The sequence below is a fragment of the Duganella hordei genome (assembly GCF_040369125.1).
GTDB classification, from domain to species: domain Bacteria; phylum Pseudomonadota; class Gammaproteobacteria; order Burkholderiales; family Burkholderiaceae_D; genus Rugamonas; species Rugamonas hordei.
In genome coordinates, this window is record NZ_BPWI01000014.1 from 114,332 (window position 1) to 171,243 (window position 56,912).

The window sequence follows — 56,912 nt, forward strand, 5'->3', positions numbered from 1 at the left end:
GCCGGCCGGTACCTCCATCCTGATGACCAACACCGATACGGGCCTGAAGCGTACTGTCGCGCCGGGCGCGGACGGCCGCTACACGGCCACCGCGATGCCGATCGGCCACTACAAGATCGAACTGCAAAAGGACGGCAAGACCGTCAACACGGTGGAAACCGACGTGCTGGTCGGCCGCGGCGTGGAAGCGTCGTTCGCCAGCGCCTCCACGCAGACGGTGCAGATCACCGGCCGCCGCAGCCGCATCGACGTGTCGAGCACCAACAACGGCGCCACCTTCACCGCCAAGGAACTGGCCTCGCTGCCGGTGGCGCAAAGCGTGGACGCCATCGTGCAACTGGCGCCGAACACCACCCGCGCCGATCCGCGCTACGCGGCCGGCGCCAGCTTCGGCGGCGGCGGCGCATCTGAAAATGCCTACTACATCAACGGCTTCCCCGTCACCAATCCGCTGACCCAGCTGGGCGCGTCGGAACTGCCGTTCGGCGCGATCGCGCAGGCGCAGGTGCTGACCGGCGGCTTCGGCGCCGAGTTCGGCCGTTCGATCGGCGGCGTGGTCAACGTCACCACCAAGAGCGGCACCAACAACTGGGAAGTGGGCGCGATGTACAGCATCGAGCCGAACTCGCTGCGCTCCAAGCAGAAGGACGTGTACTACGCCCACACCGGCGATCCGGCCAACGCCGCCACCGACGGCACCATCTACGCGATCAACCGCTTCAATACCGACACTACCAAGAAGTACGGCGTCTACGTCGGCGGTCCTATCATCCAGGACAAGCTGTTCATGTTCATCGCCGCCGAGCAGACCAAGCAGGACACCGGCCAGGTCGCGCAGACCATCGAGTCGAACTCCAGCCTGCAGAACGGCTGGCAGGAGAACGACAACAAGACCACCCGCTATGTCGCCAAGTTCGACTGGAATATCAGCGACAATCACCGCCTCGAGTGGACCCACATCGGCGACAAGCCTGAGACCGACCAGCGCCTGTCCGGCTTCGACTACGCGACCTTGCAGCGCAACGGCGTGGTCAGCGGCAGCGCCCACTACGAAAGCGTGGCCAACATCACGCCGACCATCGGCGCGCGCACCAACATCGTCAAGTACACCGGCAACCTGACCGACGACCTGACGGTGACCGCGCTGTACGGCCGCAACCACACCAGCCACGTGTCCTCGCTGGCCGGCTACGATGGCACGTTGCCGCAGATCCTGGTGACGCCGGCCGGCAAGAACCCGGCCTTCCAGATGGATAACATCAACAAGCAGCCATACGGCGGCACCATCTCGTCGCCATCGTCGTATGACGAAGTGACGTCGGCGCGCTTCGACCTGGAATACAAACTGGGCCAGCACACCATCCGCGGCGGCTTCGACAACAACAAGCTGTCCTCCTACGGCGCGGGCGACCTGACCGCCGGCGGCTCCAGCTGGAACTACGACGGCACCGCCACGCCAAACGCACCGATCACGCTGAACGGCTATTCGACCACGGTCGCTTCCGGGGGCGGCTCGGGCACGGCCGGCTACTTCGTCAGCCACCGCATCTTCAACGACGTGACGGCGGCGTTCTCGGACCAGGCGGCGCAGTACATCGAGGACAAATGGCAGGTCACCAAGGACGTGCTGGTGACCGCCGGCGTGCGCGACGAGCAATACAAGAACAAGAACGGCCTGGGCCAGGCCTTCCTGACGATGAACAACCAGATCAATCCGCGTCTGTCCGCGGCATGGGATGCCAACGGCGATTCGTCGCTGAAGGTGTTCGGCAGCGCCGGCCGCTACTCGATCCAGATCCCGACCCACGTCGCGATTCGCGGCGCTTCGGTCTCGACGCTGACCCGCCAGTACTTCACCTATACCGGCATCGGTCCCAACGGCGTGCCTACCGGCCTGACCGCGATCACGCCGGTGACGTCGGTGGACAACGAGTTCGGCCAGCCCAAGCTGTACCAGACCGTGGCGGCGCAGAACCTGAAGCCCAGCTATCAGGACGAGCTGACCCTGGGCTTCGAAAAAGCCTGGTCGCCTGACCTGAACTTCGGCGTCAAGGGTACCTACCGCAAGCTGCAGTCGACCATCGACGACTTCTGCGATCAGCGCCCGTTCGACACCTGGGCCGCGGCGCACAACGTCGACACCAGCAACTGGGGCGGCTTCGCCTGCGCGTCGATCAATCCCGGCCGCAGCAACAACTTCCTGGTCGACTTCGCCGGCACCGGCACCAACCTGACGCCGGTCACGCTGACGGCCAAGGACATGGGCTTCGCCGAGCCTAGCCGCACCTACGCCGCGCTGGACTTCTTCGCCGAACATCCGATGCGCAACGGCTGGTACGGCAAGGTCAACTACACGCTGGCCCGCAGCAAGGGCAATACCGAAGGCCAGACCCTGTCCGCAGTGGCGCAGACCGACGTCGCCGCGACCGAGACCTGGGACCACCGCGAGATCATGGAGAACGCGAACGGCTTGCTGCCTAACGATCGCAAGCATCAGATCAAGGCTTTCGGCATCTACGAGTTCAGCCCTGAGTGGTCGGTCGGCGGCAACCTGCTGGTCGCTTCCGGCCAGCCTGAGACTTGCCTGGGCAACTATCCGCAAGCGCTGCAGGATGCCGATCCTGGCTTCCCCGACTACGGTTCGGCTTACCACTACTGCGGTACCGGAGGCGCCAACGTGCCTGCGCCGCAGGGTACCGCCGGCCGCCTGCCTTGGGACGTGCGCCTCGACATGGACGTGATCTACAAGCCTCAGCAACTGAAAGGCTTCGCGTTCAAGTTCGATGTGTTCAACGTGTTCAACAAGCAGACCGTGCAGCAGATCGACCAGACCTACAACACCGCGTCGGGCGACATCTCGCCGACCTACGGTACGCCAGGTGCGTTCGTCGGCTACACCTCGCCGCGCAGCATGAAGTTCACGGTGGAGTACAACCACCGTTTCTAAGATCCTGACGTAGCCTGTAACTTTTATTTCCCAGCCCGTAACGCGCAAGCGGTACGGGTTTTTTTTTATGGGGCGATAATAGTGTTCGGAAGCGAACAGCAACAACGTTCGTTTGCGGACATCCGGTGTCGCGCAGGCGCTGATTCTTGGCCGTTCCGGCGCCTGCGACCTTGTGGCATGGATGTTGCAATCACGGGGTATTCCCCCAACGGACAAGGCATACATGAAGCTTGCAGATTTTCGCATCGGCTGGCGCACGCTGGCCCAGGAACCGGCCTATACGCTGGCGGTGGTGTTCGGCCTGGGCGTCGGCCTGGCGGCGAGCCTGCTGCTGCTTGGGTTCGTGCGCTACTCGCTGTCGTACAACGCCCACTTTATGGATGTCGACCGGCTCTACGTCGTCAAGCAGCATTTCAACGTCGATCCCGGTTCTCCGCTGCAGGAGGTGGCGCCGATGTTCCTGCGCGAGGCCGCGCTGAAGATACCGGGCGTCGCCGACGCCACCGTCTACATTCCCGCGCGCGAGGAAATCAAGCCGCTGACGGTGCGCATCGGCCGCGCCATGTCGACCGTGCGCGGCCTGACGGTGCTGCCGGGCTTCCCCGCCATGCTCGGCTTGCGCGCGGCGCAGGGCGACCTGGCGGCGGCGCTGGACCGGCCCGACCTGTTCGTGATTACCGAAGCGGGCGCGCTGCGCCTGTTCGGCACCCGCGATGCGCTGGGTCGTACCATGCAGGCCGAAGGCAAGACCGTGCAGGTGGGCGCCATCGTGCCCACGCCGCCGGGGAATACGACGATACCGTTCGAAATGCTATTCGGCGTCAACTCGGTCACGCAGGATCCCGCGATCAAGCACGAGATGCTGACCGGCGAGCATGGCTGGATGTCCAAGATGCTGGTGCGGTTGCGGCCGGGCGCCGATGTTCCCGCCATCGTCGAGCGCCTGCAGCAGGTGGTGGACAATGCGCCGAGCATGAACCAGTTCCCGCCGGAGGTGCGTGAGCGGCTGGGCAAGCGAAAGGCGCTGGAACTGGCCATGTCGCCGCTGCGCGACGCCTATTTCGACTATCGGATGCAGACCAGCTTTGTCTCGCTGCCGGGCGATCGCGCCAATCCCGTCGTCATCGCCGGCGTGGCGGCGATGGCGGTGTTGATCCTTATGCTGGCCGCGATCAACTACGTCAACCTGAGCACGGTGCGCGTGCTGCGGCGCCAGCGCGAGGTGGCGATGCGCAAGGTGCTGGGCGCCGGCGTGCCGCAGATCATGCTGCAATTCCTGCTCGAATCGCTGCTGGTGGCGATGGCGGCGACCGCGCTTGGCCTGCTGCTGGCGTGGCTGGCGCTGCCCGTCTTTGCGCAACTGGTCGACCGCCGGCTCGACAACCTGTTCTCGGCGCAGAACATCGCGGCCGCGCTCGGCATCGGCGCGTTGCTGGGATGCGCAACGGCGGTCTATCCCGCCTGGATCGCGATGCGGGTGCATCCGGTCCAGGTGCTGGCCGGGCGGCCGGATACGGAATCCCGTGGCAGCATGCAATGGCGCCGGGCACTGACGGTGCTGCAGGTGGCCGCGGCGATGGGCTTTGCCAGCGTCACCGTCGCCGTCGCGTGGCAGACCGATTATGCGATGCACGCCTCGCCCGGCTTCGATCCGTCGGCGATGGTGATCGTCGACCTGCCGGAGCATGTGCGGGACAGCGCGCAGGCACGGCGTTTTTATTCCGCGCTGAAGGCGCAGCCCAGTGTGGCGGGCGTGGCGATCTCGGAGGATCCGGTCGGCCGGCTCGACTGGTCCTGGACGCGCGCGTTGAAGCGCCCCGGCGGCCCGGCGGCGGAAATGGAGATGAAATCGGTCAGCGCTAACTTCTTCGAACTGTACGGCATCGCGCCGCTGGCGGGGCGCTTGTTCCAGTCCGGCGTGGACCAGGACGACGACAAGGTCCCTGTGGTGCTGAACGCCGTCGCCGTGCGTCAGCTGGGTTACGCCAATGCCGAGGAAGCGATAGGCCAGACCGTGCTGTTCACCGGCTTCGACAACAAGGAGATCGCCAAGCGCGTCGTCGGCATCGCGCCGGAGCTGCGCTTCCATACGCTGCGCGACCCGCCGCGCGCGACCGCCTATGAGCTCTGGACAGCGGGGACGGTGTTGAACGTGCGCGCATCCGGCGCGCCGGCCGACGTCGAGCGTGCGGCGCAGTCGCTGTGGCCCACCTATTTCCCGGATGCGATACCGAAGATTTTCCGCGCCGCCGATCCGCTGGCCGTTCACTACGCGGAGGATGCGCGCATGGCCAAGCTGCTGGCGGTGGCGACCGGCATCGCGCTGGCGATCGCCGCTTTCGGCACCTATGTATTGGCGGCCAATACCGTGCAGCGGCGCGCCAGGGAGATCGTGCTGCGCAAGCTGCACGGCGCCGGCCGCGCCGACATTGGCCTGCTGGTGGTGCGGGAGATCGGCGCGCTGACCCTGGCCGCCGCCGTCATCGGCCTGCCGCCGGCGGCGATCGCGATCAACCGCTACCTGTCCAACTACGTCGAGCATGCGCCGATAGGCTATTGGACGCTGTTGTTGGCGTTGTCGCTGACGCTGGTCGTGGCATTCGCCGCCATCACCCGCCACACTTGGGCGGCCATGCGCATGGCGCCCGCCGAGGCGCTGCGAACCTGACCCCGGATTTTTACTTTACAGGCTGGCGAGGGATTTGAACTGGGCGGCGCGGCGGCGGGAGACTTCGACTTCGAGGTGGTCGCGTACCAGCAGGTCGAGGCCGCCGGCGTCGTTCGGCGTGACCTGGTCGATGTAGTCCAGGTTGACGATATGGCGGCGGCTGGCGCGGAAGAAGCGCTGCGGGTCGAGCCGCTCTTCCAGCTGGTTCAGCGACCGCAGCATCAGCGGCTTGTGCTGGTCGAAATACACGCGCGTGTAGTTGCCGTCCGATTCGAACAGGCGCACGTCCTGCAGGCCGACGAACCAGCAACGCTCGCCGTCCTTGATGAACAGTTTTTTTGCCGCCGTCGGCGCCACGGCGGCCACGCCGGCTTCCGCGTAGGCCAGCGCTCGCCGGTGGCGCATCGCGCATCGCGCCAACGCGGCGGCCATGCGCGCGGCCTGGATCGGCTTTTGCAGATAGTCCAGCGCGTTGACTTCGAACGCCTGCAACGCGTACTGGTCGAAGGCGGTGGTGAAGATCACTTCCGGCGCATCCTCCAGCGCCGCCAGCATGTCGAAGCCGCTGCCGCCGGGCATCTGCACGTCGAGGAAAATCAGGTCGGGCTTGAGCGCGGCGATCTGCTGCACGCCGTCGGCCGCGTTGACGGCCTCGCCGACGATTTCCACTTCGGGATGTGCCGCCAGCAGGCGTCGCAGTTCAGCGCGTGCCAGGCGCTCGTCGTCGATCAGCAAAGCGCGCATCAGGCGGCCTCCGGTAAAGTCAGCGTGGCGCGTACCCAGCCACTGTTTTCTGTCAGGTCCAGGTTGGCGCTGGAGCCCAGCGCCAGCGCCAGCCGCTTGCGTGTGTTGACCAGGCCTACCTTGGTCGAATTGGCGAAAGGCAGGATCGCGCCGAGGTTGGCGATTTCGATGTGGATCATGCCGTCGTCCATGCGCTGCGCGCGGATGCGGATCTCGCTGCCGGTCGGGCTGGTCTCGACGCCGTACTTGACGGCGTTTTCCACCAGCGTCTGCAAGGCCATCGGCGGGATGCGCACGTGCTCCAGCCCCATGCCGATTTCCACGCTGACCCGCATGCGTTCCTCGAAGCGGATTTTTTCAATCGCCAGGTAGGCCTGCACGGCTTCGATTTCGGCGGCCAGCGGCACGGTATCGTTCTGGCCGGACTGCAGCGCGTAGCGCATCACGCTGGCCAGTTGGTCGATCATTTGCGCGGCGGCGTTCTGGTCTTCATAAATCAGCGCGCGCACGCTGTTCATGCTGTTGAAAAAAAAATGCGGATTGACCTGCGCCTGCAGGGCGCGCAGCTCGGCGTCCTTGGCGGCGATTTCCAGCCGCAACGCCTCCTGCTCGAAACGGTTGGCGCGGCGCAGCGACAGCACGGCCATGTAGAAGATATTCCACACCAGATAAACTCCCCACCAGAACATCAACGCGCCCGGCAGCCAGGCCACGCCGTGTACTTCGCCGAACGGCTTGATCACCAGGTAGCCGACCGTCTGCACGCCGGTGTGGATGGTGCCGAGCACCAGGATCGCCACCAGCATCACCTTCCAGTTGATGCGGATGCCGTTGCGGACCTGGGCCTTGAGCAGGCGGTGCCACAGGTCCGAGATGACCAGCCCCGCCGCCACGCCCCAGAAGGAGATGGCCACCATGCGGCCGGTGTGACTGTCGCCGGGCGTCATGGTCATCAACAGCAGGGGCAGGAAGTTCCAGCCTGCCAGCTGGAACACCCAGTACCAGTTCAGGCGGGCGAGCCAAGGGCGGTCGTTGGTCATGATGGGCTTATTTCAAAAAGTTATCGATACGATCATACATCCAAGTTGGATCGTCGTACATGATGAAGTGACGGGCGTTGTCCGCCAGCTCCACCTTGACGCCGGCCAGCTGCTGGTACTGCGCCTTGTACATCTGCTCGAACATCGGCTTGGTGCCGTAGTCCTTGTAGGCGATCCAGCTGCCCAGCACCAGCGTCGGCGCCTTGATGCGGCTGATGTCCTGGCGCATATCATCGCTCATCATTTCGGTCATGGCGTTGATGACGGTAGGGCGGTCGGACAGCTTGCCCCAGCCCAGCGCGCGGTCGATGTCTTCCTGCTTGCTGATCATGCTGGCCAGCGTTTTCTGCTGGCCGGCGCGGTAGGCTTCAACGTCCTGCGCTTCCATGCGGGCACGCATGCCGGCGGCCATTTCCTTCATCTGCGCAGCGGTGATGCTGGGCATCTGGACGGCGGCCAGCGCCGGCAAGGTGTCGACGATGACCAGGCGGCCGACCTGGTCGGGATGGTCCGCCGCCAGCTTCATGCCGATGAAGCCGCCGAGGCTGTGGCCGATGACGACGGGATGATCCAGCTTGTTGGCGGCGATGTAGTCGCTGATCTGCTGCTCGACGGCCGGCAGCAGCGGGCCTGCGACGGCGGGCACGCCGGCGAAGCCGGCGACCGTCAGCACGTGGCACTGGTTCTTGGCGCCGCAATAGTGCGCGACCGTGCCATTCCACACTTCGCCGGCGGAGGCCAGGCCGGGAATCAGGATGATGGGCGCGCCCTTGCCGCTGACGTCGACTTTGAAGGCCGGATGGGCCGTGGTGGCGGCCGCGGCCGGCGCGGCGGCATAGGCCAGCGTCAGGCTGGCGGCGATGGTGGCGATGCTTTTGATGAGCGTGCGTGGCATGGTGATCTCCGTTAGCGTGGGTAAGTGAAGCCATGCTAACGGTCGGCCGGCGCGCCGGCGACGGCTACTTGATGAGCGGTTTTTTTACCGTGATGAGCGGCAGGGCGAACCACAGCGTCAGCAGCAAGGCCAGCGCCAGCACGCAGGCGGCGGCGCTGATCGCCACCGAGGTGCTGACCAGGTAGACCACGACGAACATGTCGAGCGCCAGCCCGAACGCCAGCGGGACGAGCGCGGCGCTGATCATGCGGGACGAGAGCTTGACGATGGCTTCCGACACGCGGTGCGGCGCGACGATGCGGTGCCATGCGGCGGGCGACATGATCAGTGCGATAGAGATCACCACCATGGCCAGCGCGAACAGGTGCGTGGCCTGCACGGCGGCGGGCAGCTCGTCGAAGCGCTGGTTGAACACGGCGATGGTCTGGAAGCCGAACAGCGCCTGTATGCCGGGCAGCACCATGCGCGCTTCCTCGATGATGTTGCGCAGTTGTTCTTTCAGCGAGTTGGGTTCGGGTGGCGGCATGGGCCGATTCTAGCGCCGGCCGCCGGTCGCCGGCGCACGCTTATTTTCCAGCCTCGGCGCGCAGCTTGCGCCACAGCGTGGTGCGGCTGATGCCGAGGTAGTCCGCCGCCGCGTCGCGCCGGCCGCCGAAGCGGGCCAGCACGTCGGTGACGCTGGCGGCGCCCGCGCGCTCGGCCGTCGCCACCGGTCCGGCGGGGATGGGGTGCGAGGAAGACATGGCGGCCTGTCCTGCGCCTTGGCCTGCCAGTTCCGGCGCCACGCCGAGCACGAAGGCCGGCGTCAGCGCCTGCAGCGGCTCCGCGGCCAGGAACAGCGCCAGGCGCTCGGTCAGGTTGCGCAGTTCGCGCACGTTGCCGGGCCAATCGTAGCGCTGCAGCAGCGGAGCGCAGGCCATCATCTCCGCGTGCAGGTTCGGATGCGGCCGCGCGCCCAGCGAGGCCAGCGCGTTCTTCAGCGACCACTCGGCCAGCGTCATCACATCTTGCGGCCGCGCGCGCAGCGGCGGCAGCGACAGCCGCAGCACGGCCAGCCGGTAGAACAAGTCGGCGCGGAAGCGGCCCTCGCGCACGCGCTGCTCCAGGTCGCAGTGGGTGGCGCTGATGATGCGCACGTTGACGGCGATAGGCCGCGTGCCGCCGACGCGCACCACCTCGCGCTCTTCCAGCACGCGCAGCAGGCGCGTTTGCAGCGTCAGCGGCATCTCGCCGATCTCGTCGAGGAACAGGGTGCCGCGGTTGGCCGCTTCAAACAGCCCTGCATGGCCGCCGCGGCGCGCGCCGGTGAACGCGCCTTCCTCGTGTCCGAACAGCTCCGATTCCAGCAGCGATTCCGCGATCGCGCCGCAATTGACGGCCACGAACGGCCGGTTCTGTCCCAGCGTGCGCGGGCTTTCGCGATGGATGGCTTGCGCCACCAGTTCCTTGCCGCTGCCGGTTTCGCCTTGTATCAGCACGGTCGCCGGAGATTTCGCGTACAGCACCACGGCCTGCCGCAGCGTTTCCATCGCATCGGAATCGCCGCGCAGGTCGTTGATGCCATGCTTGGCGCGCAGCGTGTCCGCCACCACCGCGCCGCGCGCGCGGCTGCGGTTCGACTCCAGCTGCGTCAGGCGCGCCATTTCCAGCGCGTCGTCGAAGGCGTGGCGGATCGAGGCGGCGGAGTAGACGAACACGCCGGTCAGTCCCGCTTCCTCGGCCAGGTCGGTAATCAGGCCGGCGCCGACGATGGCCTTGATGCCGGCGGCCTTCAGGTCGTGGATCTGCGCGCGCGCATCCTCTTCGGTGGCGTAGGTGCGCTGCGCCACGTCGAAACCGAAGGTACCGGAAAACTCGGCCAGCTCCGGCAGCTTTTCCTGATAGGTGACGATGCCGATGCGGTCCGACACGCGCCGGGCCCGCGCCAGCGCCTGCATCACGTCGAAGCCGCTGAACTTGGCGATCACCACCGGCACCGACAGCCGGCCCTTCAGATAGGCGGCGTTGGAACCGGCGGCGATGACCGCGTCGCAGCGCTCGGTGGCCATGCGTTCGCGGATATGGCGCGCCGCTTCGTCGAAGCCGAGGTTGATCGGTTCGATGGTCGCCAGGTCGTCGTATTCCAGCGTGATGTCGCGGAACAGGTCGTACAGGCGCGAGACGGAAACCGTCCAGATCACCGGTTTGTCGTTGGCGTCGAAGGGCAGGGGTGTGGAATGGCGCATGTTTCAATTGTAGCGCATTCGTTTCGATGTTTCATGTTGAAACATTTTTGAAACATTGATTTGACGTAAGTGGTTGATTTATAAGGGCTGATGCTCTGGCACGCCCTTTGCACTAGTAAGCACAACTTCACCGCAACATTGAAAGGTCACAACATGAGTTCATACTCCGCAGGCGCCGCGTTCCGCAAAGCCGTTCAAGAGGAATCCCCGTTGCAGGTGGTCGGCGCGATCAACGCCAACCATGCCTTGCTGGCCAAGCGCGCCGGCTTCAAGGCCATCTACCTGTCGGGCGGCGGCGTCGCGGCCGGCTCGCTGGGCCTGCCAGACCTGGGCATCTCCAACCTGGACGACGTGCTGACCGACGTGCGCCGCATCACCGACGTGTGCGACCTGCCGCTGCTGGTCGACGTCGATACCGGTTTCGGCGCCTCCGCCTTCAACGTGGCGCGCACCGTCAAGTCGATGATCAAGTTCGGCGCCGCCGCCATGCACATCGAAGACCAGGTCGGCGCCAAGCGCTGCGGCCACCGTCCGGGCAAGGAGATCGTCACCAAGCAGGAGATGGTCGACCGCATCAGCGCCGCCGTCGATGCGCGCACCGACGACCAGTTCGTCATCATGGCCCGCACCGACGCGCTGGCCGTCGAAGGCCTGGACGCAGCGATCGAACGCGCCGTCGCCTGCGTTGAAGCGGGCGCCGACATGATCTTCCCGGAAGCGATGATCAGCCTGGACATGTACAAGAAATTCGCCGCCGCCGTCAAGGTGCCGGTGCTGGCCAACATCACCGAATTCGGCTCGACGCCGCTGTTCACCGTGGACGAGTTGCGCAGCGCCGATGTCGGCCTGGTGCTGTATCCGCTGTCGGCCTTCCGCGCGATGAACAAGGCCGCGGAAAACGTCTACGGCGCGATCCGCCGCGACGGCACGCAGCAGAACGTCGTCGACACCATGCAGACCCGTGCCGAACTGTATGAACGCATCAACTACCACAGCTTCGAGCAGAAGCTGGATGCCCTGTTCGCTGCACAGAAAAAATAATTGAAATCGAGGAGACCCTGAAATGACCGAAGCCACCTTCAAACCAAAAAAATCCGTTGCCTTGTCGGGCGTCACCGCCGGTAACACGGCACTGTGCTCCGTCGGCAAGACCGGCAACGACCTGCACTATCGCGGCTACGACATCCTCGACGTCGCCAGCACCTGCGAGTTTGAAGAAATCGCCTACCTGCTAGTGCATGGCAAACTGCCGACCGCCGCCGAACTGAAAGGCTACAAGACCAAGCTGAAATCGCTGCGCGGCCTGCCGCAGTCGCTGAAGGCCGCGCTGGAGGCGCTGCCCGCATCGGCCCACCCGATGGACGTGATGCGCACCGGCGTGTCGGTACTCGGCTGCACGCTGCCGGAGAAGGATGACCACAACGTGCCGGGCGCGCGCGACATCGCCGACCGCCTGATGGCGTCGTTCGGCTCGATGTTGCTGTACTGGTACCACTTCAGCCACAACGGCAAGCGCATCGACGTCGAAACCGACGACGACTCCATCGGCGGCCATTTCCTGCACCTTCTGCACGGCGAGAAGCCATCCGACAGCTGGGTCCAGGCGATGCACACCTCGCTGATCCTGTACGCGGAACACGAGTTCAATGCCTCCACCTTCACCAGCCGCGTCATCGCCGGCACGGGTTCGGACATCCACTCCGCCATCACCGGCGCGATCGGCGCGCTGCGCGGCCCCAAGCACGGTGGTGCCAACGAATTCGCCTTCGAGATCCAGAAGCGCTACGAAAACGCCGACGAAGCCGAAGCGGACATCCGCAACCGCGTCGCCAACAAGGAAGTCGTGATCGGCTTCGGCCACCCGGTGTACACCATCTCCGACCCGCGCAACGTGGTGATCAAGGAAGTGGCGCGCAAGCTGTCGCAGGAAGCCGGCTCGATGAAGATGTTCGACATCGCCGAGCGCCTGGAAACCGTGATGTGGGACATCAAGAAGATGTTCCCGAACCTGGACTGGTTCTCGGCCGTGTCGTACCACATGATGGGCGTGCCGACCGCCATGTTCACGCCGCTGTTCGTCATCTCGCGCACGTCCGGCTGGGCCGCGCACATCATCGAGCAGCGCATTGACAACAAGATCATTCGTCCAAGCGCGAACTACGTCGGTCCCGAGGACCTGAAGTTCGTTCCGATCAAGGACCGTCAATAATGAATACCCAATTCCGTAAATCCCTGCCCGGCACCAAGCTGGATTACTTCGACGCGCGCGCCGCCGTCGATGCGATCCAGCCTGGCGCCTGGGCCAAGCTGCCGTACACCTCGCGCGTGCTGGCGGAAAACCTGGTGCGCCGCTGCGATCCGGCGACGCTCAACGCCTCGCTGTCGCAACTGATCGAGCGCAAGCGCGACCTGGACTTCCCATGGTTCCCCGCGCGCGTGGTGTGTCACGACATCCTCGGCCAGACCGCGCTGGTCGACCTGGCCGGCCTGCGCGACGCGATCGCGCTGCAAGGCGGCGATCCGGCGCTGGTCAATCCCGTGGTGCCGACGCAGCTGGTGGTCGACCATTCGCTGGCCGTCGAATGCGGCGGCTTCGATCCGGATGCCTTCGACAAGAACCGCGCGATCGAAGACCGCCGCAACGAAGATCGCTTCGACTTCATCAACTGGACCAAGAAGGCGTTCAAGAACGTCGACGTGATCCCGCCGGGTAACGGTATCCTGCACCAGATCAACCTGGAACGCATGTCACCCGTCATCCAGGCCGTGGACGGCGTGGCCTTCCCGGACACGCTGGTCGGCACCGACTCGCATACGCCGATGGTCGACGCGCTGGGCGTGATCGCCATCGGCGTCGGCGGGCTGGAAGCGGAGAGCGTGATGCTGGGCCGCGCATCGTGGATGCGCCTGCCGGACATCATCGGCGTCGAGCTGACGGGCAAGCCGCAACCGGGCATCACCGCCACCGACACCGTGCTGGCGCTGACCGAATTCCTGCGCAAGCAGAAGGTCGTGTCCTCGTATCTGGAATTCTTCGGCGAAGGCGCCGCCCACCTGACCCTGGGCGACCGCGCGACCATCTCCAACATGGCGCCGGAATACGGCTCCACCGCCGCGATGTTCTACATCGACGAGCAGACCATCAAGTACCTGAAGCTGACCGGCCGCGACGACGAACTGGTCAAGCTGGTCGAGCTGTACGCGAAGGAAACCGGCCTGTGGGGCGATGCCTTGGCGACCGCCGAATACGAGCGCGTGCTGAAGTTCGACCTGTCGTCAGTGGTGCGCACGATCGCCGGCCCGTCCAATCCGCACAACCGCGTGCCGACCTCCGAGCTGGCCGCGCGGGGCATCAGCGGCGTGGTCGAAAATGAACCGGGCCTGATGCCCGACGGCGCGGTCATCATCGCCGCCATCACCAGCTGCACCAACACCAACAACCCGCGCAACATGGTCGCCGCCGGCCTGCTGGCCCGCAATGCCAACGCGCGCGGCCTGACCCGCAAGCCGTGGGTGAAAAGCTCGCTGGCGCCCGGCTCCAAGACCGTGACGCTGTACCTGGAAGAGGCGGGCCTGATGCCCGAGCTGGAGCAGCTGGGCTTCGGCGTGGTGGCCTATGCCTGCACCACCTGCAACGGCATGTCCGGCGCGCTCGATCCTGTCATCCAGAAGGAAGTCATCGACCGCGACCTGTACGCCACAGCCGTGCTGTCGGGGAACCGCAATTTCGACGGCCGCATCCACCCGTACGCCAAGCAGGCCTTCCTGGCGTCGCCGCCGCTGGTGGTGGCCTACGCCATCGCCGGCACGATACGCTTCGACATCGAGAAGGACGTCCTCGGCATCGACAGCAATGGTCAGCCGGTGACACTGAAGGATATCTGGCCGACGGACGAGGAGATCGACGCGCTGGTCGCCTCCAGCGTCAAGCCTGCGCAGTACAACAAGGTCTACATCCCGATGTTCGCCAAACAGGAGGACGACGGCATCAAGGTCAAACCGCTGTACGACTGGCGTCCGCAGACCACTTACATCCGCCGTCCGCCGTATTGGGAAGGCGCGCTGGCCGGCGCACGTCCGCTGAAGGGCATGCGTCCGCTGGCTGTCCTCGGCGACAACATCACCACCGACCACCTGTCGCCGTCGAACGCCATCATGCTCGACAGCGCGGCCGGCGAGTACCTGGCGAAAATGGGCCTGCCGGAAGAGGACTTCAATTCCTACGCCACCCACCGCGGCGACCACCTGACCGCGCAACGCGCCACCTTCGCCAATCCGACGCTGAAGAACGAGATGGTGCGCGACGCGGACGGCAAGGTCAAAGCCGGTTCGCTGGCGCGCGTGGAGCCGGAAGGCAAGGTCACGCGTATGTGGGAAGCCATCGAGACCTACATGGAGCGCAAGCAGCCGCTGATCGTCATCGCCGGTGCCGACTACGGCCAGGGTTCGTCGCGCGACTGGGCGGCCAAGGGCGTGCGGCTGGCGGGCGTGGAGGCGATCGTGGCCGAGGGCTTCGAGCGTATCCACCGCACCAACCTGGTCGGTATGGGGGTGCTGCCGCTGGAGTTCCTGCCGGGCGTGAACCGCCTGACGCTGGCGCTGGACGGCACCGAGACCTATGACGTGGTCGGCGAGCGCACGCCGCGTTCGACGCTGACGCTGGTGGTCAACCGCAAGAACGGCGAGCGCGTCGAAGTGCCGGTGATCTGCCGCCTCGATACTGCGGAAGAGGTGTCGATCTATGAGGCGGGCGGCGTGCTGCAGCGCTTCGCGCAGGACTTCCTCGAATCGGCCAAAGCAGCCTAACCACGCGTCATTCCCGCGCAGGCGGGAATCCATACTGACTATGGGCTCCCGCTTTCGCGGGAGCGACGGTAACGGATGAATGACATGAAACATCTACCGCAAATCAAAATCCCCGCCACCTATATGCGTGGCGGCACCAGCAAGGGCGTGTTCTTCCGCCTGCAGGATCTCCCCGAAGCGGCACAGCAGCCGGGCGCCGCGCGCGACGCCTTGCTGCTGCGCGTGATCGGCAGTCCCGACCCGTATGGCAAGCAGATCGACGGCATGGGCGGCGCCACCTCCAGCACCAGCAAGACCGTGATCCTGGCCAAGAGCGCCAGGCCCGACCACGATGTCGATTACCTGTTCGGCCAGGTCGCCATCGACAAGGCTTTTGTCGACTGGAGCGGCAACTGCGGCAACCTGTCGGCGGCGGTCGGCGCGTTCGCCATCAGCGGCGGCCTGGTGGATGCGGCCCGCGTTCCGCGCGACGGCACGGCCGTGGTGCGCGTATGGCAGGCCAATATCGGCAAGACCATCATCGCCCACGTGCCGATGACCGACGGCGAGGTGCAGGAGACCGGCGACTTCGAACTCGACGGCGTGACCTTCCCGGCGGCCGAAGTCGTGCTCGAGTTCATGGACCCGGCGGCGGAGGAAGAGGGCGCCGGAGGCTCGATGTTCCCGACCGGCCAACTGGTCGACGAACTGGAGGTGCCCGGCGTCGGCACGCTGAAGGCGACCATGATCAACGCCGGTATCCCGACCATCTTCGTTAATGCCGAAGACATCGGCTACACCGGCACCGAGCTGCAGGACGCGATCAACAGCGATCCCAAGGCGCTGGCGCGCTTCGAGCTGATACGGGCCCACGGCGCGTTGCGCATGGGGCTGATCCGCCACATCGACGACGCGGCCACGCGCCAGCACACGCCGAAGGTGGCGTTCGTCGCCAAGCCGGCGCCGTACACGTCCTCCAGCGGCAAGGAAGTCGGCGCCACCGACGTCGACCTGCTGGTGCGCGCCATGTCGATGGGTAAGCTGCACCACGCGATGATGGGCACGGCCGCTGTGGCCATCGGCGCGGCGGCGGCGATACCGGGCACCCTGGTCAACCTGGCAGCCGGCGGCGGCGCGCGCGAGTCGGTGCGCTTCGGCCACCCGTCCGGCACCTTGCGCGTCGGCGCGCAGGCGACATGGCAGAACGGCGAGTGGAGCGTAACAAAAGCGGTCATGAGCCGCAGCGCGCGCGTGCTGATGGAAGGTTGGGTACGCATACCCGGCAATACGTTCTAAGCGGCTTACACCCACAACGGAGGAGATATGAAATACGCTGATTTCTATCAGCGCTCTATCGTCACGCCTGAACAATTCTGGCAAGACGAATCGGCGCTCATAACCTGGGACACACCCTGCACGCAGGTACTCGATTATTCGCTTCCTCCGTTCGCCAGGTGGTTCGTCGGCGGACGGACCAACCTGTGCCACAACGCGGTCGACCGCTGGTGCGCCACGCAGGGCGACAAGGCGGCGCTGATCGCCATCTCGACCGAGACCAATACCGAGCGCACCTATTCGTTCAACGAATTGCAGGCCGAAGTGGAACGCTGCGCCGCCGTGATGCTGGCGCTGGGCGTGGGCCGCGGCGACCGTGTGCTGATCTACATGCCGATGATCGCCGAGGCGGCGTTCGCGATGCTGGCCTGCGCGCGCATCGGCGCGATCCATTCGGTGGTGTTCGGCGGCTTTGCCGCCAACAGCCTGGCCAGCCGCATCGACGACGCCAGGCCGGTGCTGATCGTCTCCGCCGACGCCGGCTCGCGCAACGGCAAGGCCATTCCGTACAAGCACCTGCTGGACGAGGCGATAGCGCTGTCGTCCGCCAGGCCGGCCAAGGTGCTGCTGGTCGACCGCAGACTGGCGGCGATGGAACTGGTGGCCGGCCGCGACGAGGATTACGCCGGCCTGCGCGCCGCCCACCTGGATGCGCGCGTGCCGGTGACCTGGCTGGAATCGAACGAGCCGTCCTACATCCTGTACACCTCCGGCACCACCGGCAAGCCGAAGGGCGTGCAGCGCGACGTCGGCGGCTATGCGGTGGCGCTGGCCTCGTCGATGAAGTACAACTTCTGCGGCAAGGCCGGCGAAACCTTCTTCGCCACCTCGGATATCGGCTGGGTGGTGGGCCACTCCTATATCGTCTACGGTCCCCTGATCGCCGGCATGGCGACCATCATGTACGAGGGAGTGCCGGTCTGTCCCGACGCCGGCATCTGGTGGAGCATCGTCGAAAAGTACAAGGTCACCCGCATGTTCTCGGCGCCCACGGCAATCCGCGTGTTGCGCAAGCATCCGGTCGAATTCATGCGCAAGTACGACCTGTCGTCGCTGCGCGCGTTGTACCTGGCGGGCGAGCCGCTGGACGAGACCACCTCCGAATGGATCGCCGGCGAACTGGGCGTGCCCATCATCGACAACTACTGGCAGACCGAAACCGGCTGGCCCATCCTGTCGATCGCCAAGGGTGTCGAGGATTTGCCGACGCGCTTCGGCAGTCCCGGCGTGGCGATGTACGGCTACCAGGTCAAGCTGCTCAACGAATCCACCGGCGAGGAATGCGGCGCCAACGAAAAGGGCGTGGTGGTGATCGAAGGCCCGCTGCCACCGGGCTGCATGCAGACCGTCTACGGCGACGACCGGCGCTTTGTCAATACCTACTGGTCCACCTTCGGCGGCCGCCAGGTTTACTCGACCTTCGACTGGGGCGTGCGCGACGCCGACGGCTATTACTTCATCCTCGGCCGCACGGACGACGTGATCAACGTTGCCGGCCACCGGCTCGGCACGCGCGAAATCGAGGAGTCCATCTCCAGCCACGCGAACGTGTCGGAAGTGGCGGTGGTGGGCGTGGAGGACAAGCTCAAGGGACAGGTGGCGGTTGCCTTCGTCATCGTCAGGCACGGCGAACAGATCGCCGCCGAGGCGGGACGCGCGGCGCTGGAGCGCGAGATCCTGGGCGTGGTCGATCACCAGCTGGGCGCCGTGGCGCGGCCGGCGCGCGTGTACTTCGTGCCGCAGCTGCCCAAGACCCGCTCCGGCAAGCTGCTGCGCCGCTCGATACAGGCCGTCTGCGAAGGCCGCAATCCGGGCGACCTGACGGCGATTGAAGATCCCGCTTCGCTGCAACAGATACAGCACGTGCTGCAGGACTGTGTATCGAAATAATGACGGCGTAAGAGGCCGGTAAGTCTCGTCATGTATTGTGGATTCAAGCTCGGAAAAAACACGGGCACATACCACTACAGGAGACACACAATGCATGACGATCTGGTTCAAAAAATCAAGGGCGATCCCAGCTACCATCAGCTGGTCAAGGTACGGTCGCGTTTCGGCTGGGCGCTGACGGCGGTGATGATGCTGGTGTATTACGGCTATATCGTGCTCATCGCATTCGACAAGGAATTGCTCGCGTCGAAAACCGGCGCGGGCGTGATGACCTGGGGCATGCCGATCGGCCTGTTCGTCATCGTGTTCACGGTGCTCATCACGGGCATCTATGTACGGCGCGCCAACAAGCAGTTCGATGAACTGACGCTGGCCATTCATCAGCGGGTGCGGGCATGAACGCCGTCCGACGCAGACTGGGCTGGCTGGCGGCGCTGACGCTGCTGGGCGCCAGCGGCGCGGCGCTGGCGGCCGGCGCCGACCTGGGCCAGGCGGTGAAGCAACCTGTCAACTGGACCGCGATCACCATGTTCGGCGTGTTCGTCGTGTTCACGCTGTTCGTCACCAAATGGGCTGCCGCCAAGACCCGATCGGTGGCCGACTTCTACACCGCCGGCGGCGGCATCACCGGCTTCCAGAACGGCCTGGCCATCGCTGGCGACTATATGTCGGCCGCGTCCTTCCTCGGCATCTCCGCCGCCGTGTTCCTCAACGGTTACGATGGGCTGATCTATGCCATCGGCTTCCTGGTCGGCTGGCCGGTCATCACCTTCCTGATGGCCGAGCGCCTGCGCAACCTGGGGCGCTTCACCTTCGCCGACGTGGCGGCCTACCGCTTCAAGCAGGCGCCGATCCGCATCTTCTCCGCCTCCGGCACGCTGGTGGTGGTGGCGTTCTACCTGATCGCTCAGATGGTCGGCGCTGGCCAGCTGATCAAGCTGCTGTTCGGCCTGGAATACTGGATCGCGGTGGTGCTGGTCGGTACGCTGATGATGGTCTACGTGCTGTTCGGCGGCATGACCGCCACCACCTGGGTGCAGATCATCAAGGCCGTCATGCTGCTCGGCGGCGCCACGTTCATGGCCTTCGTGGTGCTGGCGCAGTTCAATTTCAGCCCGGAGGCGCTGTTCGCCAAGTCGGTTGAGGTGCATGCCAAGAAGGACGCCATCATGGGCCCCGGCACCTTCATCAAGGATCCGGTGTCGGCGATCTCGTTCGGCATGGCGCTGATGTTCGGCACCGCCGGACTGCCGCACATCCTGATGCGCTTCTTCACCGTGCCGAGCGCCAAGGAAGCGCGCAAGTCGGTGTTCTGGGCCACCAGCTGGATCGCCTACTTCTATGTCCTGACCTTCATTATCGGCTTCGGCGCCATCGTTTTGGTGAGCACCAACCCCGAGTTCAAGGACGCCGCTGGCAAGCTGCTGGGCGGGAATAACATGGCGGCCATCCACCTGGCCAAGGCGGTGGGCGGCAATGTCTTCCTCGGCTTCATCTCGGCCGTGGCGTTCGCCACCATCCTGGCGGTGGTGGCCGGCCTGACGCTGTCGGGCGCCTCGGCGGTGTCGCACGACCTGTACGCCACCGTCATCAAGAAGGGCAAGGCCAGCAGCGCCAATGAGCTGTATGTGTCGCGCCTGACCACCGTCGCGCTGGGCGTCGTCGCCGTGGTGCTGGGCATCGTGTTCGAGAAGCAGAACATCGCGTTCATGGTGTCGCTGGCGTTTGCCATCGCCGCCTCGGCCAATTTCCCGGTGCTGTTCATGTCGGTGCTGTGGAAGGATTGCACCACGCGCGGCGCCACCGTCGGCGGCTTCGTCGGCCTGCTCACCGCCGTGGTCCTGACCGTGGTGTCGAAGTCGGTGTGGGTCGATGTGCTCGGCCATGCCGACGCGCTGTTCCCTTACGCGTCGCCGGCCATCTTCTCGATGCCGGCCGCCTTTGTCAGCATCTGGCTGTTCTCGATGCTGGATCAAAGCGCGCGCGCCCGCATCGACCGCGCCGGCTACGAGGCGCAGCAAATGCGCTCCGAGACCGGTATCGGCGCGGCCGGAGCCAGTGCTCACTGATACAATTGACAAGAGGCGGGATCAGGATGGTGCCCGCTTCGGCGGGCATTGTCGTTTTTAGGGGCAGGTCTCGGTGCGCGCGATGGCTAATGCCTCCAATGTGGTTTATCATCTGCCAACTATGCTGCCGTGAAGTAATGGATGAGGTGGCATCTTCCATTGGATGCCCTGGTGTACATGAATCGAGTTTCGACCCATCCGGATTTCGTAGCGGACGCCATCGCGTTGATCGGCGTGCCTGCCTGCGCGTACAGCACCGAGGGCATCGTGCTCGCGGCGAATCCGGAGCTGGTGGCCTTGCTCGGCTTCGATCCCTGCGGCCGTCCGGCGGCCGACCTGTTTGCGCGCCACGTGCGCGCCGCCGGCGTGGCGCAACTGGATGCCGCCCTGGCGGCCAGCGGGGCCGGCCAGCGCTGGGACAGCTGCCTGACGTGCGCCAGCGGCTCATACCTGTCCGTGCAGGTCTGGACCAAGCCGCTGCCGGCCGGTTCGGCGGTGCAGGGCGCCACCATCGTGTTCCACGATATCAGCGACGTCGAACGCGACCAGCGCGCGTTGCGCAAGGCGCTGATGGAGCAGCAGGCCATCCTGGAAAATGCCGCAGTCGGCATCTTGTTCAGCAAGGACGGCCTTATCCAGGAATGCAATATCCGCTGCGCCGAAATGCTGGGCTACAGCCGCCATGAGCTGGAGGGCGCTTCGACGCTGGTGGCGTATCCGAACGAGGAAAGCCTGATCCAGCTGGGCCGCGAAGCGGGGCCGCCGTTGTCGCGCGGCCTGTCCTTCATGGCCGAAACGCAGCTCAAGCGCAAGGACGGCTCGCTGTTCTGGGCACGGCTGTACGGCCGCGCCATCGACCCGGCCCAGACCGGCGACGGCACGGTGTGGATCATCGAGGACATCAACGAGCACCGCATCGACGAAGAGAGACTGCGCCGCGCGCTGCTGGAGATGCAGGCCATCATGGACAGCGCGCCGCTGGCGATCGGCTTCCAGCGCGACAACCGCATCCTGCGCTACAACCACCGCTTTGCCGAGGCCTTCGGCTTCAGCGACGAGAACGGCGTCGGCCAGCTGACGTCGACGCTGTATCCATCGCAGGAAGCGTTCGACGCGGTGGTGAAGAAAGCCCGGCCCCTGCTGGCGCGCGGCAAGCCCTACCAGGCCGAGATGGAGATGCGGCGCCAGGACGGCACCACCTTCTGGGCCCATGCCTTCGGCTACGTGATCAATCCGGGCCGCACGCAGCAGGACACGATCTGGATCTTCGACGACCGCAGCGCGCAGAAGCAGCACGAGGAGGCGACCCGGCAACTGCTGCTGGAGCAGAAGGCGATCCTCGACAACGCCTCGGTCGGCATCCTGTTCAGCAAGGCGCAGGTCATGCTGAGCTGTAATCCGCGCATGGCCGAGATGTTCGGCTACGACATCGACGAGATGGTCGGGCGGCCGTCGTCGATGGTGTTCCCGTCGCCGGCGCATTACGAGGAATTCGGCCGCGAGGCGGCGCCGCTGCTGGGCACCGGCCAGCCGTTCGAGAAGCAGGCATACGAGTTCAAACGCAAGGACGGCAGCCTGTTCTGGTGCCGCGTGCGCGCCAAGGCGGTGGACGACGAGCATAGCGACGGCGGCACCATCTGGATCCTGGAAGACGTGACCCACACGCGCCAGACGCAGATGGAAGTCGAGGCGATCATGACCAACGCGTCGATGAGCATCCTGTTCACCAAGAACCGCATCATCACGCGCTACAACCGCGGCTTCGCCGAGATGTTCCGCTACGAGGGCAATTCCGGCCTCGGCCTGCCGGGGCGCGCGCTGTATCCGTCGCAGGAATCCTACGACAAGCTGGGCGGCGAAGCCTATCCCTACCTGTCGGTCGGCAAGCCGTTCCAGACCGAGATGGAGATGCGCCGCGCGGACGACACCTTGATGTGGGCGCAGCTGATCGGCTACGTCGTCAATCCGGACGACCCGACGCAGGGCACGATCTGGGTCATCGAGGACCGCACCGAGCAAAAGCGCGCCGAGGAATCGCTGCGCAACGCGCTGCTGGAAAACCAGGCCATCCTCGACAGCGCGGTGCTGGGCATCTCGGTGGTCGAGCATGGCCACAACCTGCGCTGCAACACCAAGATGGAAGAGCTGTTCGGCTACGCCCCCGGCGAGATGAACCACCTGAGCGTGCAGGCCTTCTACGCCGACAAGGAAGCCTGGGAAGTGGCCCGCGCCGAGACGGCGCGCGACTTCCACGCCGGCCGCGTCAACGTCTCCGAGTACCAGCTGGTGCGCAAGGACGGCAGCACGTTCTGGGCGCGGCTGTCGGGCCGTCCGTTCGACCTGGCGCAGGCCACCGGGCGCTCGGTGTGGCTGGTGGACGACATCACCGCGCGGCGCGAGGCGGCCGAGGCGGTCAGCCGCGCGCGCGACGAGCTGGAGGTGCGGGTGCTGGAGCGCACCGCCGAACTGGCGGGCGCCAACGCGCTGCTGCAGGGCGAGATCGTCGAGCGGCGCCAGGCCGAGGCGCGCGTGCACCACATGGCTTACCACGACAGCCTGACCGGCCTGCCGAACCGCGCCTTGCTGTCGGACCGGCTGGACCGCGCGATGCTGGCGGCGCAGCGCTCCGAGCGCAAGCTGGCGGTGATGTTCATCGACCTGGACCGCTTCAAGACCATCAACGATTCGCTGGGCCACATGACGGGCGACCAGCTGCTGAAGGAAGTGGCCAGCCGCCTGTGCCGCGCGGTGCGCGCCAGCGACACCGTGGCCCGGCTGGGCGGCGACGAGTTCGTGGTGCTGGTGCCGGGCATACGCTCGGCCGACGAGTCCAGCCACGTGGCGCAGAAGATCATCGAGGCCTTGTCCGAGAGCTTCCCGCTGGAGGGGCGCAACCTGCACATCACGCCTTCGATCGGCATCTGCGTCTATCCGGACGACGGCGCCGACGTCGAAACGCTGATGCGCCACGCCGACGCCGCCATGTATCACGCCAAGGCCAGCGGCAGGAACAATTACCAGTACTTCAAAGAGGCGATGAACCAGACCGCGGCCCAGCATTTCGAGCTGGAGACCAGTCTGCGCGGCGCGCTGGCGATGGACGAATTCGAGCTGCATTTCCAGCCCATCATGGACATCGGCACGCGCCGCCTGCATACGATGGAAGTGCTGCTGCGCTGGCGCCGCGGCGACGGCCAGCTGGTGTTGCCGGACCACTTCATCCCCATCATCGAGGAGAACGGCCTGATCGTACCGATCGGCGAATGGGTGATACGCCAGGCCTGCCGGCAGAGCATGGAGTGGCTGCGTGCCGGCCTGGCGCCGGTGCCGCTGGCGGTGAACCTGTCGCCGCGCCAGTTCATGCACCGGGGGCTGATCGGATCGATACGCGCCATCCTCGACGAAACCGGCATCGATCCGTCGCTGATCGAATTCGAGATCACCGAGACGGCGCTGATGCAGCACGGCGAGCAGACGCTGGACATCCTGGGCCAGATCAACGCCATGGGCATCCGCCTGTCGATCGACGATTTCGGCACCGGCTATTCGAGCCTGGCCTACCTGAAGCGCTTCCCGGTCAAGAAGATCAAGATCGACCGCGCCTTCATCAAGGAACTGGAAGAGAGCGCGGAGGACCGCGCGATCGTGTCGGCCATCATCGCGCTGTCGCACAGCCTGCAGCTGTCGGTGGTGGCGGAGGGGGTGGAGACGGAGGGGCAGTACGCGCTGCTGCAGCGCGACGGTTGCCAGTATGCGCAGGGCTACCTGTTCTCGCAGCCGGTGCCGCACGCGACGGCCCAGCTGCTGCTGCCCCGGCTGTAGCGCGGCTTAGTCGAAGGTGGCGATCACCGGCGCGTGGTCGGACGGCTGTTCCCATTTGCGCGGCACGCGGTCGATCACGCAGGCGCTGCAGCGCGACACCAGCGCCGGCGACACCAGGATGTGATCGATGCGCAGGCCCTTGTTCAGGCGGAAGCCCAGCGCGCGGTAGTCCCACCAGCTGAACGACTTCTCGGGCTGTTCGAACAGGCGGTAGGAATCGGTCAGGCCGATGTCGAGCAGGCGGGTGAGGGCGGCGCGTTCCTTGTCGGACACCAGCACCTGCCCGGCCCACGCGGCCGGATCGTGGACGTCGCGGTCTTCCGGCGCGATGTTGTAGTCGCCCAGCACCGCCAGTTGCGGATGGGCAGCGGCTTCCTCGCGGATCCAGTCGTGGAAGGCGGACAGCCAGGCCAGCTTGTACTCGTATTTGTCGGAATCGACGCTCTGGCCGTTCGGCACGTAGGCGCAGACCACGCGCACGCCGGCGATGGTGGCGGCCAGGATGCGCTGCTGCGGGTCTTCGTACTTCGGATTGTTCTTGACCACGTCGCCGATCGGCAGCTTGGACAGGATGGCGACGCCGTTGTAGGTCTTCTGCCCGCTGTAGACCACGTGGTAGCCCGCGGCCTCGATGGCGGCGGCCGGGAACTTGTCGTCGGTTAATTTTGTTTCTTGGATGCAGAGCACGTCGACCGGGCTGTCCTCCAGCCATTTCAAGACGTGCGTCAGCCGAACGTTGAGTGAGTTAACATTCCATGTGGCTAGTTTCATTTGATTCAGTGTCCTTGCGGTTTGGGCATGGCCCAATCTTACAGTATCTTGATTTAACACATAGGATTGCTTTTTTGGCGAGTTTTATAAAAAAACATGGAAAACCTCTTCGCGTGCGCGCCTCGAGGCTCTAGAATGTTGCAAAATATGTGAAATCAAAAAAAAATTGCCAATAGTGTCTCGTCGTTATCAAAAGATAACTGTAACTAAAGACAACACGACAAAAGAGAAATATACTGTTGTAAATGAGCGGAAAACTTGTGTTTCCGCTCGGCAATTGCAAATAGCAACGGTACGTGTACATTTATGTGTTGTGAGGCGACAATAAATGGTACTATACGGAAATAACTTGTAGTTTTAACAGTGAATTGCGCGTGGCGCGTTTACAAAGGAATGAAAATGCGAACTGCATTTGAGACATGGGCACAGAAGGACGGACACATCGTCCGCCGCCGTGAAGACAAGCCGGATGAATATCTGGTCTTCGAAACCCAACGCCGCTGGGTAATCTGGCAGGCGGCGCTGGAACATGGCAAGACGCCGGGCGGCCGCAAGACCGCCGCGCAGAAGGAGGCGGCAGCCATCGAGAAAGCCAAGGCCGCCGTGCAGCGTCCACCGGTGATCAACGCGGACGAGGCTGAGGTGCGCAACCAGGTGCTGAACGAGGTGCTCGATGCCTTCTCGACGCTGGGCGGCGAGCGCGGCATGGACGATATCCTGAAAGTGGTGCAGGGTCTGAAGAAGAAGCAGCAGGAACAGGCGGAAGAGCGCGCTGTTGCCGAGGCGCCGGTTCGGCACAATGCCTGATACCGCGGCCTGATACCGCGCATGCGCTTCAAGCATTACAAGGGTGGCCTCTACGAGCTGGTGTGCGAGGCCACCCTGGAATCCGATCTCAGCACCATGATCATCTATCGCGCCGCGAACGGTTCCGTCTGGGCCCGGCCGAAAGATGTGTTTTTCGAAGTCATCGAGGTTGATGGCGTAAAAGTGCAACGCTTTACGCCTCTTGATTGAGCAAATAGAACCGCTTGCGGGCTGCTACACTGGTCTGACCCACTCATCCTGAGGCAGACCATGTATCTTCGCCCCGCTGCAGCGTCGACCGCGTTGTTGACCGCGCTGGCCATGTTGGCCGGCTGCGCTTCGCTGACTGAATCCACCCAACAGAACGTGCTGGTGCAAACCGTGCTCGATCATCGCGAGATCGGCGGGGTCGGCTGCGTGCTGTACAACGACGTCGGCAAATGGTTTGTCACGACGCCGGCGCGCGTCACGCTGCGCAAGAGCGCCGGCGCGCTGCGCATCGACTGCGCCAAGGAAGGCACGGCCTGGGCCTACGAGAAGGTCGATCCCAAGGTGAACGGCAATCTGTGGGGGAATGTGGTGCTGACGGCGGGCGTCGGCTATTTTATCGACAAGAACACGGGGGCCGGCTACGACTATCCGTCCACCCTGACGGTGGTGATGCAGCCGGCGGCGGAGCGCGATGCGCTGCCGCCGCCGGCTGCCGGGGTCACACTTTATTAACTACGGCCGATCAGGAAGTTCGACAGCAGCGGTACCGGACGGCCGGTGGCGCCTTTCGCGCCGCCCGATTTCCATGCGGTGCCGGCGATGTCCAGGTGGGCCCAAGTGTACTTGCGGGTGAAGTTCTCCAGGAACGCCGCCGCCGTGCACGACGCGCCGCCCGGCGTGCCGATGTTGGCCAGGTCGGCGAAGTTGGACTTCAGCTGCTCGTTGTACTCCTCGCCGATCGGCAGGCGCCATGCGGTGTCGCTGGATGCCTTGCCGGCGGCGACGATTTCGTCGGCCAGCTTGTTGTGGACCTCGTCGTCGCGCGTGAACAGGCCGCTCTTGTGGTGGCCCAGGGCGACGATGCAGGCGCCGGTCAGCGTGGCGATGTCGATCACGGCGGCCGGGTTGAAGCGCTCGGCGTAGGTCAGCGCGTCGCACAGCACCAGGCGGCCTTCGGCGTCGGTGTTGAGGATCTCGATGGTCAGGCCGTTCATCGACGTGACGATGTCGCCCGGCTTGGTGGCGCGGCCGGAAGGCATGTTCTCGCACGAGGCGATCACGCCGATCACGTTCAATTTCAGGTTCATCTCGCCGATGGCGCGGAAGGTGCCCAGTACCGAGGCCGCCCCACCCATATCGTACTTCATCTCGTCCATGCCGGGACCGGCCTTCAGCGAGATGCCGCCGGTGTCGAAGGTGATGCCCTTGCCGACCAAGACCACCGGCGCGTCCTTCGGCTTGCCGCCCATGTGCTTGATGATGATGAACTTCGGTGGCTGCTCGCTGCCGTTGGTCACGGACAGGAAGCTGTTCATCTTCAGTGCTTCCAGCTGCTTGCGGTCCAGTACTTCAACGTCGAACTTGTAGTCCTTGCCCAGTTTTTTTGCGGTGTTGGCCAGGTAGGTCGGGGTGCAGACGTTGGCCGACAGGTTGCCCAGCTCCTTGGTCAGGTCGACGCCGTTGGCGATCGCCACGGCCTGCGCCAGCGCCAGCTTGGTGCCGGCGTTGCTGGCCACGGCCAGCGCGATTTTCTTCACGCCGCTCGCCGCCGGATCCTTCTTCGATTTCTGGCCGTCGGTGCGGAACACGCCTTCATGAGCGCTTTGCACCACGCAGCGGATCGCCCAGTTGACATCGCGCTCTTTCACTTCGGTCATCGGCAGTGCGATAATAGCGTCGCTCGTGCCCAGGGCCGAGAAAGCCTTGAGCGCCGCGGACACGCCGCTGGCAAAGCTTTTTTCGCTGACGGCGTCGTCGCTGCCCATGCCGACCAGCAGCACGCGTTCGGCCGATGCGCCCTTCACGCCGCGCAGCAGCAGGGTGGTGCCGGCTTTGCCGGAAATGTCGCCGGACTTGAGCGCAGCCGTGATTTCACCGGAGCCGTCCAGCGCCTTGGCGGCCTGCGACAGCTTCTTGTTCTCGAAGACGGCGACGGCGACTACGCCGGCCTTGGCCGAGGCGATGGTGTTTTTTGTGTCGAATGCTTTTATGCTAAAGTCCATTTGATTCTCCGTGTCGTGTACGAATTGCCAGCCTGTTTATCAGGCTGTTATTTAATCTTGTGGCCCCGTGATGGGCCCTTAACTACCGAATTATAACTTTCGAATGATCTTTCAACGCGCCCTACGACGTGAAATGACCAGTGCCGCCGGCGCTACTTTCACGGTGCTGTTCAGTATTAGCGTTACCTGGACCTTGATCGGTGTCCTCGGCAAGGCCGCCGGCGGCAAGGTCGCCTCCAGTGACGTGGTCGCGCTGATTGCCTTTGCAGCCTTGAATTATCTGCCAACTATCATCATCCTCACCAGCTTTATTTCGGTGCTGATGGTCGTCACGCGCAGCTATCGCGATTCCGAGATGGTGGTGTGGTTCGCTTCCGGCTTGAGCCTGACCCGATGGATAGCACCGGTGCTGACCTTCGGCCTGCCGCTGGTGCTGGTGACGGCGGCCCTGAGCTTTGTCGCCACCCCGTGGGCGCAGCAGAAAAGCTCCGAGTACGTGGAGCGTTTCGAAAAGCGCGAGGACCTGCAAAAGGTTTCGCCGGGCCAGTTCAAGGAATCGGCGTCGGCCAACCGCATCTTCTTCGTCGAAGGTGTGGCCGGCAAGACGGCCGTGGTGCAGAACGTATTTGTCAACACGGTCGATGAACACGGCACCGCCGTCATCGTCGCGCGCGAAGGCGTCATCAATGCCGGGCCGAAAGGCGAGCGCTATCTGGTGCTGAAGAACGGCCGCCGCTACCAGGGCACGCCGGGGCAGTCGGATTTCCAGACCATGGAGTTTGAAAGCTACAGCATGCGCGTGACCAACCAGAACCAGGAACTGGACGCCGAACGCAATATCAACGCGGTGCCGACGATGCAGCTGTTGAACGACAAGAGCAGCTTCGCGCAGGCCGAGATCCTGTGGCGCATCGCCCAGCCGATGACCTGCCTGGTGCTGATACTGCTGGCGATTCCGCTGGGCTTCGTCAATCCGCGCGCCGGCAGTTCCGCCAACCTGATTATCGCGCTGCTGGTCTTCTTCAGCTACAGCAATGTGGTCAAGCTGGTCGAGGCCAGCGTCAAGCAGGGCAAGTCCACGTTCGGCATGGCGTGGTGGCCGCTGCACCTGCTGGTCGCGCTGCTGGTGCTGGGCTTGTTCGCCTGGCGCCTGAACCTGAACCACCGCTACCATCCGCTGGCGCTGCTGTCGGCGCTGAAGCGCTCACGCGCCGCAGACAAGAAAGCCGTATCGCCATGAAAATCCTGCAACGCTATTTCGCCGTCTCGATCCTGCAGGCGGTTGCCTTTGTGCTGGTTGCCTTCCTGGCGCTGCAAGCCTTCATGGACCTGACCGGCGAACTGCCTTCGGTGGGCAAGAACGGCTACGCGATCCAGTATGCTTTCCTTTACGTGCTGGTGCAGCTGCCCGGCCACGTGTATGAGGTGATGCCGCTGGCGGCGCTGATCGGCACCATCTACACGATGGCGCAGTTTGCGGCCACTTCCGAATTCACCATCATGCGGGCGTCGAGCATGTCGACCGGGATGGTGGCGTGGATGCTGGCCAAGATCGGCGTGGTGCTGGTGATTATCACCTTCATCTTCGGCGAACTGGTGGCGCCGCGCACCGCGCCGCTGGCGGAGAAAATCAAGCTGAGCGCACGCGGCGCGGCGATTTCGTCGGAGTTCCGCTCCGGCCTGTGGACCAAGGATATCGTCAAGTCGGACGGCATGAGCGGCACCGTCACCGGCTCGCGCTTCTTCAACGTGCGCCAGGTGAAGCCGGACGGCACGCTGATCGACGTCAAGCTGTATGAGTTCGACACCAACTTCCGCCTGCGCTCGATCACGCTGGCCAAGACCGGCACCTTCAAGGGCAACAACAACTGGCAGCTGCAGGACGTGACGGAAAACCTGTTCACCAACCCGGCGCTGCTGAAACCGGGCAGCGAGGCCAACCTGGCCAACAACTTCGCCCAGGACACCAGCCTGATCGAAACCCGCCACAGCGCCAGCAAGGACCTGCTGTCCGAAGTCACGCCGAAGATCCTGTCGGTGGCCGGCTCCGATCCGGACCGCATGTCGGCCAATGAGCTGGCGGTCTACACCCGCCACCTGCAGGAGAACAAGCAGGAAACCGAGCGCTTCAAGATCGCGTTCTGGAAGAAGCTGTTCGATCCGCTGGCGATCTTCGTGCTGATGGCGCTGGCGCTGCCGTTCGGCTACCTGCACACGCGCAGCGGCGGCGTGAGTCTGAAGATCTTTGTTGGTATCATGATCGGTGTCAGTTTCCTGCTGGTGAACACGCTGTTCTCTCACCTGGGCTTGCTGAGCACCTGGCCTGCGGTCATGACGGCGATCGCACCGAGTTTATTGTTCCTGCTGCTGGCGCTATGGGCCTTGTGGTGGGTGGAGCGGCACTAGATGGTTGAAACGATGAGCAAGCAGGCCCTGGTTTTGTTCGCGCACGGCGCCCGTGCCGCGGCGTGGGCCGCGCCGTTCGAGCGGCTGCGCGACCTGACCCAGCCGCGCATGCCGGAAGTGCGCGTGGCGCTGGCCTTCCTCGAGCTGATGACGCCACGGCTGCCTGAACTGGTGGCCGAGCTGACCGCCGGCGGCGTCACTCGCATCACCGTGGTGCCGGTGTTCCTGGGGCAGGGCGGTCATGTGCTGCGCGACCTGCCGCTGATGGTGGAGCAATTGCGCATCGATTATCCGCAGGCGACCATCGACGTGGTCGAGGCGGCCGGCGAGAGCGCGGCGGTGCTCAACGCGCTGGCCGATTACTGCGTGGCCTCGCTGTCAGCGCAGACGCCGCCAGACTGACAGCGGTATGTAGCCGTCCGGCCTGGCCGGCACGCGGTAGCTGAGTTCATCGCCGTTCAATTCGTAGCTGCGCTTCTGCTGCGTTCCCTCCCAATTTGAAAAAGCCGCAGTGGCGATGCTAAAGGTCAGCGTATGCGCCTCCCTGTCGATGGCCACGGTGCCAAAGTGCGTGCTCGAGCCCATGACGGCCGCTTCGAATTCGGCCGGCGTGCCGGTCTTCTTGTCGCCGCTGGCAAAGCGCGGCCGGTCGGAGCGGTAAATCTGCACGGTGTACCGGCCCTGCGCATCGATCATCATCAGACCTGACGGCGCGTCGCCGTAGTCGCGCACGCGCACGCCGTCGGGCCGTATCAGATCGGCGGCGACCAGCGTCCAGGTGCCGGCCAGCGGAAAGTCGGGCGCAGGAGCCGCCGTTGCTTGCGTTGCAGGCACCCACATGACGAGGCAGAATAATCGGTTCAGCAGTTTCATGGCAATCTCCTTGGTAACGGTACGGCCACGATAGCTGCTTCTACGTTTGAACGAAATTGGCAAATACTGCGCAATATGTGTGCATAATTGCACAATGAGCCAACCTGACTGGGACGACCTGCGCTACTTCCTTGCCCTGCACGACGCGGGCACGCTGACCGCCGCCGCGCGTTCGGCCGGCGTTGAGCACACCACGGTGGCGCGGCGCATCGATGCACTGGAAACCGCACTGGCCGTGAAACTGTTCGACCGCTTCCCCAAGGGCTGGTCGCTGACGGCCGCCGGCAAGGCGCTGGTGCCGCATGCGCGCCAGATGGAGGCGGGCCTGCATGGACTGCTGCGGGCGGCCAGCGGCACGGCGGCGCTGAGCGGCAAGGTGCGGGTTTCCGCGCCGCCGGCATTGGCGGCTTATTTGCTGGCGCCGCGCCTGAAGGCGGCCGTGCATCGCTTGCCGGGTATAGAACTGGACTTGCGCGGCGAGGCGCGCGAGACGGACCTGATGCGGCGCGAATCGGATATCGCCCTGCGCTTCAGGCGCCCCACCGCGCCGGGGCTGGCGGTGCGGGCGCTGACAACGGTGCACTATCACCTGTATGCCAGCGCCGCCTACCTTGAGGCGCGCACGCCGGAGCAATGGGAGTTTGTCGGCTACGATGAGCTGATGCAGGACACGCCGCAGCACCAGTGGCTGGAAAAGATACGCGGCGGGCGCCGCTACTGCCTGCGTTCCAATGACCTGGGGGCCTTGTTCCAAGCGGCGCAGGCCGGCTGCGGCCTGGCGGTGCTGCCCGAGTACTTCTCAGCCATCCAGCGCGGCGACCTGGTCGCCATCGACACGCCGGCCTGTCCGGTCAAGCGCAAGCTGTGGATCGTCATGCACGAAGACGTGCGCCGCGCCGCGCCGGTGCGCGCGGTGGCCGACGAGTTGATTGCCCTGTTTTCTACGTAAGAGCGTCGTCGCGCAGCAGCTTTCGCCTACCAGGAGGAATCGTCATCTTCACGGTAACGATGGTCTTCGTCACGTTCATGTCGCCTTCCGTGCCAGCCATGGTTCCAGTGCTCGCGATATTCGCGTTCGGCGGGCCTGACATAGTAGTATTCCGCCTGTGGTACGTACACAGGTTGCTCCTCAACCCAAACCTGGGCAGGTTCGCGATAGACAGGTACTTGCACACGGTCGATGACGGTGCGGCAGCGTTGGACATTCTGAGTGTAATAGCCTGGCTGCGATGACATACGCTCGCCGACCATCGCGCCTGTGATCGCGCCAACGGCGGTAGCCGCGGTGCGGCCGTTCCCATGTCCGACCTGGTTGCCGAGTAAACCTCCGGCAATGCCTCCAATGATTGCGCCGCCGGCGTCGCCGCCCTGCTGCTGCACCTGAACCTGCTCGTCCCAGCATTCTTGACGGGGACGTTCTACTGTCTGATATTCGGTTGCAAAAGCCGCCGCAGGAATGGCGAGCGCCAACAATGCCAAACTGGTTTTTATGTTCATGATTGCCCCTCCTATTGCTGGCCAACGGTTTGATTGTGCTTTGCGATTTCATTGCCCACGTAGCCGCCGCCGACGGCGCCCGCGATAGCTGCCAAGGTGCGGCCGTTGCCGCCGCCAACTTGACTCCCCACCAAGCCGCCGAGAAGGGCGCCTATGCCTATGCCCAGCGGGCTGTTCTGGACGGCCGAAGTGCGCTGCTGCGGAGCGGGCTGCTGATATGCGGAGGCTGGCCGGTAGTCCCGAGCTTGCGCAGCTTGGGCTTGTTGGTGACGGTCGCTGTCATAGGCTGTTTCCTGATGACGCGGGTATACATGGTGCACGACCGTCTTGTATCGAACAACCTCCCGCACGACGGGCGCCGGTGCCGACTGCTGTGCCTGCGGGGCGCCGGCGTTGCTCGTCATTTCTGTTGTTGGATTGACCGTGCCAGCGCCATGGGAATTTGGCAGAAGCCCGGCAATCGCCGCGGAACCGACCAGGCTGACCAACGTCAGCGAAACAGCGGCGGCGGCCGTGAGCGGGTGGATGCGATTCGAGGTAGCGGTGGTTTCCATTTTCGTTCTCCTGTACGGCGCGGGCATTGCGCTGATAGACCAATAACGCCTGAAACCGCGCATGGGATGTACGGGAGATGTTTCCTGGGTAAGCACATGTAACTACAGCCTCTCCAGCCGATGTCGTGCTCGCTATCTCAAAGTTACTTTTTGGCTGTAGATAAAGCGCAGGCCGGCGCTGCTCCCGGCAGATGCGCTCTTTAACTCGACATTTCCGCCAAGGCGAGATGCGGCGCTCTGGGTGATGGCCAGTCCAAGCCCGCTCCCGGGCTGAGTATTCCCGGGCACCCTGTAGAACGGGTCAAAAACACGGGTTAGTTCTTGCTCAGAAATTCCTGGGCCGCTGTCCTCAACTTCGAAGATGATTTCGCCCTCCCGGTGAGAACATCGGACATCGACTTTGCCACCTGCCGGGGTGTACACGATCGCGTTTTCCACCGCATTGCGGACTATCGCGCGGAAGTCATGTTCATTCCCCCGAACGGTAACGCTGTCGCCGACCTCAACGCCTAAATCGATATTCCTTGCGTTTGCCAGAGAAAAAAACTCCTCGATGGACTCGATCACTATCGCTCTTGCATCGATCAGGCTGTTGTCGGCCGCCGCACTGGAATTTAGTTTCGCCAGTGCTAACAACTGCTCGACCAGTTTTCTCATCCTGACCAGACTGGCTCCCAGAGGGGCGAGTCGCGACGCAACCGTCTCCGGTGGCAGATGGGCTGCCATCGCGTTTTCCAGCTGTAAGGTCATGGCGGTAACGGGAGAGCGAAGTTCATGCGCGGCATCGGCCACGAGCTGCCCCTGCTGCCGTAGCGAGGTCTCAATTCGTACAAGAAGTTTATTGGTGGAGCCAACGAACGGCAGCAACTCCGCAGGCAGACCGGTTGTGTCGACGGGGGTGAGGTCGGCCTCGCCCTTTTTGTCGACCTCCATTGACACCTCGTGCAATTTTCGCAGGAGGACCCTGATAAGTAGCGCGGTGAGAAATATCAGTATCGGGATAATCACCAACAATGGCAGCAGTGTCCGCAGAGCGCTATCGCGGGCAATCTCATCCCTGGCCGACGTTCTTTGGGCCACGGCCAAGCCATATTCCGCATTGAGATGCCGGACGTAGATGCGCCAGGACTCGCCTTTTGACTCGATGGAATGATATCCATCCGGCAGCGAGCCTGGAAGGCTCAGGGATAGTTCCGGTGTTGTGATGTTGGTCGGCGCCTTGGAGACCTTGATGACCCAGATGCGCATTTCAGGCTCATCATCCTGCCAGGGGGGCGAAGCCGGAGAAAGAAGCTGTTCATCGCCCAGCTTCACCAGTCGCGCGATTTCCCGCAGCTCGTCGTCCTGCAAATCCCGGGCTTCACCAAAGGAGAACCAGAACGACGACAGCGCTGCGATGATGCCAACCAGAAGAATCGTTCCGCAGATGGACGCCGACAGCATCCACAGAAGCGAGCGGTTCACTGGTCCTTTGGAATCAGCCATCCCATGCCTCTTATATTCTTGATGACGCTACTGTCGAGCTTTTTGCGCACGCTATGAATCAGAAATTCTATCGCGTTGCTTTCCACCTCTTCGTTCCAGCCGTACAGCCTTTCCTCCAATTGGGCGCGTGAAAGCACAGTGCCTGGGCGTTGAAGAAACTCGGCCAGAAGCGAAAACTCCCGAGCGGAAAGCTTTCGCTGAGTGCCTTGATACCATACCTCGCGAGTAGCCGGGTCCAGGGTAAGTGCGCCGCACTTCAAAACAGGAGGGCTGACGGCGCCTTGACGGCGTATGAGCGCCCTGACACGGGCCAAAAGCTCGCCAGCGTGAAATGGCTTCACGAGGTAGTCATCGGCGCCTGAATCCAAGCCTGCGATGCGGTCCTCGAAGGCGTCCCGCGCCGTGATGATGAGTACCGGGGCCAGGATTTGGCGCGTTCGTAATTGGCGGAGTACCTCCAGCCCGTCTAATCCGGGAAGGCCTAAATCAAGCAGAATCAGCGAATAGCTCTCGACATCGGCAGCGCCGACGGCCTGTTTGCCGTCTCTGACCCAATCGACCGCATAGCTCGCATCCCGCAGGCTTTGACATAGCGCCTCGCCGATGAACGGGTCGTCTTCAACTAATAGTGTTCTCATTTTCCAGTTTTTGTCGCTGCTAAGTGTTTGCTAAGTCTCGCTTTCTATCCTCGCCGCCAATCATACCTTCACCGACAGCGTTGGGGTTTCATTGGCTCATCAAAACATCAAAAGGCTCGGCACGTGCAAGCTATCGATAAAGGAATCGGATACCTCGGCGCTTCGGCTCTTTTCCTCGTTCTGAGTGGGTGCGCGGTAGACCGTTACGACGCGCGCCCCGTCTCTATTGATGCGATCTCCGATAATTTGGCGGCCAGGTCCCTGACCACAGGCGACATTCGTGATTGCGCGGCAAAACACTGGCCGCCGGCCACGTGGAATTTGAACTCGCTGACGACGGCGGCATTTTGCCTGAATACCGACATCGAAGCGGCTCGCCGCAAGCTCGACACAACCGTTGCCGCGGTGACTACTGCGGCCCAGCGGCCGAATCCCGTCTTGCAGGTGCCGCTACAAAAAACACTGAACCCGGCCGACAGCCAGAGTCCCTGGACCTTGGGACTCGCCTTGGACTTTTCAGTAGAGACCGCAGGCAAGCGCGACTTGCGGATGGCCGCCGCCAACGTCAACGTGACGGCGGCACGCCTGAACGTCGCCAGCGTGGCCTGGGGCGTCAGAAGCCAACTACGTTCGTTATTGCTGGTGTTGTGGTTTTCCTCTGAGCGAGCAAGACTCTTGCAAAAACAGCTTGAGTTTGATGAGCGCCTTGAACGGCTGTTGGAGCACCGCGTGGCCATAGGCTACACGTCGGCGCTGGAGCTCAATCAGCAGCGCCATGCACTTGCTCAGGCGAGAAAGAATGCTGTGGCGGTGCTGCGGGATGCAGTCGAAGTCAAAGTCAAAATCGCATCGCTTGTTGGCGCTCGAACGAGCGCTTTCGAGTCTATCGGTTTTGACGTGGCAGGGTTCAGTACGCGACCTTCGCCGGTGCCTGATGAAGGGATCCGGCTGAACGCCTTGCGCAATCGTGCCGACATACTGTCAGGTCTTGTCGAATACGAAGCCAGCCAAGCCGCGTTGCAACTCGAGGTGGCCAAGCAGTACCCGGATCTCCATCTGGGACCAGGCTACACGCTCGACCAAGGTGCGCGAAAAATCGGCCTGTCGTTCTCCGGGCTGGAACTGCCAATATTTAATCAGAACCAGGGAGCGATTGCCGAGGCTAGAGCGCGACGTCTTGAGGCGGAGGCGAAGGTCAGGCAAATTGTAGCGAAGGTGTTTATGGAAACCGACCTGGCGACCGCGGCCTATGACGCCAGCCGTACCTCGCTATCCAACGCCCAGGCGCAGTTGCATCTTGCAGGCCGGCGACTGGCTGCTGCGCATGCGTCGTTATCGGCTGGCGAGGATGACCAGGTGCTTTTCCTGAGCGCGGAGAAGAGCGAAGTCGAGAGTCAGCTGACTTTGCTGGATGCCACTTTGCAGATGCAACAAGCAATCGGCCAAATTGAGGATGCGATGCAGTTGCCGCTTTCCGAGCCCACGCCTGAATAACACCCATACCAAAGCGACGACCGACCATGCAAAGAAAATCAATTCTCAAGGCGACTCTGCTTCTTTCACCAACGATCATTGCGCTATTGCTTCTATCCGGCTATTGGCTCAGCAAAGGGGAGCTTCAAGCTGAAGCGGAACGTGAAGCGCCTGTGCGCAGCCTGGTGACCATTGAGGTCGAGGACGGGGCAACGGTGTTGAAGGTCGATGCGATTTCTCAGGAACGCAGCGGTATCCAGACGGAGAGGTTGAAATCAGCCCATGGCCGCGACGGCGGAGCGGCCATCTACGGCACGGTCCTGGACTTGCAGCCACTGGTGGACCTGGCGGGCCGTTATGCTTCAGCAAAGGGAGATGTGCATGCCGCGCTTGCTGAACAGCGCGCACTGCATGCTGAATTTTCGCGACTGCAGACCTTGAATGCTGACGAGAACAATGTCTCGCTGAAAGCTGTGGAGGCCGCAGGTGCGGCCGAAGCTTCCGCGCAAGCAAAAGTGAAACTGGCACAGGCCGCCCTGGACTCATCCGCCACGTCGATACGCCAACAGTACGGCAGCAAGTTAGGCGACTTGGCAATGTACTCGGGCGTTGCCGGACTGGCGCCATTTCTCACGGGACGGGAGACCCTGGTCCGGGTGGTGCAGCAGAACCGCGGCACATCGCCGCCTGATTCGCTGTTGGTAGACGGTGAACCATCTGTCCTTGTCGCGCAACTCGTTTCACCTGCTCCTCAAGTTGATCCGGCTACTCAAGCACAAGCCTATCTTTATCGTGCTGCGGGACACCTTCCGACTGGAATGCGCGTAACCGGGCATGTGCCGGAGGGGAAAGACAACGGTGTCGTCATTCCAGCTTCCGCTGTCGTGTGGTATGGCGGTCGGCCATGGGCTTATAAAAAAAATGGGACTACTCGTTTTGAGCGTCAGGCACTTGTCGCTGAAGCACCAGTGGATGGGGGCTATTTCACTGCGGGCGGGTTCGGTGCCAACGAGCAGGTTGTGACGAAAGGGGCGCAGTTGCTCTTGTCGGAAGAAGGCCGCTCGCTGTTGAGCAGCAAAGAATAACAAACGCCACACCGATAAAAGATGCTGACCTCTATCATTGAATTTTCCGTGCGGCTGCGGGGCGTGGTATTTGCGCTCGCCTGCCTTTTACTTGCGTATGGCATTTTCGCCCTCAATCAAAGCAGGCTGGACGTCTTCCCAGAGTTTACGCCCCCGCTCGTGACGATACAAACAGAAGCGCCAGGTCTGTCGTCGGAGCAGGTCGAGCAACTGGTCACGCAAAAAATTGAGAATGCGTTGGGCGGGTCTATCGGCCTTGAATCCATGCGCTCGCAGTCGATCCAGGGCGTGTCGGTGATAACGCTGATTTTTAATGAGCGTACGGATGTTCACCGTGCCCGCCAGATGGTCGCGGAGCAGCTGTCCGGTCTTGGTGGCGAATTGCCGACGGGCGTTGGCGCGCCGAAGATGACACCCCTCAGTTCGTCCGCCAATGTCGCTTTGGGAATCGGACTTACGTCAAAAAATCGCTCGCTGATGGAGCTGCGAACTTTCGCCGAGTGGACCCTCAAGCCCAAATTATTGAGCAGCAAAGGGGTGTCTGACATCGGTATTTTCGGCGGCGACATTAAACAATTTCAAGTTTTGGTTGACCAATACAAGCTGGTCAAATTGGGGCTCTCGATTCAGGATGTGGTGGCGGCTGCGCAGCGAGCCACGGGCATACGTGGCGCCGGTGTATTGGAGACACCAAACCAGCGTATCGTGCTCAATACCATAGGCCAGTCCGCCAGCGCGAGCCAGTTGGGGAAAGTCGTCCTTCTGCAAAAAAACGGCTCGGTGCTGACGCTCGCCGATATCGGTAAAGTGGTGGTGGGCACGGAGGTGCCGGTGAGCGGTGCCAACGTACAAGGCAAGCCGGGCGTCATCGTCATGGTCAGCAACCAATATGGTGCCGACATCGTTTCTGTCACGAAGTCCGTTGAAGCCACGCTGGCCGAACTCCGGCCGGAACTGGAAAAAAATGGCATTGAGTTGCATGCTGATTTATTCCGGCCTGCCAATTTCATCAAGGCTTCGACAGACCATCTGCGCATTGCTCTTTTGGCGGGTGCCTCGCTTGTCGTCCTCGTGCTGTTCCTCTTCCTGTTCAATATCCGGGCCGCGATTATCTCGGTGACCGCAATTCCCCTTTCGCTGCTGGCAGGGATTATCGTGTTGTATCACTTTGATGTGCCGCTCAACACAATGACCCTTGGCGGGCTCGCCATAGCCTTGGGTGAAGTTGTCGACGACGCCATCATTGACGTCGAGAATGTCTACCGTCGATTGCGCGAAAACCGCATGCTCGGCAACCCGAAGTCTGCCATCCAGGTGGTGATCGATGCTTCGACTGAAGTCCGTGGGGCTGTGATTTATGCCACCTTTACAGTCGCCGCAATCTTTCTCCCTGTTCTTGCGCTTTCCGGCGTGGCAGGCAGGCTGTTTGCTCCGCTCGGAACTGCCTATATTCTGGCCATCATGTCTTCCCTGCTGGTAGCACTCACGCTGACCCCGGCCCTCAGCTACACATTATTGGTAGGTCGTACCGAGGATAAAAAAGAGCCTCGCCTTTATGGATGGCTGACAAAAAAATATACCGCCATTCTCGACGTGGTGGAGGTCCACTGGCTGTGGGCGCTGGCGGCGTTTGCCGGCATGCTTGTTGCGACGTTGGCGACGGCGCCGTTTTTTAGCGCCGTATATCTGCCAGAGCTTCGGGAAGGCCACTTCGTCGTGCATATGCAGGCGGCCCCGGGAACGTCGCTTCAGGAATCCATGAGAGTTGGGCAGAGAGTGAGCCAGGCTTTGCTTCAGCTGCCTGCCGTCCGATCGGTGGCGCAGCGTGTCGGCAGGACGGCGCGGGGAGTCGATGTCTATGGACCCCAGTACAGCGAGTTTGAGGTCGACCTCAAGCCAGGTCTGGACGGCGAATCGCAAGAGCAGGCGATGGCGGCCATTCGCGGCAAGCTGGCGAATTTCCCTGGCCTGCTGTTCACTGCCGAGACGTTTTTAACTGAGCGAGTTCAAGAAACGATTTCCGGCTATACCGCTCCAGTCATCGTCAATGTCTTTGGTCCGGACCTGGATGTACTCGATACTCTGGCAGGGCAGATCGCGAAGTCTCTCAACGCCACACCTGGCGCCGCTGGCGTGACGTTGCAAGCACCGGCTGCCTTGCCCCAGCTTTCAATCCGACTTCGGCAGGACCAGCTTACCCGTTGGGGATTTTCGCCCGTCGATGTGATGGAGGCGGTTCAGGTCGCATATCAGGGGATACAGGTGGCCCAGGTCTACGAAGGTACCTCGACCGTCAATCTTGGTGTGATGTTGGCGCCCGAGGCGAGACAGAATCCATTGCAACTTGGCGGACTGCCATTGCGTAGCGGTGACGGTACCGTTGTGCCGCTCAGCCAGCTCGCGGATATCGCGCAAGTCGATGGCCGCTATCTAGTGCTGCATAGTTTGGGTCAGCGTTTGCAGACCATTACATCGCAGGTCAAGGGGCCATCGGTGGGCGAGTTTGTCGATATCGCGAGAAAGAAGATTGACGGGAGCGTGAAATTCCCGAAGGGCTACTACTATGTGTTTTCAGGGGAAGCGCAGGCTCAGGCGCAAGCGCAGCGTGACCTGCTGGTTCACTTTTTGATCGCGTTCGTCATCATTTGCATACTCATATACCTGGCTTTGCGTGATTCGCGCGCGACGATTCTTGTTATGAGCAATCTGCCGTTTGCGCTGGTCGGCGGCGTGCTGACAGTATTCGCCACCGGCGGTTTACTATCGCTGGGTTCGATGGTCGGGTTCGTTACCTTGCTCGGTATAACGCTGCGAAACTCCATTATGCTGATATCTCATTATCAGCACCTTGTACACGAGGAGGGGCTGCCTTGGAATTTGCAGACCGCTACCCTTGGCGCGGCGCAGCGACTCGCGCCGATTCTGATGACCGCGCTGGTGACGGGAATTGGGCTGTTGCCCCTGGCACTGTTGAGTGGAGAGCCGGGCAATGAACTTGAAGGCCCCATGGCAATCGTTATTTTAGGGGGGCTGTTTACTTCAACCGCGCTGAATCTGCTGATTTTGCCGGCCCTTGCGCTCCGCTTTGGAAAATTTGGGCGGGACCAGATGGCGGCCTAGATTTACCAACAGGAGTGTTCGCCGTTCATCGTCCGCCGCGTGGCACCACTTTGATTTCGTACAGTTTGGGCCACAGCTTGCCGGTGACGAACAGGCGTTTTTTCTCGGCGTCGTAGGCGATGCCGTTCATGACGTTTTCGCCGGTCGGTCCTTTGCCGGCGGCAGGATACAGCTTGCCCAGGTCAATCCAGCCGGTGATCTTGCCGTTGGCCGGATCGATGCGCGCGATGGTGTTGGTGTGCCACAGGTTGGCGTAGATTTCGTCGCCCACCACTTCCAGTTCATTGACCTGGTCGACCGCGATACCGTCCGCCGTCACCTTGACGCGCCGCACTTCGAGGAAGGTTTTCGGATCGAGGAAGCGCAGCGTGGCGGTGCCGTCGCTCATGATCAGCTCCTTGCCGTTCTGCGTCAGGCCCCATCCTTCGCCGGGGTAGGCGAACTGGTTGCGCAGCTCGAAGGTCTTCAGGTCGAACACGAAGCCGGTCTGGGTTTGCCAGGTCAGGCCGACCAGCGTGTCGTTCCACACCGTCAGGCCTTCGCCGAAGTACTGCGGCGGAATGTCCTTGCTTTGCAGGACCTTGCCGGTTTCCAGGCTCACCTTGCGGATCGACGATTTGCCGTTCAGGCCCGTGCTCTCGTACAGGAAGCCGTCGCGGTACAGCAGGCCCTCGGTGAAGGCTTGCGGGTCGTGCGGGTAGGTATTGACGACCTTGAAATCGTAGGTCGGAATCGCCGCCAGCACGCTTGCCGGCAGCAGGGCCAGGATCAGCAGGGCCTTTGCGTAGTTCTTTTTCACTATTCAGTCACCGAATTTTGTAGTTCGACCATGGCGTCCAGCGTTGCGCCGGGGGCGGCCAGTTCCGCCTCGACGCAGGCGCGCGCTTCCGCCGACCGCACCAGCGACGCCGCCTGTGCACGCGCCGCTTCCGCCGCAGCAGTATCGCCGCAGCCGGCCAGCAAGTCCAGTACCAGTGCGAGTTCGGCGCTGTAGTTGAAGACTTCGGCCAGCAGGTCGGCCATGCCGGCGCCGGTCAGCAGGTCCAGGCCCTGGACGCTGGCATCGAGGTGCGCCGCGGCCTCCGCCAGATGGCGCTGCGGATCGGGCAGGAAGCGGCGCGCCAGCGCGAAGTCGCCGCAGGCCATCAGCGAGGGAAGGGCCGCGCGGGCGCATTGCTGCGCGAGGTCCTCGGGCAGACGCAGGAACAGTTGGTAGGTGTTTTGCAGGTCGCCCAGCTTGTCGTTGATGGCGCGGATGTCGTTGAACAGCGCCGCCTTGTCGCCGGCGGGGGCGGCGCCCAGCAGTTCGCTGGCGGTGTCGCGGGCGTGGACCAGCGCGTGGCGGGCCGGCAGGTATTCCTCGGCCAGCTTGGCCCAGGCGCTGAGGACGTAGGAGAGGCGCAGTGCCGCGTCGTCGCCGGCGGCGGTGGCGTCAAACAGCCAGATGTAGTCCCGCAGCGCGGGTTCGAAGTCGCCTTCGGAATGGGCGCTCCAGGCGCGCTCCAGCACTTCGTGAACAGAGTCCATTGCATCCTCGATGAGAGTGAACGGACATTCTATTACGGAAAGCGCCGGGTCAGGCTCTCAGTTGTTGCTGGCCGGGGAGGGGGGCTTGCGCGTCGTCGGTTTGATGCGCGCGTGGCTGCATGGCGTCGCCCAGCATCACCAGCACCGGGCCGTGGGCCGCGCCCAGACCCTGCGCCAGCGTGGCGATGGTCATGCGGCGGATATGCTGGTCGGCGCGGCTGACGTTTTCGATGACGACCACCGGCGTGTCCGGCCGGCGGCCATGCGCCAGCAGGCGCTCGGCCGTGGCGATGGCTTCGCGGCCGCCCATGTACTGCACCAGCGTGTCGGTGTCCGGAATGGCGTCGTGACCGGCGTGTTCCGGCGCGGTGGAGGAGGTGAAGAACGCCACGCTGCGCGCCACGCCGCGCTTGGTCAGCGGCTGTTTGCTGGTGGCGGCGGCGGCCAGCGCGGTGGTGATGCCGGGGACGACTTCCACCTCGATGCCGGCTTCTTCCAGCGCGCGCAGTTCTTCGTCGGCGCGGCCGAACAGCATCGGATCGCCGCCCTTGAGGCGCACCACCAGCGGGAACTTCCTGGCGTTGTCGATCATCTGCTTGTTGATGAACTGCTGCGCGGTCGACAGCTGGCCGCAGCGTTTGCCGACCAGGATTTTCTCGGCTTGAGGGCACAGCTCCAGCATCTCGTCGGTCACCAGCGCGTCGTGCAGCACCACGTCGGCTTGCGCCAGCAGGCGCGAACCGCGCAGTGTCATCAGGTCCTGGGCGCCGGGGCCGGCGCCGATCAGGTAGACTTTTCCGTGAGTTGCCATCGCTGTTTCCTCTTGCTGTTACTCGCCGAGACGGATCATGCCCGCCGCCACGGTCTGGTGCGTGACTTCATCGATCAGGATGAAGGCGCCGGTCGCGCGGATGTCGGCATAGGCGTCGGCGGCCAGCGGCTGCTGCACGGTCAGGCCGATGCGGGCGATGTCGTTCAGTTTCAGGCCGTCGGCGGCGTGGCGCTGCTGGGTGTTGATGTCCAACAGCGAATCGATGCCGGTGATCTTGGCCGAAGTCTGCTTGGTGCCGTGCTTGATCCAGTACTTGCGGCGCTGGTCCAGCGGCTCGTCGGACATCCAGCAGACGTCGGCCTTCAGCGTCTTCAGCAAGGTCGCCGGCTGGGCGGCGCCGGCCAGCAGGTCGCCGCGCGAGATGTCCAGGTATTCGTTCAGCAGCAGCGTGACCGACTGGCCCACCACCGCCGATTGATGCGAGCCTTCCAGCGTGACGATGTCCTTGACGGTCGCGCTCTGGCCGGAGGGCTGCACCACCAGCTTGTCGCCGACGGAGACCTTGCCGGCCTCGATGCGGCCCATGTAGCCGCGGAAGTCGTTGGCTTCGTGGCCGTTGTGGCGCGCCACCAGCTGCACCGGGAAGCGGAACGGCGCGTTGTGCGACTCGTCGTACACGGACAGCGATTCGAGCAGCTCGATCAAGGTCGGGCCCTTGTACCAGCTCAGCTTCTCGCTCTTGTCGACGACGTTGTCGCCGGTCAGCGCGGACAGCGGAATCGGCGTGATGTCCTTCAGGCCCAGCGTGCCGGCGAACTCGCGGTAGGCCTTGATGATACGGTCGTAGGTCGCCTGGTCGTAGTTCACCAGGTCCATCTTGTTGACGGCGACGACGATATGCTCGATCTGCAGCAGGTGGGCGATGGTCGAGTGGCGCTTGGTCTGGATCAGCAGGTCCACGCCGCCGTCCTCGCGCAGCTTCACTTTCGAGACGTCGATCAGGATGATGACGGCATCGGCGGTCGAGGCGCCGGTGACCATGTTGCGGGTGTACTGCTCGTGGCCCGGCGTGTCGGCGATGATGAACTTGCGCTTGGGCGTGGCGAAGTAGCGGTAGGCCACGTCGATGGTGATGCCTTGTTCGCGCTCGGCTTCCAGGCCGTCGGTCAGCAGCGACAGGTCGACGGCGTCGCCGACGGTGCGCTTGTGCTTGGAGCGCGACATGGCGTCCAGCTGGTCGGCGAAGATGCCTTTGCTGTCGAACAGCAGGCGGCCGATCAGCGTGGATTTGCCGTCGTCGACGGAACCGGCGGTGATGAAGCGCAGCAGGCCGCGTTCGGTCAGTTGTTCAGTGGTGTTGTCGTTGCGAGCGTTCATCAGAAGTATCCTGCTTTTTTGCGTTTTTCCATCGAGGCTTCGGAGGTTTGGTCGTCCATCCGGGTGGCGCCGCGTTCGGTGATCTGCGTGATCGCGGTTTCGGCGATGATCTGATCGACCGTCGCCGCGTCCGAGGACACGGGGCAGGTGCAGGAGATGTCGCCGACGGTGCGGAAGCGCACCACTTGCGTTTCGACGGTTTCGCCTTCGCGCGCCGGCGTCAGGTCGGTCAGCGGCACCAGCAGGCCGTTGCGCGGAATGACCTTGCGTTCGTGCGCGAAGTAGATCGGCGGCAGTTCCAGTTTTTCGCGGGCGATGTACTGCCACACATCGAGTTCGGTCCAGTTCGAGATCGGGAACACGCGCATGTTCTCGCCCGGATGGACGCGGGTGTTATACAGGTCCCACAGTTCCGGGCGCTGCGACTTCGGATCCCATTGGCCGAATTCGTCGCGGAAGGAGAAGATACGCTCCTTGGCGCGGGCCTTCTCTTCGTCGCGGCGGGCGCCGCCGATGCAGGCGTCGAAGCCGTGGGCGGCGATGGTTTCGAGCAGCGTGACCGCCTGCGCGGCGTTGCGCGAATCGGTCTGCGGATTGCGCAGGCGCACGGTGCCCTTCTTGATCGAGTCTTCGACCGAGCCGACGATCAGGCGCTCGCCCAGTTCGGCCACGCGCTTGTCGCGGAAGGTGATCACTTCAGCGAAGTTATGGCCGGTATCGACGTGCACCAGCGGGAAGGGAAATTTGCCGGGGCGGAAAGCCTTCTCCGCGATGCGCAGCAGCACCACCGAGTCTTTACCGCCGGAGAACAGCAACGCGGGGTTGCTGCACTCGGCCGCCACTTCGCGCATGATGTGGATCGCTTCCGATTCCAGGGCGTCGAGATGGCGCGAATTTACGTGCACGTTGTTTTCAACTAAAGCGTTCATGGACTAGCCTATTCTTTTGAGGGGGGCTTACGCCGCCACGGATTTAATGCGTATCAGTTTGCCGTCAACCATGTGCAGGCCGCACTCTTTCGATTCCGGATTCTCCCACCACCAGCGGCCGGCGCGGACATCTTCGCCCGGCTCGATGGCGCGGGTGCACGGCTCGCAGCCGATCGACGGATAGCCTTGGTCATGCAGTGCATTATATGGCACGCCGTTGTTGCGGATGTAGTTCCAGACGTCTTCCTCCGACCAGTCGGCCAGCGGATTGAACTTGGTCATGAAGTGCGCCGGATCGTCCTCCTCCACCATCAGCGAGGTGCGGGTGGCCGATTGCGCGCGGCGCTGGCCGGTGACCCAGGACTTGTTGCCGGCCAGGGCGCGGCCCAGCGGCTCGACCTTGCGGATGCGGCAGCATTCCTTGCGCATCTCGACGCTGTCGTAGAAGGCGTTCAGGCCGTTCTGCGCGACGTAGGCATCGACCGCTTCGGGCTGCGGCTTGTACAGCGCGATGTCGTAGCCGTAGTGCTCTTTCACCTTGTCCACCATCGCCAGCGTTTCCTTGTGCAGGCGGCCGGTTTCAAGAGAGAAGATGCCGATATCCAGTTTGGATTTCAGGATCAGGTCGGTCAATACCATGTCTTCCGCCGCCAGGCTGGAGGCGAAGACGGCCGGGCTATGTTCACTGGCGATGCGGGCCAGCGTGGCGCTGGTGTCCGCAATCAGCTTGCTCAGGTCACTCATTGTTGCTCCTGTCAGATGCCGTAGCCGTCGTTGTTTGCGCCGGCGCCGACGCCGACATTGCGGGCGTGGCGGCGGAACAGCGGCACTTTCTGGTCCACCGATGCCTGGTAGGTTTCCGAGAAATCGGACAGGCCTTTCAGCGCGTCATGGATGCTGCGGTCCGGGCGCGTGGCGTAGGCGTTGAAGCCGACGCGCTGCATCGAGAACAACTGGTCGCGCAGCACGTCGCCGATGGCGCGCAGTTCGCCGGTCCAGCCCAGGCGGGTGCGCAGGTTGTAGGCGATCGAGTAGCCGCGGCCGTCGGTGAATTTCGGGAAGTCGACGGCCACCACGGCCAGCTTGGCCAGATCGTCCTTCAGCGTTTCCGGACGCTCGTCGGGGGCGATCCAGACACCGATCCCACCGGCGGCGGCGCGCGCGGCCAGCAGCTCGCGCTGCACCAGCCACAGGCTCAGCGGCACGATGAATTTGCCTTCCGGGACCGACACGGTGGCCGGGTCGTGCTTGGGCGCGCCGTCGACCGGCTCGGCCAGGCGCAGCACCTGCCAGTCGTCCTCGACGACTTCGCGGCCCTTGATGATCAGGTTTTTCACGGCTTCAGACATATTCATCCTCTCCTACCAGGCGGCCACCTTTTTCGGTGATCGGCGTGGCGTACACATGTTCCTTGAACGGCGCGATGCCCAGGCGCTGCGCGCAGGCGGCGAACGATTCGTCTTCATAGCGCTCGCGCACATAGACCTGCAGCAGGCGGTCGATCACTTCCGGCATTTGCAGCGCGGAGAACGACGGTCCGATGATCTTGCCGATGGCGGCGTTGTTGCCTTGCGAGCCGCCGATCGACACCTGATACCATTCGCTGCCGTCCTTGTCGACGCCCAGCACGCCGATGCTGCCGACGTGGTGGTGGCCGCAGGCGTTGATGCAGCCGGAGATATTCAGCTCGATCTCGCCGATGTCGTGCTGGAAGTCGATGTTGTCGAAGCGCTCGGCGATGGCGGCGGCGATCGGCAGCGACTTGGCGTTGGCCAGCGAGCAGAAGTCGCCGCCGGGGCAGCAGATCATGTCGGTCAGCAGGCCGATGTTCGGCGTGGCCAGGCCGTGCGCCTTGACTTCCTGCCACAGCGTGAACAACAGCGACTGCTCGACGTCGGCCAGCACGATGTTCTGCTCGTGCGTGACGCGCAGTTCGCCGAAGCTGTAGCGGTCGGCCAGGTCTGCCATGAAGTCCATCTGCCCGGCGGTGGCGTCGCCCGGCGGCACGCCGGTTTTCTTCAGCGACAGCACGACCGCCGCGTAGCCCGGCTGCTTGTGCGGCTTGACGTTGCGGTTGACCCAGTTGGCGAAGGCCTTGTTGCCCGCCTGGGCGGCGGTGACGTCGCCGTCGTCCAGCTGCTTGTAGGCGGGCGGCTGGAAGTAGTCGATCACGCGCTGCATCTCTTCGACGGTCAGCGTTTCAGGGCCATCCTTCAGGTCCGCCCATTCCTCTTCCACCTGGCGCGTGAATTCCTCGACGCCGATGGCTTTCAGCAGGATCTTGATGCGGGCCTTGTACTTGTTGTCGCGGCGGCCGTACTGGTTGTAGACGCGCATCACGGCTTCGGTGTAGGTCAGCAGGTGCTGCCATGGCAGGAAGTCGCGGATCACGCTGCCCAGGATAGGGGTGCGGCCCATGCCGCCGCCGGCCATGAACTTGAAGCCGATCTCGCCGGCGTCGTTGCGCACCACGGTCAGGCCGATGTCGTGCACGGCGATGGCGGCGCGGTCTTCGACGGCGCCATTGATGGCGACCTTGAATTTACGCGGCAGGGCGATGAATTCCGGGTGGAAGGTCGACCACTGGCGCAGCACCTCGGCGTACGGACGCGGATCGATGATCTCGTCGGCGGCCACGCCGGCGTACGGATCGGAGGTGGTGTTGCGGATGCAGTTGCCCGAGGTCTGGATGGCGTGCATCTCGACCGAGGCCAGGTCGGTCAGGATGTCCGGCGTCTGCTCCAGCTCGATCCAGTTGAACTGGATGTTCTGGCGGGTGGTGAAGTGGCCATAGCCGCGGTCGTACTTGCGGGCAATGTGGGCAAACATGCGCATTTGTTTCGATGCCAGCAGGCCGTAAGGCACGGCGATGCGCAGCATGTAGGCGTGCCGCTGCATATATAAGCCATTTTGCAGGCGCAGCGGCAGGAATTCGGCTTCAGTCAGCTCATCGGACAGGCGGCGGCGTACCTGGTCCCGGTACTGGGCGATGCGCTCACGCACGATGAGATGGTCGTATTGGTCGTATTGATACATATTCTTCCTAGATAGTCGCTTGCTAGAATCCCCAAACTAGCGCTAATAGTAATAAACTTCGTCTTTATTCCATACGACTTAGTCTTTATTTGCTTATATAAGGATTGGGCATAAGCATGGACGCTAATAATTTATGACGGGCCACGACTAGCAATGAACCTTCACCAGCTGCGCTTTGTGCGCGAGGCAGTACGCCAGAACTACAATTTGACCGACGCCGCCAAGGCGCTGTTTACCTCGCAGCCGGGCGTGTCCAAGGCGATTATCGAGCTGGAGGAGGAGCTGGGCGTCGACATCTTCACCCGCCACGGCAAGCGGATACGCGGCCTGACCGAGCCGGGACGCCTGGTGCTGGAGTCGGTGGAGCTCATTATGCAGGAAATCGACAGCCTCAAGCGCATCGGCAAGGAATACGCGGCGCAGGACAGCGGCAGCTTTACCATCGCCACCACACACACGCAGGCGCGCTACACGTTGCCCAGGGTGGTGCAGGCCTTCATGCTGAAGTTTCCCAAGGTGCGCTTGTCTTTATTGCAAGGAAATCCGCAGCAGATCGCCGAAATGGTCCAGCGCGACCAGGCCGACCTGGCCATCGCCACCGAATCGATCGCCGGCATCAGCGGTTTGATCACCTTGCCATGTTATCAATGGGAACACGTGGTGGTGGTGGCGCCGGACCATCCGCTGCTGAAATCGCGGCAGGTCACGCTGGAAGAAATTGCCGCTTTCCCCATCATCACGTACGATAGCGCCTTCGCCGGCCGCAGCAAGATAGACCACGCGTTTTCGCTGCGCGGCCTGAAGCTGGACGTGCTGCTGGAAGCCATCGACGCCGACGTGATCAAGACTTATGTGGAGTTGGGCATGGGGATTGGTATCATAGCGGGCATGGCGTTTGACTCCGAGCGCGACAAGAACCTGCGCGCCATTCCGGTGGGCCACCTGTTCGGCATGAACGTGTCGCGGGTGGCGGTCAAGCAGGGCGCCTACCTGCGCAGCTATATCTACACCTTTATTGAACTGCTGGCCCCCACGCTCAACCGCAAGTTGATCGAACAGGCCATGAGCGGTGAAAAAGAGCACTACGAATTGTAAAATTAGAAAGCAATACCATGATCACCAACCAGTTGGCACAATTTTATGCCGTCAACGCCGACAATTACGACCAGGTCTATGCGCAGGAAGAGCGCTTCGACGACCTGGATGACCTGCAGGAAATGGTCGCCGAGCTGTTCCAGGGCCACAAGGTGCTGGAACTGGCCTGCGGCACCGCTTACTGGACCGATTTGATCGCCGAAGTGGCCGAATCGGTGCACGCCACCGACTTGTTGCCGGAAATGATAGCGTTGGCGGAAACGCGCGGCCTGGACGAGGACGTCGTCACCTTCGGCGTGATGGACGCGTTCAACCTGCCGGACGGCCTGGAAGGCCAGTACACCGCCGTGTTTGCCGCCGGCCTGTGGTCGCACGTCAAGCGGGAGGACCAGGAAAAGTATTTGAAGACGCTGCGCGCCAAGCTGGGCAAGGACGTGCTGCTGGTGCTGATCGACGAAACTTATGTGGATGGCAACAGCATGGTGTTCGCCCGTACTGACATGGAAGGCAACACCTTCCAGATCCTGACGGCCGACGATGGCCAGCGCTATGAAGTGATGAAGAACTACCTGACCGACAGCACGCTGCGCAAGCGCTTTGCGGCGTCGGCGCGGCAGATCCGTGTCGAGCGGCTGGAGTATTACTACCTGCTGAGCTGCCGGCTCAAGTAAGCAGGCGAGCAATCCAATTCACGAAAAGCCGCGTCCTGCGGCTTTTTTTCATTCTGATGCTGATTTACAACAAATGGCCAATGTCACATTGTTGAAGTAATTGATAGGCATGATTCCGCCCGTAGATTCATTACATGCAGTATTTCTTCCAACCTCAAGTAGAGAACATCAAGTGAAAAAACTTACTCTGGTAGCAATGATCATCGGCGGTTTCGCAGCCCAAGCCCAAGCTCAATCGAACGTCACGATCTACGGCCTGGTCGATGCAGGTATCGTAAGCGAGCGCGGCGGCGCTGCCGGCTCCGTGACCAAAGTCACCAGCGGCATCGGCAGCCAGTCGCGTCTGGGCTTCCGCGGTACCGAAGACCTGGGCAACGGCCTGTCGGCCATCTTCACCCTGGAAACCGGCCTGAAAGTGGACGACGGCTCGCTCGACAACACCAACAGCGCCCTGTTCAACCGCCAGTCGTTCGTCGGCCTGAAATCGAAAGAAGCCGGCACCTTGACCCTCGGTCGTCAATACACCATGCTGTACAACGCCATGAGCCAGGTCGCCGACCCATTCGGCGCCGGCTACGCAGGCAGCATCAAGAACTTGTTCCCAGCCGCCGGCGCGAACACCCGCACCAGCAACGCCATCGTCTACGCCACCCCGTCGTATGAAGGCTTCAGCGCCGAAGGCCTGTACTCGCTGGGCGAGCAGGCTGGCAGCACCACCGCCGGCCGCCAGTTCGGCTTCGGTCTGCTGTATGGCCAGGGCCCGCTGAACGCCCGCCTGGTGTACAACAACCGCAACAACGACACCGCTGCCGTCGGCGCCACTCCCGCCAAGCTGCAGGACACCGGCCGCAACACCCTGTTCGCGATCAATTACGACTTCCAGGTTGTTAAGGCTTACTTCGCTTATGGCGCGGACAAAGGCGTGAACAGCGCGGCCCTGCCAGTGGCTAACGCCTACGGCTACACCGTTGCTCCCAAGGCCAGCCTGGACAGCAACGATCTGCTGATCGGCGTGCAAGTGCCGGTTGCACCTAACGGCACCATCATGGCTTCGTACATCCGCAAGAACGACAAGACCGTCAACAACCAGGACGCCGACCAGTGGGCGCTGGGCTACTCGTACGCCATGTCCAAGCGTACCAACATGTACGTCGCATACGCCAAGATCAAGAACAAGAACGGCGCCGGCTATACCGTTGGTAACAACAACGAAGCTGGTTCCGGCGACAAAGCCTTCAACGCGGGCATCCGTCACTCGTTCTAAGCTGGTTCAGGCGAGGCTTTCCTGAGGCAGCGGCAGGCGGATCATGATCCGCGTGCCGTTGTCGCTGACGATGGAGATGTCGCCATGCAGCGCCCAGACGCGTTCGCGCATGCCGATCAGGCCGAAGGACGAGGCCTTGTCCATGTCCTTTTCGGCGATGCCGCGGCCGTCGTCATGTATCGTAATCTGCAGCATTGAATCGGTGCGGTATAGCGACAGCACGACGCTGCGCGCTTCCGCGTGGCGGGTGATGTTGGTCAGCGCTTCCTGCGCAATGCGGAAGATGGCCGTGCTGTAGGCGTCGTCCAGTATCAAATCCTCTTCGTTCGCGTCCAGCTTGCAGGCGATGCCGTAGCGCGAGACGAATTCCTGGCGCAGGCTTTCCAGCGCAAAATACAATCCTCCCTCATCGAGCGCGCGCGGCCGCAGGTTGCTGGCGATGCGGCGTAGCGACGTGATGGCCGACATCAGCAGCTCGTCCATGCCGGCCTGCAGCTTGCGCGCCGTGTCGCTGCCGTGCTGCTGCTGCAGCAGCGCCAGGTCGACGCGCAGGGTAGCCAGCAGCTGGCCGAGATCGTCATGCAGCTCGCGGGCGATGTGCTTGCGCTCCTCTTCCCGTATGGTCTGCAGCGCCGCCGACAGCTCGCGCAGCTGCGAATACGATTGCTCCAGCTGCTCCTGCACCTGCTTGCGTTCGGTAATGTCGCGCAGGATGATGGTGTAGATCTGGTGGCCGTCTTCCCTTAGCGAGGAGATCGAGCCTTCCAGCGGAAAGTGCTGGCCGCTGGCCTTCTGGCCGGTCACCGCGTAGTCGCTGGCGCGGCGGCCCTTCATGCGCAGCCGGATGCCGGTGGCGCCAAAATAGTGGACGGCGTTCGGCTCGCTGGTGGCGCGCTGGTCGCGCGGAATGTAGCGGTGCAGCGGCGAGCCTTCCATCGCCTGCACGGTGGTGCCGAACATGGCGGCGGCCGATGGGTTGGCCTGCAGGATGTGCTGGGTTTCATCGGTGGAGATGATGGCGTCGCTGGCGTGCTGGATGATGCCGCGGCTGCGCTTGTGCGCGGCCGCATCGCGCGCGCATTGCCAGCCCATGCGCCACGACAGGCGGGTGGCCAGTGCAACGAGGCCGGTAAGCAATAGCAACGATCGGGTGCGGCCCATAATGCGCGTCTCCATACGGCCGGGAGACCGCGTGGTCACACACTAAAGCAAGCGCGGGGGAGGGGCTTGATATGACGCAAACGCCCTGTGGCGTTTGCATTTTCGACTCGGCTTCGGATTACATCTGCTTGAACAGGTGCAGGAAACTGCGGCTGACTTCCAGCTTGTCCGGCTTGCCCTTGATCATGACCAGGTGGCGGCCGCGGATATCGCGCGTCACGCCTTCGATGGCGTTGACGTTGACCAGCGTGGCGCGGTGGATTTGCCAGAACAGCGCCGGATCGAGCTCCTCGGCCAGGTCGCGCACCGGCTTGCGGATCAGCGCTTCGTAGCGCTCGGTCTGCACGCAGGTGTATTTTTCGTCGGAGCGGAAGAACAGGATTTCCTCGACCGGTATCATGCGCAGGTCCTGGCCGATGCTGGCCTGTATCCATTGCAGGTATTGCGGCTTGGGCGCGGTGATCTTCTCGGCCAGTTGCGACAGCATCGCCGTCACGCTGGCGTTGACGTCGGCGGCCGGCTTGTTCAGGCGGGTCTTCAGGCGGTCGACGGTGATCTGCAGCCGCTCCTGCTCGGGCGGTTTCAGCACGTAGTCGACGGCGCCGCGCTCGAATGCTTCCACCGCGTAGGCATCGTAGGCGGTGACGAACACGATGTGGCTCTTGGCGCCGATGACGGTGGCTGCTTCCATGCCGGTCTTGCCCGGCATGCGGATGTCGAGGAAGGTGAAGTCCGGCTTCATCTGGTCGACCAGTTCGATCGCTTCGTCGCCGTTCTTGGCTTCGCCGATGATTTCCAGCTCGGGCCAAACCTGGCCCAGGCGCATACGCAGTTGGTCGCGCATCAAACGTTCGTCGTCGGCAATGATTGCTGTAGGCATGTGGGTGTGTTCTGCAATGTTAATTATTCAATCAATTATTCAACGAATCGCTGTAATAATCAATCTATCTTATTTGGACAGCTGATACGGCACTTCGATCGTTGCGATAACGCCGCTTGGGCTGTTGGCCGCGATCAGCAGTTGGCCCTGGTCGCCGTGCAGCAGTTTCAGGCGCTCGCGGATGGTCATCAGCCCCAGGCCGGTGCCGTCGCTGGGCACCGCGCCGAAGCCGAGGCCGTTGTCGGTGACGATCACGCGCAGCTTGTTGTGGGCGACGTCGGCGCGCACTTTCAGCGTGCCGCCCTCCGGCTTGGCTTCGAGGCCGTGCTTGATGGCGTTTTCCACCATCGATTGCAGCATCATCGGCGGGAAGGCGGCGGTGCGCAGGCCGTCCGGGATGTCGAAATCGACGGTCAGGCGTTCTTCCATGCGCATTTTCAGCAGGTTCAGGTAGGCCAGCACCATGTCGGCTTCGCGGCCGAGGTTGGTGATCAGCGCGTTGTCGCGCATTTGCGGCAGCACCGCGCGCAGGTATTTGATCAGGCTGCGCTGCATGGCGGAGGCGCGCGGCGGATCGGTTTCGATCAGGTGTTCGACCGAGGCCAGCGTGTTGAACAGGAAGTGGGGCTCGACCTGGGCCTGCATCATCTGCATCTTGGCCTCGCTCAGCTGGCGCTGCATGGATTCGCGTTCGACGGCGGCGTTGGCGGTCAGCGTTTCCGCTTCGGCGCGTTTTTTGCCGCCCATCAGCGCCTTGGTGCCGAACAGCGCGAGCACCAGCAGCGAGACGAAGCTCTTGAACCAGGTGGAGGCTTGGCGGTGGTAGCGGGTGACCTTCTGCTCGGCGGCGTCGTCGACGGCCTCTTCAATTGCGTTCGACAGTTCCTCACCGATTTGCGGCGGCAGGTCGATGTGGACTTCTTCGCCAGGCAGCGTCGGCAGGGCGGGGACGGCTGGCGCCGCAGGCTTGGCGCCCTTGGCCGGAGGCGCGGCCGGCGCGGCCGGTGCCACTTCGGCCGGTGGAGCCACCGGCGCGACCGGGGCTTCGCCGTTGTCATCGCTGCTGGAGTCGGATTTTTCGCTCTTGTCGGTCTTGTCGGCATCCTTGTTGCGCAGCTTGCCGCGTGGATTGAAATGGATGCCGCTGTCATCGATCAATATATTGGTGTCGCCATTTTTGCGTTTCCCCGGTTTGTCTTTTTTGACGATGACTTCTTCGTCCGAGTTGGATGAGAACAACTCGTCCTGCAGGATGGAGCCGGCAATCAGCGTCAGCACCGCAAACACTAGGAATTTCCACCACGACAGCTGGGTAACCCAGGTCGCGGTCGTATCGAAGCCGCGGTGCAGCCAGGCGCCGGCGGTTTTCAGGGTGTCTTGCGTTTTAGGCATAGGAAACATGTAAGACTTTCACTCTTGAGTACGAAGCAAGTGTAACGAGTTTTTTGATGATGCAACTGTACTGATTAGCGTCAGCGCACGCCATGCTATTGCGACAGTCTGCAAGAAACGCGGAGTGGACGGCACAAGATGGGGAACAGAAAATAAGTGAAGGGGAGGGGTTGACGATATTCGCGATGTCCCCCATAATCTCATTTCTCTGCTGCGAACAAAACGATTCGTAAGCAAGCAGTACCAACGCTCGGCGCGTGCCCCGTTCTTTAAAAATTAACAGTCGATAAGTGTGGACGTTTGATGGAAGTGCACACGAAACCTTCGGGTTTCGTGAAACTTAAAAAATATCAAATGTTCACAAGAAGTAATGAAATAGGCGCTACGAAAGTAGTGGCCTGTCAGTATTTTGAGTGAGCGACCCAGCAGAAATGCTGGTGACACGAAAGTGTCAAAGTAACAGAGATTAAACTGAAGAGTTTGATCCTGGCTCAGATTGAACGCTGGCGGCATGCCTTACACATGCAAGTCGAACGGCAGCGCGGGGCAACCTGGCGGCGAGTGGCGAACGGGTGAGTAATATATCGGAACGTACCCTGGAGTGGGGGATAACGTAGCGAAAGTTACGCTAATACCGCATACGATCTAAGGATGAAAGTGGGGGATCGCAAGACCTCATGCTCCTGGAGCGGCCGATATCTGATTAGCTAGTTGGTGGGGTAAAGGCCCACCAAGGCATCGATCAGTAGCTGGTCTGAGAGGACGACCAGCCACACTGGAACTGAGACACGGTCCAGACTCCTACGGGAGGCAGCAGTGGGGAATTTTGGACAATGGGCGCAAGCCTGATCCAGCAATGCCGCGTGAGTGAAGAAGGCCTTCGGGTTGTAAAGCTCTTTTGTCAGGGAAGAAACGGCTGCCTCTAATACAGGTGGCTAATGACGGTACCTGAAGAATAAGCACCGGCTAACTACGTGCCAGCAGCCGCGGTAATACGTAGGGTGCAAGCGTTAATCGGAATTACTGGGCGTAAAGCGTGCGCAGGCGGTTTTGTAAGTCTGTCGTGAAATCCCCGGGCTCAACCTGGGAATGGCGATGGAGACTGCAAGGCTAGAGTTTGGCAGAGGGGGGTAGAATTCCACGTGTAGCAGTGAAATGCGTAGATATGTGGAGGAACACCGATGGCGAAGGCAGCCCCCTGGGTCAAAACTGACGCTCATGCACGAAAGCGTGGGGAGCAAACAGGATTAGATACCCTGGTAGTCCACGCCCTAAACGATGTCTACTAGTTGTCGGGTCTTAATTGACTTGGTAACGCAGCTAACGCGTGAAGTAGACCGCCTGGGGAGTACGGTCGCAAGATTAAAACTCAAAGGAATTGACGGGGACCCGCACAAGCGGTGGATGATGTGGATTAATTCGATGCAACGCGAAAAACCTTACCTACCCTTGACATGGCTGGAATC

The 56,912-nt window shown here is 62.8% G+C and carries 46 protein-coding genes and 1 rRNA gene (1 of these 47 cut by a window edge); 24 read left to right on the forward strand and 23 right to left on the reverse strand.

Annotated elements, in window-relative coordinates:
- Together ABWW33_RS25585 and ABWW33_RS25590 are read left to right on the forward strand one after the other, a co-directional pair.
- Nucleotides 1-2,947, forward strand: partial view of a TonB-dependent receptor gene (locus ABWW33_RS25585; protein WP_353404282.1) — the 3' portion only. Its footprint begins 131 nt before the window's first position; only the last 2,947 of its 3,078 coding nucleotides appear in the window; its start codon lies off the left edge, out of view; its stop codon occupies nucleotides 2,945-2,947.
- A gap of 223 nt (nucleotides 2,948-3,170) precedes the next feature.
- A complete protein-coding gene (locus ABWW33_RS25590; RefSeq protein ID WP_353404283.1) occupies nucleotides 3,171-5,615 on the forward strand; it encodes an FtsX-like permease family protein in 2,445 nt (814 codons plus the stop codon).
- 15 nt (nucleotides 5,616-5,630) lie between these two features.
- Here ABWW33_RS25590 and ABWW33_RS25595 read toward each other — a convergent pair whose 3' ends face one another.
- The 5 genes from ABWW33_RS25595 to prpR all read right to left on the reverse strand — a co-directional run bounded on the left by ABWW33_RS25595 (nucleotide 5,631) and on the right by prpR (nucleotide 10,519).
- The gene (locus tag ABWW33_RS25595) at nucleotides 5,631-6,359 is read right to left on the reverse strand and encodes a LytR/AlgR family response regulator transcription factor (RefSeq protein ID WP_353404284.1); all 729 of its coding nucleotides are present in this window, start codon (nucleotides 6,357-6,359) and stop codon (nucleotides 5,631-5,633) included.
- A complete protein-coding gene (locus ABWW33_RS25600) occupies nucleotides 6,359-7,399 on the reverse strand; it encodes a sensor histidine kinase (protein WP_353404285.1) in 1,041 nt (346 codons plus the stop codon). The genes ABWW33_RS25595 and ABWW33_RS25600 overlap by 1 nt, the downstream gene beginning before the upstream one ends.
- Nucleotides 7,400-7,406: 7 nt before the next feature.
- Nucleotides 7,407-8,294: an alpha/beta fold hydrolase gene (locus ABWW33_RS25605; RefSeq protein WP_353404286.1), complete on the reverse strand. Its 888-nt coding sequence runs from the start codon at nucleotides 8,292-8,294 to the stop codon at nucleotides 7,407-7,409.
- Nucleotides 8,295-8,358: 64 nt separating this feature from the next.
- Complete coding sequence (locus ABWW33_RS25610; RefSeq protein WP_353404287.1) at nucleotides 8,359-8,820, reverse strand: DUF6328 family protein; 462 nt, start codon at nucleotides 8,818-8,820, stop codon at nucleotides 8,359-8,361.
- 40 nt (nucleotides 8,821-8,860) lie between these two features.
- Nucleotides 8,861-10,519 carry a propionate catabolism operon regulatory protein PrpR gene (gene prpR / locus ABWW33_RS25615; protein WP_353404288.1) on the reverse strand — a complete coding sequence of 553 codons (1,659 nt, stop codon included), beginning with the start codon at nucleotides 10,517-10,519 and terminating at the stop codon, nucleotides 8,861-8,863.
- A 153-nt stretch (nucleotides 10,520-10,672) separates the two neighbouring features.
- Here prpR and prpB point away from each other — a divergent pair, with 153 nt between their 5' ends.
- The 8 genes from prpB to ABWW33_RS25655 all read left to right on the forward strand — a co-directional run bounded on the left by prpB (nucleotide 10,673) and on the right by ABWW33_RS25655 (nucleotide 24,420).
- Nucleotides 10,673-11,560 carry a methylisocitrate lyase gene (gene prpB, locus ABWW33_RS25620; RefSeq protein ID WP_353404289.1) on the forward strand — a complete coding sequence of 296 codons (888 nt, stop codon included), beginning with the start codon at nucleotides 10,673-10,675 and terminating at the stop codon, nucleotides 11,558-11,560.
- A gap of 22 nt (nucleotides 11,561-11,582) precedes the next feature.
- Nucleotides 11,583-12,728, forward strand: a complete 1,146-nt coding sequence (prpC, locus tag ABWW33_RS25625; RefSeq protein ID WP_353404290.1) for a bifunctional 2-methylcitrate synthase/citrate synthase — start codon at nucleotides 11,583-11,585, stop codon at nucleotides 12,726-12,728.
- On the forward strand, nucleotides 12,728-15,325 hold the full coding sequence (gene acnD / locus ABWW33_RS25630) for a Fe/S-dependent 2-methylisocitrate dehydratase AcnD (RefSeq protein WP_353404291.1): 2,598 nt from the start codon (nucleotides 12,728-12,730) through the stop codon (nucleotides 15,323-15,325). The genes prpC and acnD overlap by 1 nt, the downstream gene beginning before the upstream one ends.
- 84 nt (nucleotides 15,326-15,409) lie before the next feature.
- Nucleotides 15,410-16,600 carry a 2-methylaconitate cis-trans isomerase PrpF gene (prpF, locus tag ABWW33_RS25635; RefSeq protein ID WP_353404292.1) on the forward strand — a complete coding sequence of 397 codons (1,191 nt, stop codon included), beginning with the start codon at nucleotides 15,410-15,412 and terminating at the stop codon, nucleotides 16,598-16,600.
- 27 nt (nucleotides 16,601-16,627) lie between these two features.
- A complete protein-coding gene (locus ABWW33_RS25640) occupies nucleotides 16,628-18,529 on the forward strand; it encodes a propionate--CoA ligase (protein ID WP_353404294.1) in 1,902 nt (633 codons plus the stop codon).
- A 90-nt stretch (nucleotides 18,530-18,619) separates the two neighbouring features.
- Nucleotides 18,620-18,928, forward strand: coding sequence for a DUF485 domain-containing protein (locus ABWW33_RS25645; protein WP_176655193.1), 309 nt, complete (start codon nucleotides 18,620-18,622; stop codon nucleotides 18,926-18,928).
- Nucleotides 18,925-20,598, forward strand: a complete 1,674-nt coding sequence (locus ABWW33_RS25650) for a cation acetate symporter (RefSeq protein ID WP_353404295.1) — start codon at nucleotides 18,925-18,927, stop codon at nucleotides 20,596-20,598. The genes ABWW33_RS25645 and ABWW33_RS25650 overlap by 4 nt, the downstream gene beginning before the upstream one ends.
- A 177-nt stretch (nucleotides 20,599-20,775) precedes the next feature.
- Nucleotides 20,776-24,420: a sensor domain-containing protein gene (locus ABWW33_RS25655; RefSeq protein WP_353404296.1), complete on the forward strand. Its 3,645-nt coding sequence runs from the start codon at nucleotides 20,776-20,778 to the stop codon at nucleotides 24,418-24,420.
- 6 nt (nucleotides 24,421-24,426) lie between these two features.
- On the opposite strand, the gene xth is transcribed toward ABWW33_RS25655, so the two are convergent.
- A complete protein-coding gene (xth, locus tag ABWW33_RS25660; protein ID WP_353404297.1) occupies nucleotides 24,427-25,191 on the reverse strand; it encodes an exodeoxyribonuclease III in 765 nt (254 codons plus the stop codon).
- A gap of 399 nt (nucleotides 25,192-25,590) precedes the next feature.
- On the opposite strand from xth, the gene ABWW33_RS25665 reads away from it, so the two are divergent.
- Genes ABWW33_RS25665 through ABWW33_RS25675 form a run of 3 tightly spaced genes read left to right on the forward strand, consistent with a single transcriptional unit; the run spans nucleotide 25,591 to nucleotide 26,721 of the window.
- The gene (locus ABWW33_RS25665; RefSeq protein ID WP_353404298.1) at nucleotides 25,591-25,998 is read left to right on the forward strand and encodes a phiTE_015 family protein; all 408 of its coding nucleotides are present in this window, start codon (nucleotides 25,591-25,593) and stop codon (nucleotides 25,996-25,998) included.
- A gap of 21 nt (nucleotides 25,999-26,019) precedes the next feature.
- Complete coding sequence (locus tag ABWW33_RS25670) at nucleotides 26,020-26,208, forward strand: DUF1653 domain-containing protein (protein ID WP_353404299.1); 189 nt, start codon at nucleotides 26,020-26,022, stop codon at nucleotides 26,206-26,208.
- Nucleotides 26,209-26,268: 60 nt separating this feature from the next.
- Nucleotides 26,269-26,721 (forward strand): hypothetical protein, encoded by a 453-nt coding sequence (locus ABWW33_RS25675; RefSeq protein WP_353404300.1) that lies wholly within the window; start codon nucleotides 26,269-26,271, stop codon nucleotides 26,719-26,721.
- Here the strand turns inward: ABWW33_RS25675 and ABWW33_RS25680 are convergent.
- The gene (locus ABWW33_RS25680; protein WP_353404301.1) at nucleotides 26,718-28,211 is read right to left on the reverse strand and encodes a leucyl aminopeptidase; all 1,494 of its coding nucleotides are present in this window, start codon (nucleotides 28,209-28,211) and stop codon (nucleotides 26,718-26,720) included. The two genes, ABWW33_RS25675 and ABWW33_RS25680, sit on opposite strands and share 4 nt — an antisense overlap.
- A 133-nt stretch (nucleotides 28,212-28,344) precedes the next feature.
- Here ABWW33_RS25680 and lptF point away from each other — a divergent pair, with 133 nt between their 5' ends.
- From lptF to ABWW33_RS25695, 3 genes are read left to right on the forward strand one after another with little or no spacing between them, the layout of a single operon-like run.
- Nucleotides 28,345-29,451 (forward strand): LPS export ABC transporter permease LptF, encoded by a 1,107-nt coding sequence (lptF, locus tag ABWW33_RS25685; protein WP_436142286.1) that lies wholly within the window; start codon nucleotides 28,345-28,347, stop codon nucleotides 29,449-29,451.
- On the forward strand, nucleotides 29,448-30,617 hold the full coding sequence (gene lptG, locus ABWW33_RS25690) for an LPS export ABC transporter permease LptG (RefSeq protein WP_353404302.1): 1,170 nt from the start codon (nucleotides 29,448-29,450) through the stop codon (nucleotides 30,615-30,617). Before lptF ends, lptG begins: the two co-directional genes overlap by 4 nt.
- Before the next feature lie 12 nt (nucleotides 30,618-30,629).
- A complete protein-coding gene (locus ABWW33_RS25695) occupies nucleotides 30,630-31,019 on the forward strand; it encodes a sirohydrochlorin chelatase (RefSeq protein ID WP_176655243.1) in 390 nt (129 codons plus the stop codon).
- On the opposite strand, the gene ABWW33_RS25700 is transcribed toward ABWW33_RS25695, so the two are convergent.
- Nucleotides 30,996-31,490, reverse strand: a complete 495-nt coding sequence (locus ABWW33_RS25700; protein ID WP_176655203.1) for a lipocalin-like domain-containing protein — start codon at nucleotides 31,488-31,490, stop codon at nucleotides 30,996-30,998. The genes ABWW33_RS25695 and ABWW33_RS25700 overlap by 24 nt on opposite strands.
- A gap of 94 nt (nucleotides 31,491-31,584) precedes the next feature.
- On the opposite strand from ABWW33_RS25700, the gene ABWW33_RS25705 reads away from it, so the two are divergent.
- Nucleotides 31,585-32,439, forward strand: a complete 855-nt coding sequence (locus ABWW33_RS25705; RefSeq protein ID WP_353404303.1) for a LysR family transcriptional regulator — start codon at nucleotides 31,585-31,587, stop codon at nucleotides 32,437-32,439.
- A 26-nt stretch (nucleotides 32,440-32,465) separates the two neighbouring features.
- Here ABWW33_RS25705 and ABWW33_RS25710 read toward each other — a convergent pair whose 3' ends face one another.
- The 4 genes from ABWW33_RS25710 to ABWW33_RS25725 all read right to left on the reverse strand — a co-directional run bounded on the left by ABWW33_RS25710 (nucleotide 32,466) and on the right by ABWW33_RS25725 (nucleotide 35,664).
- Entirely contained in the window at nucleotides 32,466-32,987 is a 522-nt protein-coding gene (locus ABWW33_RS25710; protein ID WP_353404304.1) for a glycine zipper 2TM domain-containing protein, read from the reverse strand.
- 11 nt (nucleotides 32,988-32,998) lie between these two features.
- Nucleotides 32,999-33,541: a glycine zipper 2TM domain-containing protein gene (locus tag ABWW33_RS25715; protein ID WP_353404305.1), complete on the reverse strand. Its 543-nt coding sequence runs from the start codon at nucleotides 33,539-33,541 to the stop codon at nucleotides 32,999-33,001.
- A gap of 132 nt (nucleotides 33,542-33,673) precedes the next feature.
- Nucleotides 33,674-35,026, reverse strand: a complete 1,353-nt coding sequence (locus tag ABWW33_RS25720) for an ATP-binding protein (protein WP_353404306.1) — start codon at nucleotides 35,024-35,026, stop codon at nucleotides 33,674-33,676.
- Nucleotides 35,002-35,664, reverse strand: a complete 663-nt coding sequence (locus ABWW33_RS25725; protein ID WP_353404307.1) for a response regulator — start codon at nucleotides 35,662-35,664, stop codon at nucleotides 35,002-35,004. Before ABWW33_RS25725 ends, ABWW33_RS25720 begins: the two co-directional genes overlap by 25 nt.
- A 123-nt stretch (nucleotides 35,665-35,787) precedes the next feature.
- Here ABWW33_RS25725 and ABWW33_RS25730 point away from each other — a divergent pair, with 123 nt between their 5' ends.
- From ABWW33_RS25730 to ABWW33_RS25740, 3 genes are read left to right on the forward strand one after another with little or no spacing between them, the layout of a single operon-like run.
- A complete protein-coding gene (locus ABWW33_RS25730) occupies nucleotides 35,788-37,158 on the forward strand; it encodes a TolC family protein (protein WP_353404308.1) in 1,371 nt (456 codons plus the stop codon).
- 26 nt (nucleotides 37,159-37,184) lie between these two features.
- Nucleotides 37,185-38,222, forward strand: coding sequence for an efflux RND transporter periplasmic adaptor subunit (locus ABWW33_RS25735; protein ID WP_353404309.1), 1,038 nt, complete (start codon nucleotides 37,185-37,187; stop codon nucleotides 38,220-38,222).
- A 21-nt stretch (nucleotides 38,223-38,243) separates the two neighbouring features.
- Nucleotides 38,244-41,342 carry an efflux RND transporter permease subunit gene (locus ABWW33_RS25740; protein ID WP_353404310.1) on the forward strand — a complete coding sequence of 1,033 codons (3,099 nt, stop codon included), beginning with the start codon at nucleotides 38,244-38,246 and terminating at the stop codon, nucleotides 41,340-41,342.
- A 25-nt stretch (nucleotides 41,343-41,367) separates the two neighbouring features.
- Here the strand turns inward: ABWW33_RS25740 and ABWW33_RS25745 are convergent, their stop codons facing one another.
- From ABWW33_RS25745 to ABWW33_RS25780, 8 genes are read right to left on the reverse strand one after another with little or no spacing between them, the layout of a single operon-like run.
- Entirely contained in the window at nucleotides 41,368-42,141 is a 774-nt protein-coding gene (locus ABWW33_RS25745; protein WP_353404311.1) for a glutaminyl-peptide cyclotransferase, read from the reverse strand.
- Nucleotides 42,141-42,869 carry a hypothetical protein gene (locus ABWW33_RS25750; protein ID WP_353404312.1) on the reverse strand — a complete coding sequence of 243 codons (729 nt, stop codon included), beginning with the start codon at nucleotides 42,867-42,869 and terminating at the stop codon, nucleotides 42,141-42,143. The genes ABWW33_RS25745 and ABWW33_RS25750 overlap by 1 nt, the downstream gene beginning before the upstream one ends.
- Nucleotides 42,870-42,918: 49 nt before the next feature.
- Entirely contained in the window at nucleotides 42,919-43,680 is a 762-nt protein-coding gene (gene cobA / locus ABWW33_RS25755) for a uroporphyrinogen-III C-methyltransferase (protein WP_353404313.1), read from the reverse strand.
- 18 nt (nucleotides 43,681-43,698) lie between these two features.
- On the reverse strand, nucleotides 43,699-45,018 hold the full coding sequence (locus ABWW33_RS25760; RefSeq protein WP_353404314.1) for a sulfate adenylyltransferase subunit 1: 1,320 nt from the start codon (nucleotides 45,016-45,018) through the stop codon (nucleotides 43,699-43,701).
- A complete protein-coding gene (cysD, locus tag ABWW33_RS25765) occupies nucleotides 45,018-45,947 on the reverse strand; it encodes a sulfate adenylyltransferase subunit CysD (protein WP_176655211.1) in 930 nt (309 codons plus the stop codon). Before cysD ends, ABWW33_RS25760 begins: the two co-directional genes overlap by 1 nt.
- Nucleotides 45,948-45,974: 27 nt before the next feature.
- A complete protein-coding gene (locus ABWW33_RS25770; protein ID WP_353404315.1) occupies nucleotides 45,975-46,691 on the reverse strand; it encodes a phosphoadenylyl-sulfate reductase in 717 nt (238 codons plus the stop codon).
- An 11-nt stretch (nucleotides 46,692-46,702) separates the two neighbouring features.
- Nucleotides 46,703-47,296 (reverse strand): DUF934 domain-containing protein, encoded by a 594-nt coding sequence (locus ABWW33_RS25775; RefSeq protein ID WP_353404316.1) that lies wholly within the window; start codon nucleotides 47,294-47,296, stop codon nucleotides 46,703-46,705.
- Nucleotides 47,289-48,983 (reverse strand): nitrite/sulfite reductase, encoded by a 1,695-nt coding sequence (locus tag ABWW33_RS25780; RefSeq protein WP_353404317.1) that lies wholly within the window; start codon nucleotides 48,981-48,983, stop codon nucleotides 47,289-47,291. The genes ABWW33_RS25775 and ABWW33_RS25780 overlap by 8 nt, the downstream gene beginning before the upstream one ends.
- A 153-nt stretch (nucleotides 48,984-49,136) precedes the next feature.
- Here ABWW33_RS25780 and ABWW33_RS25785 point away from each other — a divergent pair, with 153 nt between their 5' ends.
- From ABWW33_RS25785 to ABWW33_RS25795, 3 genes are all read left to right on the forward strand, one after another.
- Entirely contained in the window at nucleotides 49,137-50,078 is a 942-nt protein-coding gene (locus ABWW33_RS25785; RefSeq protein WP_176655215.1) for a CysB family HTH-type transcriptional regulator, read from the forward strand.
- 17 nt (nucleotides 50,079-50,095) lie between these two features.
- Nucleotides 50,096-50,749, forward strand: a complete 654-nt coding sequence (locus ABWW33_RS25790; protein WP_176655216.1) for a class I SAM-dependent methyltransferase — start codon at nucleotides 50,096-50,098, stop codon at nucleotides 50,747-50,749.
- 172 nt (nucleotides 50,750-50,921) lie between these two features.
- Complete coding sequence (locus ABWW33_RS25795) at nucleotides 50,922-52,013, forward strand: porin (RefSeq protein ID WP_510182394.1); 1,092 nt, start codon at nucleotides 50,922-50,924, stop codon at nucleotides 52,011-52,013.
- Between the two features lie 6 nt (nucleotides 52,014-52,019).
- Here ABWW33_RS25795 and ABWW33_RS25800 read toward each other — a convergent pair whose 3' ends face one another.
- The 3 genes from ABWW33_RS25800 to ABWW33_RS25810 all read right to left on the reverse strand — a co-directional run bounded on the left by ABWW33_RS25800 (nucleotide 52,020) and on the right by ABWW33_RS25810 (nucleotide 55,455).
- Nucleotides 52,020-53,174: a PAS domain-containing sensor histidine kinase gene (locus ABWW33_RS25800; RefSeq protein ID WP_176655217.1), complete on the reverse strand. Its 1,155-nt coding sequence runs from the start codon at nucleotides 53,172-53,174 to the stop codon at nucleotides 52,020-52,022.
- Between the two features lie 118 nt (nucleotides 53,175-53,292).
- Complete coding sequence (locus ABWW33_RS25805; RefSeq protein WP_353404318.1) at nucleotides 53,293-54,054, reverse strand: LytR/AlgR family response regulator transcription factor; 762 nt, start codon at nucleotides 54,052-54,054, stop codon at nucleotides 53,293-53,295.
- A gap of 69 nt (nucleotides 54,055-54,123) precedes the next feature.
- Entirely contained in the window at nucleotides 54,124-55,455 is a 1,332-nt protein-coding gene (locus ABWW33_RS25810) for a sensor histidine kinase (protein WP_353404319.1), read from the reverse strand.
- Between the two features lie 459 nt (nucleotides 55,456-55,914).
- On the opposite strand from ABWW33_RS25810, the gene ABWW33_RS25815 reads away from it, so the two are divergent.
- Nucleotides 55,915-56,912 (forward strand): 16S ribosomal RNA (locus tag ABWW33_RS25815); the annotation flags it as partial.

Coding starts and splice junctions, on each gene's coding strand:
- ABWW33_RS25590 (WP_353404283.1), top strand. CDS start 3,171: ATGAAGCTTGCAGATTTTCGCATCGGCTGGCGCACGCTGGCCCAGGAA.
- ABWW33_RS25595 (WP_353404284.1), bottom strand. CDS start 6,359: ATGCGCGCTTTGCTGATCGACGACGAGCGCCTGGCACGCGCTGAACTG.
- ABWW33_RS25600 (WP_353404285.1), bottom strand. CDS start 7,399: ATGACCAACGACCGCCCTTGGCTCGCCCGCCTGAACTGGTACTGGGTG.
- ABWW33_RS25605 (WP_353404286.1), bottom strand. CDS start 8,294: ATGCCACGCACGCTCATCAAAAGCATCGCCACCATCGCCGCCAGCCTG.
- ABWW33_RS25610 (WP_353404287.1), bottom strand. CDS start 8,820: ATGCCGCCACCCGAACCCAACTCGCTGAAAGAACAACTGCGCAACATC.
- prpR (WP_353404288.1), bottom strand. CDS start 10,519: ATGCGCCATTCCACACCCCTGCCCTTCGACGCCAACGACAAACCGGTG.
- prpB (WP_353404289.1), top strand. CDS start 10,673: ATGAGTTCATACTCCGCAGGCGCCGCGTTCCGCAAAGCCGTTCAAGAG.
- prpC (WP_353404290.1), top strand. CDS start 11,583: ATGACCGAAGCCACCTTCAAACCAAAAAAATCCGTTGCCTTGTCGGGC.
- acnD (WP_353404291.1), top strand. CDS start 12,728: ATGAATACCCAATTCCGTAAATCCCTGCCCGGCACCAAGCTGGATTAC.
- prpF (WP_353404292.1), top strand. CDS start 15,410: ATGAAACATCTACCGCAAATCAAAATCCCCGCCACCTATATGCGTGGC.
- ABWW33_RS25640 (WP_353404294.1), top strand. CDS start 16,628: ATGAAATACGCTGATTTCTATCAGCGCTCTATCGTCACGCCTGAACAA.
- ABWW33_RS25645 (WP_176655193.1), top strand. CDS start 18,620: ATGCATGACGATCTGGTTCAAAAAATCAAGGGCGATCCCAGCTACCAT.
- ABWW33_RS25650 (WP_353404295.1), top strand. CDS start 18,925: ATGAACGCCGTCCGACGCAGACTGGGCTGGCTGGCGGCGCTGACGCTG.
- ABWW33_RS25655 (WP_353404296.1), top strand. CDS start 20,776: ATGAATCGAGTTTCGACCCATCCGGATTTCGTAGCGGACGCCATCGCG.
- xth (WP_353404297.1), bottom strand. CDS start 25,191: ATGAAACTAGCCACATGGAATGTTAACTCACTCAACGTTCGGCTGACG.
- ABWW33_RS25665 (WP_353404298.1), top strand. CDS start 25,591: ATGCGAACTGCATTTGAGACATGGGCACAGAAGGACGGACACATCGTC.
- ABWW33_RS25670 (WP_353404299.1), top strand. CDS start 26,020: ATGCGCTTCAAGCATTACAAGGGTGGCCTCTACGAGCTGGTGTGCGAG.
- ABWW33_RS25675 (WP_353404300.1), top strand. CDS start 26,269: ATGTATCTTCGCCCCGCTGCAGCGTCGACCGCGTTGTTGACCGCGCTG.
- ABWW33_RS25680 (WP_353404301.1), bottom strand. CDS start 28,211: ATGGACTTTAGCATAAAAGCATTCGACACAAAAAACACCATCGCCTCG.
- lptF (WP_436142286.1), top strand. CDS start 28,345: ATGACCAGTGCCGCCGGCGCTACTTTCACGGTGCTGTTCAGTATTAGC.
- lptG (WP_353404302.1), top strand. CDS start 29,448: ATGAAAATCCTGCAACGCTATTTCGCCGTCTCGATCCTGCAGGCGGTT.
- ABWW33_RS25695 (WP_176655243.1), top strand. CDS start 30,630: ATGAGCAAGCAGGCCCTGGTTTTGTTCGCGCACGGCGCCCGTGCCGCG.
- ABWW33_RS25700 (WP_176655203.1), bottom strand. CDS start 31,490: ATGAAACTGCTGAACCGATTATTCTGCCTCGTCATGTGGGTGCCTGCA.
- ABWW33_RS25705 (WP_353404303.1), top strand. CDS start 31,585: ATGAGCCAACCTGACTGGGACGACCTGCGCTACTTCCTTGCCCTGCAC.
- ABWW33_RS25710 (WP_353404304.1), bottom strand. CDS start 32,987: ATGAACATAAAAACCAGTTTGGCATTGTTGGCGCTCGCCATTCCTGCG.
- ABWW33_RS25715 (WP_353404305.1), bottom strand. CDS start 33,541: ATGGAAACCACCGCTACCTCGAATCGCATCCACCCGCTCACGGCCGCC.
- ABWW33_RS25720 (WP_353404306.1), bottom strand. CDS start 35,026: ATGGCTGATTCCAAAGGACCAGTGAACCGCTCGCTTCTGTGGATGCTG.
- ABWW33_RS25725 (WP_353404307.1), bottom strand. CDS start 35,664: ATGAGAACACTATTAGTTGAAGACGACCCGTTCATCGGCGAGGCGCTA.
- ABWW33_RS25735 (WP_353404309.1), top strand. CDS start 37,185: ATGCAAAGAAAATCAATTCTCAAGGCGACTCTGCTTCTTTCACCAACG.
- ABWW33_RS25740 (WP_353404310.1), top strand. CDS start 38,244: ATGCTGACCTCTATCATTGAATTTTCCGTGCGGCTGCGGGGCGTGGTA.
- ABWW33_RS25750 (WP_353404312.1), bottom strand. CDS start 42,869: ATGGACTCTGTTCACGAAGTGCTGGAGCGCGCCTGGAGCGCCCATTCC.
- cobA (WP_353404313.1), bottom strand. CDS start 43,680: ATGGCAACTCACGGAAAAGTCTACCTGATCGGCGCCGGCCCCGGCGCC.
- ABWW33_RS25760 (WP_353404314.1), bottom strand. CDS start 45,018: ATGAACGCTCGCAACGACAACACCACTGAACAACTGACCGAACGCGGC.
- cysD (WP_176655211.1), bottom strand. CDS start 45,947: ATGAACGCTTTAGTTGAAAACAACGTGCACGTAAATTCGCGCCATCTC.
- ABWW33_RS25770 (WP_353404315.1), bottom strand. CDS start 46,691: ATGAGTGACCTGAGCAAGCTGATTGCGGACACCAGCGCCACGCTGGCC.
- ABWW33_RS25775 (WP_353404316.1), bottom strand. CDS start 47,296: ATGTCTGAAGCCGTGAAAAACCTGATCATCAAGGGCCGCGAAGTCGTC.
- ABWW33_RS25780 (WP_353404317.1), bottom strand. CDS start 48,983: ATGTATCAATACGACCAATACGACCATCTCATCGTGCGTGAGCGCATC.
- ABWW33_RS25785 (WP_176655215.1), top strand. CDS start 49,137: ATGAACCTTCACCAGCTGCGCTTTGTGCGCGAGGCAGTACGCCAGAAC.
- ABWW33_RS25790 (WP_176655216.1), top strand. CDS start 50,096: ATGATCACCAACCAGTTGGCACAATTTTATGCCGTCAACGCCGACAAT.
- ABWW33_RS25800 (WP_176655217.1), bottom strand. CDS start 53,174: ATGGGCCGCACCCGATCGTTGCTATTGCTTACCGGCCTCGTTGCACTG.
- ABWW33_RS25805 (WP_353404318.1), bottom strand. CDS start 54,054: ATGCCTACAGCAATCATTGCCGACGACGAACGTTTGATGCGCGACCAA.
- ABWW33_RS25810 (WP_353404319.1), bottom strand. CDS start 55,455: ATGTTTCCTATGCCTAAAACGCAAGACACCCTGAAAACCGCCGGCGCC.